Below are 55,775 nucleotides of genomic sequence, written 5' to 3'. Positions count from 1 at the left end.
CACGACGGCGCGCGGCTGTTTCTCGCGCTTGGCGAGGTCATCCAGCGCCGCGACCTGCGCCTCGCTCGCGTCCACAAGAATACGCACCTCAACCTCCCATGATATACATTGCGTATATCAAATAACGCGCAGCAGGATAAGCACAAGCCTCACCCCATCCACAGCGTCGCGGGATGCTCCAGCAGGCCCTTGATGCGCTGCACGAACACCGCCGCGTCGTGGCCATCGACGATGCGGTGATCGAAGCTTGAGGACAGGTTCATCATCTTGCGCACCACCATCTGGCCGTCCTTTATCACGACCCGCTCGGCGATCTTGTTGGGGCCGACGATGGCGACCTCGGGGTGGTTGATGATCGGCGTGTGGACCACGCCGCCCAGCGTGCCCAGCGAGGTGATGGTGATGGTGGAGCCGGACAGCTCCTCGCGCTTGGCCGAGCCGTCCTTGGCCGCGCCCGAGACGCGGGCGATCTCCAGCGCGGTGTCGTAGGGGTCGCGCGCCTCGGCGTGGCGGACCACCGGCACCATCAGGCCGTTCGGCGTCTGGGCGGCGATACCGAGGTGCACGGCGGCGTGCTGGGTAAGGACGCCGGCCTCGTCGTCGTAGGTGGCGTTGATCTGCGGCTGGTCGCGCAGGGCGACGACGATGGCGCGGGCGATGAAGGGCAGGACGTTCAGCTTGGGCCGGTCCTTGGACTTCGTCGCGTTCAGGTGCGCGCGTAGCTCCTCCAGCGCGGTGACGTCGATCTCCTCGACGTAGGTGATGTGCGGGATGCGCCGGACGCTTTCGGCCATCTTCTCCGCGATCTTGCGGCGCAGGCCGATGATGCGGACCTCGGTGGTCCCCTCCGTGCGGGCGTAGGTGGAACCTGGGTTCGAAGCGGCGGCGGGCGCCCCCGCTCCGCGTGACAGGAAGCCGTCCAGGTCCTCGTGGGTGATGCGGCCGGCGGGGCCGGTTCCGGGCACGAACACCAGGTCGATGCCCAGATCGCGGGCGCGGTTGCGCACGGCGGGCGAGGCCAACGGCCGTTCGCCGGCGACGCGGCCGGTCAGGGCGGGGGCGGACCTGCCCCCTTCCCCCGCTGCGCGGGCATTCCCCCCGGAGGGGGGAGAGCCGATGGTTTCCGCAACCTGCGATCCTCCGTCGTCGGGGGAGGGGGACCGCGAAGCGGTGGAGGGGGCCGAGACCGCTACCGGCTGCGCCACATTCCCCGCGCCCTCGACCGTGAAGGTGACCAGCGGCCCGCCGACGGGCGAGGCCTTGCCCGCCTCTCCGTGCAGGGCGACGACGCGGCCGGCGACGGGCGAGGTGATCTCCACCGTCGCCTTGTCGGTCATGACGTCGGCCAGAATCTGGTCTTCCTCGACCCTGTCGCCGACCTTGACGTGCCAGGCCACCAGCTCCGCCTCGGCCGTGCCTTCGCCTACGTCGGGCAGCTTGAAGACATAGGTTCCGGTTGAGTTGGATGCGATGTCTGAGAGCCCCTCCACCGCTTCGCGGTCCCCCTCCCCACTGACGTAGGGAGGAGAAGAAGCAGACCTCTCCTCCCCGTCCGCGACGACGGATGGGGAGGTGGCGCGGCGCTCTTGCGCCGTGACGGAGGGGTTCCGCGGCGCTTCCGCATTCCCCGCGCCCTCGACCTCGAACTCCACCAGCGGCCCGCGCACCGGAACCATGGCGCCGGGCTCGCCGTGCAGCGCCGTGACCTTGCCGGAGACAGGGGCGGTGATCTCCACCGTCGCCTTGTCGGTCATGACATCGGCGACGATCTGGTCCTCGGTCACCACATCGCCGACCTTGACGTGCCATCCGACCAGTTCGGCCTCGGCCGTGCCCTCGCCCACGTCGGGCAGCTTGAAGACGAAACGACCCATCTCAGCGTCCTCCGCTCATGACGGACTTCAGGGCGTCGGCCACGCGTTGCGGGCCGGGGAAATATTCCCATTCGAAGGCGTGCGGATAGGGCGTGTCCCAGCCCGTAACCCGCGCGATCGGCGCCTCCAGGTGATAGAAGCAGCGTTCCTGCACCAGGGCGGACAGCTCGCCGCCGAAGCCGGAGGTGCGCGGCGCCTCGTGCACGATGACGCAGCGGCCGGTCTTCTTCACACTGGCCTCGATGGTCTCGATGTCCAGCGGCACAAGCGTGCGCAGGTCGATGACCTCGGCGTCGACGCCGGCGTGCTCGGCCCCGGCCAGCGCCACCCAGACCATGGTCCCATAGGCCAGGATGGTGACGTCGCCGCCGTCCTTCATCACCCGCGCCTTGCCGATCGGCTCGACGTATTTGCCGGTCGGGACCTGGGCGAGGTCCTGCGCCTTCCACGGCGAGACCGGCTTTTCGTGCCAGCCGTCGAACGGGCCGTTGTAGAGACGCTTGGGCTCGAAGAAGACCACCGGGTCGTCGTCCTCGATCGCCGAGGTCAGCAGGCCCTTGGCGTCATAGGGGTTGGACGGAATCACCACCTTCAGCCCGGCGATGTGGGTAAACAGGCTCTCAGGGCTCTGGCTGTGCGTCTGGCCGCCGAAGATGCCGCCGCCATAGGGGCTGCGGATGGTCAGCGGCGAGGTGAACTGCCCGCCCGAGCGGTAGCGCATCTTGGCCGCCTCCGACACGATCTGGTCGTAGGCCGGATAGATGTAGTCCGCGAACTGGATCTCGACCACCGGACGCAAGCCGTAGGCCGCCATGCCGATGGCCGCGCCGACGATGCCGGTCTCGGAGATCGGCGCATCGAAGCTGCGGGTCAGGCCGTGCTTCTGCTGCAGCTTGTCGGTGACGCGAAAGACGCCGCCGAAATAGCCCGCGTCCTCACCGAAGCTGAGCACCGTCGGGTCCTCGGCCATCTTGATGTCCAAGGCCGAGTTCAGCGCCTGGATCATGTTCATGGGCTGGATGGAGGGCGCGTCGCCATTCGTCGCGGCGCCGGGGGTCGAGGCAGGCGCATGGTTCTGGTCGGCCATGTCGGGCTCGAGCCCGTCGGTGCGGTCGGCCTCGGTGAAGGTCTGGTCCGTCATGCTCAAACCCCCACTTCGCGCCGCTGTTCGACTAGGCGCCAGTCCTCGGTCGCATAGACCTCTTCGAACATGGTCTTCACGCTGGGGCGCGACTGGCCCAGCGTGCCGATGGCTTCGGATTCCTTGGCGGCGGCGCGGACCTCTTCGACCGCATCCTTCAGCGCCTCGGCGTGCTGGTCATCGCTCCATTCGCCGATCACGGTCAGGTGCTGGCGCAGCCGCTCCAGCGGATCGCCCAGCGGCCACTTCTCGTGCTCGTCGCCCGGCCGGTAGCGGCTGGGATCGTCGGAGGTCGAGTGGGGGGCGCCGCGATAGGTGAACAGCTCGATCACCGTCGCCCCCTGGTTGGTGCGTGCGCGCTCCTCGGCCCAGGCGGTGGCCGCCCAGACGGCCAGGAAGTCGTTGCCGTCCACCCGCAGCGCCGGCAGGCCGTAGCCGATGGCCTTGGAGGCGAAGGTGGTCTCCAGCCCGCCCGCGATGCCCTGGAAGGACGAAATGGCCCACTGGTTGTTGACGATGTTCAGGATCACCGGCGCCCGATAGACGGACGCAAACGTCAGGGCCGAGTGGAAGTCGCTTTCGGCCGTCGAGCCGTCGCCGATCCAGGTGATGGCGATCTTGTCGTCGCCGCGATAGGCGCTGGCCATGGCCCAGCCCACCGCCTGCGGATACTGGGTGCCCAGATTGCCCGAGATGGTGAAGAAGCCGAAGTCCTTGGCCGAATACATGATCGGCAGCTGGCGGCCTTTGATCGGGTCTTCGGCGTTGGAATAGATCTGGTTCATCATGGTCGCCAGCGGATAGCCGCGCGCGATCAGGAGGCCCTGCTGGCGGTAGGTGGGGAAACCCATGTCCTCGCGGCTCAGCAGCATGCCTTGCGCCACGGCGATCGCCTCTTCGCCGGTGCACTTCATGTAGAAGCTGGTCTTGCCCTGGCGGTGGGCGCGGTGCATCCGGTCGTCGAACGCCCGCGTCAGGATCATGGCCTTGAGCCCCCGACGCAGGGTGTCGGGATCGAGCTTGGGATTCCACGGCCCGACGGCCCGCCCCTCGTCGTCCAGCACCCGCACCAGCCGAAAGGCGTGATCGCGCATGTCATAGGGCGCGCTGGACACCTCAGGGCGCTCCACCACGCCGGCGGGATCAAGCTGCAGATGACTGAAGTCCGGCGCGTCGCCCGGACGTCCCGAAGGCTCCGGCACGCGCAGCGACAGCGGTTGGGTGTTCTTGATGGTCATTCAAAGCCCGTCCGGTTGATCCGTACGCGTTTCCTCAAGGCGTGCAGATAGCATGGCACGCAAATGGGCGCTTGCTCAATCCGACCTTTGAGAATACGGATTTGGGGTATTTTATTTCGCCATAATAATAAAGCGGAGGAAGCGTTGGCGGACGAACTCGATCCCATCGACGCCCGGATCCTGGACATCCTGCAGCAGGACGCCGGGCTTTCGGTGGCGGAAGTCGCCGACCGGGTCGGCCTGTCGGCCTCGCCCTGCTGGCGGCGGATCAAGCGGCTGGAAGACTCCGGCATGATCACCAAGCGGGTGACCCTGCTGAACGCGGCCAAGCTGGGGCTCGACTTCGAGGTCTACGCCATCGTCAAGCTGATGCTGCCGTCGTCGGAGAACCTGGACGCGTTCGAGGCCGCCGTGTCCGGCTGGCCCGAGGTGGTGCAGTGCGCGACCGTCACCGGGCGCGACGACTATGTGCTGCGGGTCATCACCTCCGACATGCACGCATTCGACCGGTTCCTGCGCGAAAAGCTGCTGGCGCTGGGCATCGTCTCGGACTGCGAAAGCCACATCGTTACGCGCGGCGTAAAGAACGTGACCGCCCTGCCCCTTGGCATCGTCACCCCGCACGTCGGATAATCGCCCCCTCTGCTGGAGGGACCCACCATGATCGAGATGATGATCGAGGCGCGCCGCAAGGATCTGGGCGGCTTCGAGGTCGGGCGCGTGCTGCCCTTTCACCTGCGCCGCATGGTCGGGCCCTTTATCTTCCTGGACCAGATGGGCCCGGCCGAGTTCGCGCCGGGCGCCGACAACATCAATGTGCGGCCGCACCCGCACATCGGCCTGTCGACCCTGACCTATCTGTTCGAGGGCGAGATCCTGCACCACGACAACACGGGCGCGAACCAGGCCATCCGGCCCGGCGAGGTCAACTGGATGACGGCGGGCAGCGGCATTGTCCATTCCGAGCGCACCGATCCGCTGAAGAAGGCCAAGGGCGGGCCGATGCACGGCATGCAGGCCTGGATCGCCCTGCCGGATCATGCCGAGGAGACCGATCCCTCGTTCCACCACTTCGGCGAGGACGCCCAGCCGGCCTATGACAACAAGGGCCTGTTCGCGCGGCTGGTCGCGGGCGAGGCCTACGGCGCCAAAGCCGCTGCGCCGACCCACTCGCCGCTGTTCTACCTGCATTGGGAACTGGCCGAGGGCGTGCGCACCGCGCCGCCGCCGGGCCGCAGCTTCCGCAAGTCGGGCGACGGCTATTCCGAACGCGCGCTCTATGTCGCCAAGGGCCGGATCGAGGTCGGCGACCGGGTGGTCGACGCCGGTCAGATGGCGGTGCTGGAGCCTACGGCCGAGCCGACCGTCAAGGCGCTGGAGCCCTCCACCGTCATGGCGCTGGGCGGAGAACCGGTCGGCGAGCGGCTGATCTGGTGGAACTTCGTCGCCTCGTCCCAGGCGCGGATCGACGCGGCCAAGGCGGACTGGCAAGCCGGCCGCATGCGCCTGCCCGACGCCGACCACGGCGAATTCATCCCGCTGCCGGAGGAGCCGGTGCGGGCGCAGACGCCGCCCCAGCCCGCCAAGCCCGAGCCGACGCATCCGGTCTAGACACGCCATGTTTGCAGCCGCGCGCCCAAAGCGATAACGCCTGCCTCATGAACTTCGACTTCGACGCCCAGGTCACCGCCGCCCTGTTCGACCGCGCAGGCGCCGTCTTCGCGCTGGGAGACGGTTCGGTGCGCTTCGACGACCGCACGGTGGTTCAGGCGCACGACGGGGCGGTGCTGTGCGCCGCCGTCCATCCGTTCGGAGACGGCGTGGTCACTGGCGGCGACGATGGCCAGGTGGTCTGGAGTCGGCGCGATGCGGATGCGGTGGTGCTGGCCTCGGCCAAGAACCAGTGGATCGACAGCATCGACGCCGCCCCCGCGTCCGGCCTGATCGCCTTTTCCCATGGTCGGACGCTGGCGGTGATCGATGCGAAGGATCCCGCCTTCCGCCGCGACTTCGCCCATGAGCGCACCGTCTCCGGCGTCGCCTTCGAGCCCAAGGGACGGCGGATCGCGACCTCCACCTATGGCGGCGCCGCCCTGTGGTACGCCCGAATCGAAAAGCAGCAGCCGGTGCTGCTGAAATGGGCGGGCTCGCATACGGCCGTGGCCTTTTCGCCCGACGGCGCCTTTGTCGTCACCGCCATGCAGGACAATCAGCTGCACGGCTGGCGGCTGAAGGACGCCAAGAACCTGCGCATGGGCGGCTATCCCGGCAAGGTTCGATCCGTCGCCTTTCTGTCGAACGGCCAGCTGATGGCGACCTCCGGCGCGCAGGGCGTGGTGATGTGGCCCTTCATCGGCTCGAACGGCCCCATGGGGCGCGAGGCGAGCGAAATCGGCTTCGACGACTCCACCGTGGTCAATCTGGTGGCCGGCTGCGCCGATCATGGGCGAGTGGCGGCGGGGCTCGCCGACGGCCGCGTCTGGGTCGCGGCCCCCGCCGACCAGGGGCTGCAGTTCCTCAAGGCCGACAAGGGCGCGGCCATCACGGCGCTGGCGCTCAGCCCCGCCGCCGCACGCGTCGCCTGGGCCGATGAGGACGGCCGCGCGGGCGTGTCGGATATCGACCGGCGATGACCGATCCCGCCGCAGCAAAGCCGAAGCCGCAGCGTTCCTGGCGGCGCGCCGTCCTGATCGCCTTGGCCGTCCTGTGCCTGCTGCCGATCATCGGCGTGCTGCTGCATGCGGTGCTCCCGCCGCCGCCGACCATCCTGATGTGGCAGCGGGTCGTGGCGGGCGACGGGCTGGATTATCGCTGGCGGGGCCTCAACGACATTTCGCCGAACCTGGTCAATGCCGCCATCGCCAGCGAGGACGCGCGCTTCTGCAGCCACGAGGGCTTCGACATGGAAGCCATCGAGAAGGCGCTGGACAACAACGCCGAGGGCGGCCGCATCCGGGGCGGATCGACCATCAGCCAGCAGACCGCCAAGAACGTCTTTCTGTGGCCGCAGCGCGGCTGGATCCGCAAGGGGCTGGAGGCTGGCTACACCGTGCTGATCGAAACGGTCTGGTCCAAGCGGCGGATCATGGAGGTCTATTTGAACGTCGCCGAGTTCGCGCCGGGCGTCTATGGCGCGGAGGCCGCCTCGCGCCGCCTGTTCGGCAAGAGCGCGCGCAACCTTTCGCCGCGTGAGGCCGCACGCCTGGCCGCCGTCCTGCCGGCGCCGCGTCGCTACAAGGCGGCGAGCCCCGGACCCTATGTTCGCAGACGCGCCGCCCGCGTGCAGGCGGCGGCCGGCACGGTTCGCAACCAGGGGCTCAGCGCCTGCGTCCTGCGCCCGCGCGGAGCGGCTTGACGGGGCAGCCGCCCTCCCTTCTCCTGCACCCGCTCGAGGAGGAGAACACCATGAAGCGTCAGCTGATGGCCGCCGTCGCGGTCTGCGCCCTGTCTTTCACCGCAGGCTGCGCTTCCACCACGCCCCAGCCGACCGAACGCTACGCCGATGGCGGCGGGCCGGCCGTGACGCCGCTGCCCGAGAACACGGCCGCGAGCGCAGCGGCAGCCTATCCGGCGACCGCCGAAGGCGCCGCCGCCTTTGTCGCCGAAACCGAGGCGAAATACGCCGAACTCAGCGAGTACGCCTCCCGCGTCGCCTGGACCCGCGCCACCAACATCACCTTCGACACCATGTGGCTGGAGGCCAAGGTCAACGCCGAGATGACCGAGTTCGGCGTTCAGGCCGCCAACGGCGCCGCCCGCTTCAACGACGTCGAGGTCGCCCCTGATGTGCGGCGCAAGCTGAACCTGCTGCGCCAGGCCCTGGTGCTGCCGGCGCCGAACCGCCCGGGCGCGGCCGACGAACTGGCCCAGATCACCACGCGGCTGGACTCGACCTATTCCACGGGCAAGTTCGACTTCAAGGGCAAGCCGATCACCCTGGACGAGGCCTCGCTGATCCTCGCCGACAGCCGCGACCCGGCCGAGACCAAGGCGCTGTACGAGGGCTGGCGCACCATTTCGCCGGTGATGAGGGCCGACTACGCCCGCATGGTCGCCATCGCCAACGAGGGCGCGCGGGAGCTGGGCTATGCGGACACGGGCGCGCTGTGGCGGTCGGGCTACGACATGGCGCCGGACGCCTTCGCCGCCGAGACCGACCGGCTTTGGGCTCAGGTGAAGCCGTTCTACGAAAACCTGCACTGCTATGTGCGCGGCCGACTGAACGCCAAGTACGGCGATGCGGTCCAGCCGGACCAGGGGCCGATCCGAGCCGACCTCCTGGGCAACATGTGGTCGCAGCAGTGGGGCAACATCTATGACGTGGTCGCCCCGGTCGAGGGCGGCCGCTCGTCCTACGACCTGACCGAACTGCTGAAGACCGCCGACTACGACCCGCTGAAGATGGTCAAGACGGGCGAGAATTTCTACGTCTCGATGGGCGTCGCGCCCTTGCCGCAGACCTTCTGGGAGCGGTCGATGATCACCCGGCCGCGCGACCGCGAGGTGGTTTGCCATGCCTCGGCTTGGGATATCGACAACGCCGACGACATCCGCATCAAGATGTGCACCAACGTCAACGGCGACGACTTCTACACCGTGCACCATGAGCTGGGGCACAACGTCTATCAGCGCGCCTACAAGAACCAGCCGATGCTGTTCCGGAACGGCGCCAACGACGGCTTCCACGAGGCCATCGGCGATTTCGTCGGCCTGTCGGCGCTGACGCCCACCTATCTGAACCAGATCGGCCTGTTGCAGACCACGCCGGGCGCGGAAGAAGACATCCCCTTCCTGCTGAAGATGGCCTTGGACAAGATCGCCTTTCTGCCGTTCGGCCTGATGGTCGATCGCTGGCGCTGGGGCGTGTTCTCGGGCGAGACGACACCGGAACAGTATAACGCGGCCTGGAACGCGGACATGCTGCGCTACCAAGGCCTGGTCCCGCCTGGACCGCGTCCGGCCGACGCCTTTGATCCCGGCGCGAAATACCACGTGCCCGGCAACACGCCCTACACCCGCTACTTCCTGGCCCACATCTACCAGTTCCAGTTCCACCGCGCGGCCTGCCAGCAGGCGGGCTGGACCGGGCCGCTGCACCGCTGCTCCATCTATGGGAACACGGAGGTCGGACAGCGTTTCAACGCCATGCTGGAGATGGGCCAGTCGCGCCCATGGCCCGAGGCGATGCAGGCGTTCACGGGCGAGACCACCAATGACGCCTCGGCCATCGCCGACTATTTCGCGCCGCTGAACACCTGGCTGATCGAGCAGAACCGCGGACATGGCTGCGGCTGGTCGGCGGCTTGACGCGGAACATCGTTCGTTAACCCTCGCCGGTAGCGGTTTCTTGACCGCGCCGGCGCATCCTTCCGCAGACGGGCAAGTTGCGCCCGATGGGGAAGACGACCTTGGTCAACGGCCTTTTCACCCGCCTTTGTCGCCTGAGCCGTCGGCTGGGCGGGAACGAGCGCGGCAATGTGGCGATGATCTTCGCCTTCAGCCTGCCGGTCGTGGCCATGATGTCGCTTGGCGGCATCGACTACCAGCGCGCCTCGACCGCGCGTTCGAATCTGCAGGACGCGCTGGACGCCGCCACCCTGGCCGCCGCGCGCGCGCCCACCAACGACGCCGCCACCCTGAACGAGGTCGGCCTGGCCGCCTTGCGCGCCAATCTTACGGCCTCGCGGGCGGGCGAGTTCAACGACAGCGACGCCAGCTTCACCCTGGACGCCAACCAGGTGGTGGTCGCGGAGGCCACTCTTCAGGTGAACACCCTGATCGCCAATGTGGTGCTGCCGCCCTACGGCCGGGTGTTCGACGATCACCTGCCGGTCACCGTGCAGTCCGAGGTGAACCGGGCTTCGCGCAACGTCGAGGTGGCGCTGGCGCTGGACATCACGGGATCCATGGACAACTGCACCCGCAACTGTCCCAAGACCAGCAAGCTGGAAGACCTGCAAGCAGCCGCCAAGGAACTGATCGACATCGTTGTTCAGACCAATCAGGCCCCGTTCTACTCCAAGGTGGCGCTTGCGCCGTACTCCATGGGGGTGAACGTCGGTTCCTACGCCAACACGGTGCGCGGCACGCTGGGCTCGGGCACGGCCTCGATCTCGGCGGCGACCTGGCTGACCGGTTCGGTGAAGACGATCACCGGAATCACGCGGGACTATCCGGCGGTGGTGACCGCCTCCAATCACGGCTTCGTCAAGGGCGACAAGGTCGTGATCTGGAGCTCGGAGCGGATGACGGCGCTGAACAGCGGCCCCTTTACGGTCGATGACACCTCCAGCAACAAGTTCGAGCTGAAAGGGATCAACAGCAGCAACTATTCCAGCTTCAGCGGCGAGGCCTATGTCGCCAAATGCGCCCGATCCGACTGTTCGGTGGTGATGACCGCATCGGGTCATGGCCTGAGCACCCTGGGCGACGTCGCTCACCTGACGTCCATGGGCGGTCTGGCGCAACTGAACGACGTGACTCTACGGGTGAACGGCGTTGACGGCTCCACGCTGACTTTGGCGCCGCCGCGCGCCTCGTCCTTGGCCAACGCCGTCAAGGGCGGGACCACCTACACCAGCGGTGGCAAGACGGCGTGCACAGCGGACGGGTGCCAGACCCGCATGTTCGTCAACGCGGACGGCGGCTTCAGCAGCTTTGCGTCGAGCACCTGCGTCAGCGAGCGCGCGGGCTCCGCCGCCTACAGCGACGCGGCTCCGACGTCGAGCAGCACCCGCGTGGGTCGCAACTATCCGGGACCGGACAACGATTGCCCCTCGCGCGGCGTCGTGCCGCTGACCAGCGCCAAGAAGACGCTGACCGACGAGATCGACGAGTTCGTGGCCGTGGGATCGACCGCGGGACACATCGGGCTGGCGTGGGCCTGGTATCTGGTGTCGCCCACATTCGGCGTATGGTCCGGCGCCTCGGCCCCCGCCGCCTACAACACCGCCGAAACGCTGAAGAGCGTGGTGCTGATGACGGACGGCGAGTTCAACACGCCCTACTTCCGAGGCGTCATCGCTTCGGACGCTGGAACGGGCAGCGGCGCCACCAACACCCACATCAACCAGCCGGCGTCCAACGGCTCGCCCTTCGCCCAGGCCTTTGCGCTGTGTCAGGCCATGAAGGCCAAGGGTGTGGTGGTCTATACAGTCGGCTTCGACATTCCGGCGGCCGCCAATCTCAGTGGCGACATCGACTCCGCCGGCGAGCTGATGGCGCGGTGCGCCACCTCTGCGGATCGCTCGTTCAACGCCGGCACCGGGGCTGATCTGAAAACCGCTTTTCAGGAAATCGGTCGCGACATCACCCGGCTGCGCATCTCGAAATAGCGCCAGCCCCCGGTTGATCGTCAGATCAGCCGGATTTCGCGTAGCCGCTCGGTCAGATAGTCCTCGGCCGTGATCGCCTTCCCGGCGTAGCGATCGGGATTGTCCGGCGTGACCGCGGACGGCAGGCTTTCGATCACGAAATCCGGGTTGAAGTGCAGAAAGAACGGCGTCGAGTAACGCGCAAAGCCGCGCCGCTCGGCTGCAGGATTGACCACGCGATGGGTCGTCGACGGCAGGACGTGATTGGTCAGCCGCTGCAGCATGTCGCCGATGTTGACCACCAGAGCGCCCGGCGGCGGCGCGATATCCAGCCAGCTGCCGTCCCTTTCCTTCAGCTGCAGCCCTGCCTCTTCGGCGCCCAGCAGCAGGGTGATGACGTTGATGTCCTCGTGCGCGCCGGCGCGTACGCCCGGCGCGTCGGCCGGCACCGGCGGATAGTGCAGCATGCGCAGGACGCTGTTGCCCATCTCGACCTTGTCGTCGAAGAAGTCGTCGCCGAGCTTCAGGTAGCGGGCGATGGCGCGCAGGATCTTGCGGCCGAGGTCGTCCATGGCCGTGAACATGCCGTACAGGTGCTGGCGGAAACCCTCGACCTCGGTCGGCCACAGGTTGTCGCGCATATAGCGGCGATAGGGATGTCCTTCCGGCAGTTCGCGCCCGACGTGCCAGAACTCCTTCAGGTCCACCGCCGCCGCGCCCTTGGCCGCCTCGACCCCGAACGGCGTCAACCCCCGCGCGCCGCCGGTTCCGGGCACGTGGTACTGACGCTTGACCTCTTCGGGCAGGGCGAAAAAAGCCTTGGCGTCATCGATCGCCGCCTCGATCACCGGCTCGTCCAGGCCATGATCGGCCACGACCGCGAACCCATACCGCTGGAACGAGCCGCCCAGTTCGTCTGAGAACCGCTGGAAGTCGCGGTCGTACAGCGTCATCGACACGGGCTGGATGCCCGAAGCGGCGGATGTCTGGGTCACGGTTCTTGATCCCTGTTCGGCGTCTGGCGGCTGCATACGCGCAAAGCCGCCACTTGTCAGGCCAGGCGGCGATCCTGTTCATCTCGGGTACAGGCAGGAACCTTCACGGTAAGCCTCGCGTTTCCCGCGCACTCATCATCCAAGAAGGAACCGTCGCCATGCGCGCCAAGTTCGCCACCCGCACGGCCGTGATCGGCGTCAGCCTCGCCGCCCTGTTGGGCGCCTCCGCCTGCACAACGACCGACCCCTACAGCTCCGCGCCGCGCCGCAACAACACCGGAACCGGCGCCCTGCTCGGGGCGCTGGGCGGCGCCGCGCTCGGCTATCTGACCAACACCGACAGCGGCGAGGAAGGCCGCAAGAACGCGCTGATCGGCGCGGGCATCGGCGCCCTGGGCGGGGCGGCGGTCGGCCAGTACATGGATCGTCAGCAGCGCGCTCTGGAAGCGGAGTTGTCCGGCACCGGCGTGGGCGTCGCTCGCCAGGGCGACAATCTGGTGCTGCGCATGCCGTCGGACGTCACCTTCGCGACCAACCAGTATTCGATCGATCCGGGCTTCACCCCGGTCCTGGACGACGTGGCGCGCGTGCTGCAGCAGTATGATCAGTCCACCGTGGACATCATCGGCCACACCGATTCCTCCGGCGGCGATGCGATCAATCAGCCGCTGTCTGAACGTCGCGCCTCCAGCGTGGCGGGCGAACTGGTGCGGCGCGGGGTCCTGGCCGAACGGCTGTTCGTCGCCGGCAACAGCGCCCGCAATCCTGTGGCCTCCAACGACACGGTGCAGGGCAAGGCCCAGAACCGACGGGTCGAAATCCTGATCCGTCCATTCCGCGGCTGATCGTTCAGCCAGGATAGATCACGAAGGGAGCGGCGCCTCGGCTCTGCTCCCTTTTGTTTGGCTCACACCGTTCCGTGACTTGCACGCACCCGCCAGGCATGATTCCGCTAAGCGCGCAGGACGCAGGGGGCGGATCGTGGCGACATGGACGGATGATCTCGGGCAGGGATTGAGACTGGCGGTGGTCGCCGTCTTGTCCGCCGTGATCGTCGCCGCCCTGGTCATCGGCGCGGGGTCGCGCCTGCTGCCCGATCTGTCCAACGCACCGCCCTCGTCTTCGCTTCAACCCGCAGAAGACGCTGGCCTCAGGCCCTGGCGATCGGACCTGGATCGGTCCGGACGTGCCCGGCCGTAGTCCAAGCCCTTGTCGACCGCAGCCGGTCGGTCCCGCGGCGCACCCACTTCAAAGCCGATAGAGCCCGCTACGCAAAAGGCCGTCGCTCCGGTTGTGGAGCGACGGCCTGATGTTCGTCATCGGTCTTCTGGATCCGGCCGGTGAGCAAGAGGACCGGTTTGGCCGATCCTCTTGTCCATGGCTTGGGTCTTAGAAGTTGATGTCGACGGTGGCGCGACGGTTCAGCGGTTCGCGCACGCCGTCGGCGGTGGCGCGAGCCAGCTGGGTTTCGCCGCGGCCGTCCAGCGACACCACGCCGCCCGACACGCCTTGGGCGACCATGGCGTCAGCCACGGTGCGGGCGCGGCGGTTCGACAGGCCGACGTTGTAGGCGGCCGAGCCGGAAGTGTCGGCGTGGCCGACCACCAGCACGCGGGTCGGACGGCCCGACTTGGCGTAGTTGGCGGCCTGCGTCACCACCGAGCGGGCTTCCGCCGTCAGGTCCGAGCGATCCCAGTCGAAGTAGACCACGAACTGACGGGCCTGCGGGGTCGCCGGAGCCGGAGGCGGCGGAGGCGGCGGGGGCGGAGGCGGCGGAGGCGGAGGCGGAGGCGGCGGGGGCGGGGGAGGCGCGACCGGCTCGGCGCCGAAGCTGTAGCGCAGGCCCAGCGTCACCGTGTGGCTCTCGTCGTAGTCGCCGTCAAAGGTGCCGAAGTTCGGAGCGCCCGTACCGCCGGTGACCGTATCGAACTCCAGGTCGCTGGTCAGGTAGCGGTAGGTCAGGTCGATGTTGGCGCGCTCGCCAACGGCGAAGGCGACGCCCGCGATCGCCTGGGCGGCGAACTTGGTCGAGCTGTCGTCGGCCACGAAGCCCACCGCCGGGGTGGCGCGCAGACGACCGGCGAAGTCGGTGTTGACGTAGTTGGCGCCGGCGCCCAGACCCACGAACGGACGCAGACCCCAGTATTCGAAGCCGAAGTCATAGATGACGTTGGCCATCAGGGTGGCGGACTCGAGGTCGCCTTCCGGCGAATAGCAGGGGCCCGTCGCCGGAGCGAAGTTGCACACGCCCTGGGTGCCCGACACGGCGCGAACCGTGCCGATGTCGCCCGAACGATAGCCGCCTTCAAGCTCCACGCGCCAGTTCGGGTTGAACCGGTAGCCCAGACGCGCAAACGCCGCCCAGCCGTCGTTCACGTCGATGTTGAAGTTCGAGCCGTTCGCTTCCGACTCGATGTTGATCGGCTCAATGAACTGATAACCCGCGTCAATCGCGCCGTACCAGCCATCCGGCTCCGCCGAAGCCGCGCCGGCGGACAGGGCCAGGGCCGCTGCTGCGCTGGAGGCCAGAACGAGTGTCTTCATACGCATAGGGGAGGTCCCTCGCTTTCTGATAAAGTCTTCGGCGATCGGTTCGCCTCGGGCGTCCATAACAGCGGAGCTTGCCGGAGTCGAGGCGGCGCGGGCGCGAAGTCGCCGTGGCGCAACACCGTGGCGCCTGTGCTACAGCGTCTCGAAGGCCAACAAGCCTTGATTCACGCGCTGGGAGACCGTCTTGAACCGTTACATCCAGATTGTCGAGGTCGCCCCGCGCGACGGGCTGCAGAACGAAACGGCCATTCTCGCGCCGACGGAACGGGCCGACTTCGTTCGCCGGCTGGAACAGGCGGGCGCGCGCCGGATCGAGGCGGCGTCCTTCGTCAATCCGCGGATCGTGCCGCAGATGGCCGGGGCGGAGGAGGTCATGCAAGCCCTGCCGCGCGAGGACGGACGCAGCCGTATCGGTCTCGCTCTCAATACACGCGGCTACGACCGAGCCTTGGCCAGCGGCGTGGACGAGATCAACCTGGCCATGGCCGTGACCGACGGCTTCGGCCTGCGCAACCAGGGCCTGGCGGTCGCCGACCAGATCGCAATGCTGGAGGCTATCGTCGCGCGGCGGCGGGATGACGCGGACGCGACCCCACGGCTCAGCGTCACCCTGTCCTGCGTCTGGGGCTGCCCGTTCGAGGGGGAGGTGTCGTCGGATCGGGTCGCCGACATCGTCACCCGGGTCGGTGCGCTGGGCGTCGAGGAGATCGCCCTTGCCGACACCATCGGCGCCGGCGATCCCTGGTCGGTGACGCGAGTGATCGAGGGCGCCCGGCGTGCGGCGCCCGACGCGCGTCTGCGCCTTCACTTTCACGACACGCGCAACACCGGCCTGGCCAACGCCCATGCGGGCGTGGAGGCCGGGATCGACGTGCTGGACGCCAGTTGCGGCGGCATCGGCGGCTGCCCCTTCGCGCCGGGCGCCACCGGCAACATCGCCACCGAGGACCTGGTCTATATGCTGGAGCGGGCGGGGTTCAGCACCGGCTACGACCTCGACGCCCTGATCGAGACCGCTCGCTGGATCGGCGAGCGGATCGGACGCCCCGCGCCCTCGGCGCTCAGCCGTGCGGGTCGGTTTCCCCGCGCCTGATCCCCCAGCGCCGTTGTTGATCGGCCTCGAAGCGGTTTATGCACAAGGCGAAGCCGCTCTAATGAGGACCCTTCGATGCTGGCCGCCCTGCCGCTGCTGCTGATCCCGGTGGCGCTGTACAACATCGTGGTGCTGTTCAACGGATCGGACGTCGGCATGGCCCAGGCGGACGCCATTTTGCGCGATCCGCTGTTCACGGTGACCATGGCGTCCGGCGCGCAATGGAGCGTGGGGGTGGGCGACCTGATCCTGTTCACGGGCCTGGTCATCCTGTTCTTCGAGCTCTTGAAATCGACGGCCAGCCACCGCGCGGCCATCGTCAATCACGCCCTGTCGATGATCCTGTTCGTGGTCTGCCTGATCGAGTTCCTGCTGCTGCGCGGGTTTGCGACCTCAACCTTTTTCCTGATCCTCGTGATGGTGCTGCTGGACGTGCTGGCGGGCTTCATCGTCACCATCGTCGCTTCGCGCCGCGACCTGGACTTCCGGGGCTGAGACCTGCTCAGAAGTCGATCGCCAGGCCCTTCTTCTCCCAGTCGCCGTAGCGCGTCGGCTCCGGCCCGGCAGGTCCGCCGTGCTCGTCTAGCACCTGGACCTGCTCGGCCTGGGCGCGGCGCTCGGCCGCTTCAAGCAAGGCGCGCCGCGCCGCTTCGCTGAGCGGCCGATCGGCGGTCGCATGCGGCACGTCGGCGTTCAGACCGGCCGCAGCCTGGTCCACATCGACGTCTGGGGTGGGATGTTCGGTCACAGGGCGGCTCCCTTGAGGACGTGCGTTGATCCTCTCAGATAGGCGTCCAGGCCTGTCCTGCCATGACGATCCACAAAGGAAGAGGAGGACCGACGATGATGAACCACGCCAGGACCTTTGTTCTTCTGGGCGTGCTGACGGCGCTGTTCGCCGGGCTCGGCTACCTGATCGGCGGGGCAGGCGGCATGGCGATCGCCCTGTTGCTGGCCGGCGGCATGAACCTGTTCAGCTACTGGAACGCCGACAAGCTGGTGCTGAAGATGTATCGCGCCCAGCCGGTCGACGAGGCGCATCCGAACGCGGTGGTGCGCAACTATGTCGCCGACATCCGGGAGATGGCGCAGGGCGCCGGCCTGCCGCAGCCGCGAATCGCCATCATCCCCAGCGATCAGCCCAACGCCTTCGCCACCGGCCGCAGTCCCGACAACGCGGTGGTGTGCGCGACCACGGGCCTCCTGGACATGCTGACACGCGACGAGGTGCGCGGCGTCATGGCGCACGAGCTTGCCCATGTGAAGAACCGCGACACCCTGACCATGACGGTGACCGCGACGGTCGCGGGCGCCATCGCCGCCCTGGCCAACTTCGCCCTGTTCTTTGGCGGCGGAGAGGACCGCGAGCGGCCGGGCGGCCTGATCGGAACCCTGGCGCTGATGATCCTGGCGCCGATGGCCGCCGGCCTGGTGCAGATGGCGATCAGCCGCGCGCGCGAGTACGAGGCCGATCGGATCGGGGCCGAGATCGCCGGCGATCCGCAAGCCCTGGCTTCGGCGCTGCAGAAGATTGACGGATGGGCGCGTCGGATCAGCAATCCGACGGCCGAGCGCAATCCCGCCTCGGGCCAGCTGTTCATCATCAATCCCCTGGCGGGGCGAGGCGCCGACAACCTGTTCTCGACCCATCCGGCCACGGCCAACCGCGTGCGCGCCCTGACCGAGCAGGCCGCGCGCATGGCGCCGCGAAGCCGACCGGCGACGTCCGAGCCGTCGCCTCGTCGATCATCCGCCACCACCGGCGTGCCGGCCACGCCCTCGCCGCGCGGACCCTGGGGCTGAGCCGCTGCTGGCTGGGCGGGAACAAACACGGCCTGCGCTCGATTTATCCGGCATGAAGGACGCGCTGAAAAAGCTAGTGGTCCACGTCTGCACGCCGGACGAGCTCGACATGATCGAGCATTACAGCACGCGATCCGAGCGCCTGGCCGACCTCTGGGTTCACGCCGTCGGCCTGGCGTTCGCCGCCTTGGGGGGTGTGGTCCTGGCGGTTCTGGCGGTGCTTTACGCTGGCGTCGGTCCCGCCATCGCCACGGCGATTTACGCCGTGTGCATGGTCGCCATGCTGAGCGCCTCGACCCTCTACAATCTGGCCAAGCCCTGTGCGGCGCGGCCGGTGCTGCGCCGCATGGACGAAGCGGCGATCTTTCTGATGATCGCCGGCAGCTACACCCCCTTCACCACCCAGCGGTTCGAGGGCGCTTGGGCCGTCGGCTTCACCCTGCTGGTCTGGACGCTGGCGTTCGCGGGCGTCGGGACCAAGCTTTTGGCGCCGCGCATTTCCGACGCCTTCTGGAGCGGGGTCTATGTGCTGTTCGGCTGGCTGGCGGTTCTGGCGCTGAAGCCGATGCTGGAGACCGTGCATCCGCTGGCCTTGGGCCTTCTGGTGCTGGGCGGGCTGATCTACACCGCCGGCGTCTTTGTCTTCATCAGCCCCCGGGTGAAGTACCGGCGCGCAATCTGGCATGGCTTTGTCGTGGCGGGCGCCGGCGTGCACTGGGCCGCGGTGCTGGTGGGCGTGGTTCTGGCGCCGGCCGCCTTGAGCTGAAGCTGTCGAGCCGACTGGCGCTTCCCGTCGGCTTGCGGGATAGTGATCGCGCAGCAGGCGCGAGAACAAGCGTGGCGAGGAAGACGAACCCGGGTGGAAGCAGCGACGGCGCCGACATCGTCGTGATCCGCAAATACGCCAACCGCCGCCTCTACGACACGCGGCGCAGCGCCTATGTCACGCTCGACGACCTCGCGCGAATGGTGCGCGAGGAGGTCCGGTTCGTGGTCGAGGACGCCCGCACCCACGACGACCTGACCCGGCAGGTGTTGATGCACGTCCTTTATGAGCAGGAGAGCCGGGGCGAGCCCGTGTTGCCCGCCGCCTTTCTGCGGCGATTGATCGGCATCCACGGTCGGGGCGCTGCGTCGCCCGGCGACCTGGAGGCGTCGCTTGCAAGGCCCGGCCCGCGACCGACGCCGGCCGCCGACGAGATGCAGGGTTCGCTGGCCGAGATCCGACAGCAGATGGACGAGATGCGCGCCAGGCTGGATCGGCTGGCGCCCACGGAAGCGAGGCCGAGATGACCCGACCGGTGGATCGCATCGGACCGCTGTCATCGACCGACCGGCGCAAGGTCGAACGCCGTGACGGCGAGCGTCGCGCGCCTGAGACCTCGCGCCTTCCCGTCCTCACGGCCGCGACGCCAGCGGCCGACGACGCCGAGGCGAAAGGCGAAGCCTCGCCTCCGCATGCGGCGGGCGCCGGCGTCGACGCGGCCGCCGCCTTTGCGGCCCAGCAGATGGGACAGGCTGGGCAGAAGCGCGGCCTGCGCGGTGGGCCGCCCGTGCTGGACGCCGCGCGATCCGCCTATCTCGGCGCGGAATACTCCGGCTCGAACGAGCGTCGTCCGCAGCCCGGCCGCCTGGACGACACCGAGGCCTGAAGACGCGCGGGCGGCGCGCCCGTGCAAATCCCCGCCAGCCGCGTTAACCTCTTGTCAAGCATCTGGCGCCGGGCTTGCCATGGCTCCTTCGACTTAGAGGAGGCTGTCCCGTGACGACACATTCGGTTCTGCTCGCCGCCGCGGCGGCCCTGACGCTGGGCGCGGCGCCCGCCGTCGCCGGCGACTTCGGTCATGGCGGGGGTCATGGCGGAGGCCATGGCGGCGGAGGCTGCGGCGCGCGCTGCGGCGGCGGTGGCTGGAGCGGCCACAACAACGTCAATGTGAACATCGACGCCCGCGCCCGGGCCTCGTCCTACAGCATGGCGCGCGCCAGCAGCTACTCCAGCGCCTCATCCAGCGCCTATGGCTATGGGTACGGCTATGGCTCGGGCGCGGTTGGCGGCGGGACCTTCTACAGCGGCGGCGGCTATGCCGAGGGCGGGTACGCAGGCGGCGGCTACGCCGGCTATGTGGTGTCGCCGGCGCTGCCCCTGCACGGGCGCCCGCCGGTCAGCGCGCCGGTCGGCTATCCGGTGCACGGATTCGGCCGCGACTACATCGGCTGGCGTCCCTATGGCTATTCCGGGGGCTATCGCGGCGGTTACCGCGAGGACTGCCGCTGCTATCCCGCGCAGGGCGGCGGCTATCGCTACGAAGAACGCTACGAGCAGCGCGGCGGCTATCGGTCCGCGCCGCCTGTCTACATCCAGCAGCCGCCGGTCTATGTGGACGCCCCGCCTGTCCATGTGCAGTCGCCGCCCGTGTACGTGCAGGCGCCGCCGGTCCATGTGCGGCCCTCGCCCGTCTATGTGACGCCGCCGGACGTGAACGTCGCGCCGTCTCAGGTCTATGTGGAGCCGACGCCCGTCTATGTGGAGCCGTCGCGCGTCAACGTCGCTCCGGCCGAGGTGCATGTCGCGCCCGCCGACGTCCACGTCGCCCCGGCTCAGGTTTATGCGCCGCCGCCGCAGGTGATCGCGCCGCCGCCGGTCTATGCGCCCGCGCCCGAGCCGATCCCCTATGATGCGCCGCCCACGCCCAATCAGTACTATGGGCTCGAAGAGGCCGCGCCGCCGCCCCCTCCTCCTCCTCCTCCGCCCCCTCCCCCTCATAACTACCGGCAAGAGCCGGGCGAGCGGGGCTGACGCCTTAGAGCCGGGCGATGGTTTCGGCGATCGCTCGGGCCACGGCTTGCGGATCGGCCGCCGCCGTGATCGGCCGGCCGATCACCAGGTGGGTCGCGCCGGCCTTCAGCGCCGCCTGAGGCGTCGCCGCCCGCGCCTGGTCGTCGGCGGCTGAACCTTCGGGACGCACGCCCGGAGTGACGATCAGGAAGTCGTCGCGGCCCGACGCGCGCGCGATCTCGCGCACCCGCGCCGCCTCTTGCGGGCTGGACACCACCCCGTCGATCCCGGCGTCCAGCGCCTGGCGCACTCGCAAGGCGACCAGATCGGCCGGCGACAGGCTGTGATCGTCGGCGCGCACGTGCTCGGCCGTCAGGCTGGTCAGCACGGTGACGCCCAGCACCTTGAGTCCAGAACCCTGCACGCCCCGCGCCGCCGCCGCCATCACCTGCGGCCGGGCATGAACCGTCAGCAGGTCGCACCCGGAGCCGGCCAGGTTCGCCGCCGCCTTTTCCACCGTCGCGCCGATGTCGTGCAGCTTCCAGTCGAGGAACACCTGCCGCCCCTCGGCCTTCAGTTCGCGCGCCAGGTCCATGCCGCCCGCCGCGAACAGCTGCAGCCCGATCTTGTAGAAGCCGATCGCGTCGCTCAGCTGATCGACAAGCGCCCGCGCCTCGGCTGTCGTCGGCGTATCCAGGGCGCAGATCAGGCGGGGATCGGGGGCTGGGGTCATCGACGGACTCGCGCTGACCGGCTATGCCAACGCTTGCTCGCGTCGGATCGTCCGGCGTGTGGGGTTTCAGGGCGAGGGCAGGCGATGGACGCGGTCGATCTGGGTGTCAACCTGTTCGTGGCCCTGTTCGCCCTCCTGGATCCCATCGGCAATGTGCCGATCTTCGCCGCCGCCACCGCCGGCGCGAATCTGAGGCAGCGCACCTCGGTCTCCGCCCTGATGTGCCTGTTCATCGTCGGCTTCCTCGGCTTTTTCTTCTTCACCGGCCTGGCGCTGCTGCAGTTCTTCGGCATCTCTCTGGCGGCGTTCCGCATCGCGGGCGGCATTCTGCTGCTGCTGCTGGGGCTCGACATGACGCGCGGCGATTTCCTGACCATGTTCAAGGACGCCGACGCCGTGGCCGACGCCAAGGACGTGCGCGGCTATGCCCGCAGGCGGTTCCAGCGTCTGGTGGTGCCCTTCGCCATGCCGCTGCTGATCGGGCCGGGGGCCATCTCCACCATCATCATTCAGGCGGGCGAGGCGGCGCGCATCGGTCCGGCGGGTCAGGCGGCCGGGGTGGTCGCGATCGTCGCCGCGGCGATCGCCATCTTTGTCTGCTTCGCCGCCACCGGGCCGATCAGCCGCGTGCTGGGCGATGTGGGCATGGCCATCGTGGTGCGGGTGCTGGGTCTGATCCTGTGCGCCCTGGCCATCCAGTTCCTGCTGCTGGGCCTGTCGGAGGCCATTCCCGGCATGATCTCCGGATCGGTCACCGCGCCCTATCCGACCGGCGGCCACTGAACCCTTAGAGTCGCGCCAGCCTTCGGGCATGGTTGGCCGTCATTTTCAGCGCCATTCCGTCGGGCAGGAAGCGAGCCAATCCGGCCATGACGTTGTTCATCGCGCCCGGCGTGACGCTGGGCCGGTTCGCCTCGCAGGCCTGATGGCCGATGCGGGCCACCCGTTCCGCGTCCATCCACATCCACTTCGGATAGGCGCGCGAGACCTGATCGCGAGAGCCGTTGACGTCATGGAACTCGGTCAGGGTGTAGCCGGGGTTCAGCACGGTGACGTGCACGCCCGTCCCCAGCGTCTCCAGATGCAGCCCCTGCGAGGCCTTGATCAGAAAGCTCTTGATCGGACCATACAGGGTGTCGCCGCCCGTCGCCGGCATCTGACCGGCTAGCGAGGCCACGTTCAGCACCCGCCCGAAGCCCCTGTCGACCATGCCGGGCAGGAACAGGCGCGACAGCACGACCGGAGCCGTCAACATGACCTGCAGCATGTCCCGATGCGCCTGCAGATCGGTGTGAAGAAAGCCCGTGACCCGGCTGAACCCCGCATTGTTGATCAGGCCATCGACGCTCAACCCGCGCGCCTCCACCTCGGCCTGCAGCCGTTCGGGCGCGGCGGGATCGGCCAGGTCCTGCGGCAGCACATGCACGGCGCGGCCGGTTCGGCGCAGTTCCTGCGCCAGAGCCTCCAGAGGCTCGATCCGCCGCGCGGTCAGGATCAGGTCCCAGCCCTCGGTCGCATAGACCCTGGCCAGCGCCTTGCCGATCCCGGCCGAGGCGCCGGTGACCAGGACGGTGCGGGACAACGGGTCAGGCCGCGACGGCGTCCGCATCGCTTGCCGGCTCCCCCGCCGCCAGCGGGCAGGACGAATGCGGTGCGAATCCTCTCAGTGATGCGGGATCGCTCGCCAGAAGATCGGCGATGGTGATCTTGGACAGGGCTTCGCTTGCGGCCTCGTCGGCGGCCGTCAGCGCCTTGGCCACCTGGCGCGGGATGTGCTCGCCGACCGGACAGCCCTTGGCGCCCGCCGGCGTCGAACCCAGGTGCGCACAGCCGTTGACCGCCCTCAGCACCTCGTCCAGCCGGATGTCTGCCGGTTGGCGCAACAGCCAGGAGCCGCCGGTCGCGCCGGGGCGCGTGGCGATCAGCCCGGCCTTGGCCAGCAAGGCCGTGACGCGGCGCACCACAACCGGGTTGGTGGGCACCGAGGCGGCCAGCAGGGCGCTGGGTGCCGCTTGCGCAGGGCCGAACGCGCCCTTGTGGGCCATATAGGCCAGGGCGTGGGCGGCGACGGGGAAACGCTGGCTGTCTGACATGATCAACGTCCAAAATAGGCGTTCGCGCCTCGAATCACAAACGGGCCTGCGACAGCCGCTCGCAACCCATCGGCGTGTGTGCGATTGAACGGCGACAGGAATGCGCCTAAAGCCCTCGCCGCTTTGAAGGCCCGCTCCAGAAGCGGCGCCCGGAGATCAGGCATGACAGGGGATGCTCCCCTCGGGTCGGACGGCGCCGCCGCCACGCCCACACCCGCTTCCGGCACGTCGGCGACCGTTACGCCCGAGGCGCATGTCCCCGGCGGCCAGACCGTGGCGCACGGCGGCTTCTGGGCGCTGACGCTGGGCGCCATCGGCGTCGTGTTCGGCGACATCGGCACCAGCCCCCTCTACGCGCTGCGCGAGGCCATTGATCATGCGCGCGGCGGCGTCGGCGGCGACCTGGCCGTGGTCGGCGTAGTGTCCCTCGCCTTTTGGGCGCTGATGGTGGTGGTGACGTTCAAATACGTCTTCTTTCTGATGCGTGCGGATAACAAGGGCGAGGGCGGCACCCTGTCGCTGATGGCCCTGGCTCAGCACGCGGTCGGCCGCCGCAGCGCCTGGATCTTCATGCTGGGCGTGTGCGGCGCCGCTCTGTTCTACGGCGACGGCATCATCACCCCGGCGATCTCGGTCCTGTCGGCGATCGAGGGCGTACAGGACGCGCCGGGCGTGGGCACCGCCATGGACCCCTTCATCGTGCCGGTCGCGGCCGGCATCCTGATCGCCCTGTTCATGGTCCAGTCGCGCGGCACCGCAGGCCTGGCCAAGCTGTTCGGGCCGATCACCGCCGTCTGGTTCCTGAGCCTGGGCGTGCTGGGCCTGATCCACATCTTTGACGACATCTCAATCCTGCGCGCCCTGTCGCCGCACTATGGCGTTCAGCTGCTGATCGAAGACGGATTTCTGGGCTTCATCATCCTGGGCAGCGTGTTCTTGGCGGTGACGGGCGCCGAGGCGCTCTATGCCGACATGGGCCACTTCGGAAAGGCGCCGATCCAGGCCGGCTGGCTCTATTTCGTGCTGCCGTGCCTGACGCTGAACTACCTGGGCCAGGGCGCCATGATCCTGGACAACCCGGGCGCCTCCGAGAATCCGTTCTGGAGCATGGTGCCGCAGGTCATCTATTGGCCGATGCTGGCGCTGGCCACCGCCGCCACCGTGATCGCGTCCCAGGCCGTGATCACCGGGGCGTTCTCGGTGACGCAGCAGGCGGTGCAGTTGGGCCTCCTGCCCCGCATCGACATCAGGAACACATCTGAAACCCAGGCGGGACAGATCTTCGTGCCGGCGGTCAACAGCTTCCTGATGATCGGGGTGCTGGTGCTGCTGGTCGTGTTCCAGAGCTCGCACAACCTGACCGCCGCCTATGGCGTGGCGGTAACCGGCACCATGCTGGTCAACACTCTGATGGCCTATTTCGTCATCACCAAGGGCTGGAAATGGCCGATGTGGGCGGTGGCGGGGACGCTGATCCCGTTCGCCTTCATCGACACCGTCTTCCTGACCTCCAACCTGCTGAAGATTCCCGACGGCGCCTGGATGCCGTTGGTTCTGGGCGCCGTGCTGGTGCTGGTGATGTGGACCTGGGTGCGCGGCACCCAGATCCTGACGGCCAAGACCCGCAAGGACAGCCTGCCGCTGGGCGATCTGATCGAGATGCTGCAGGCGCGCCCGCCGCACCGCGCGCCCGGCACCGCCATCTTCCTGACCTCGGATCCGGATGTCGCGCCCGTCGCCCTGATGCACAACCTCAAGCACAACAAGGTGCTGCACGAAAAGAACATCGTCCTAACCGTGCGCACCTCCGAGCGGCCGCGCGTCCGCGAGAAGGACCGCGTGCGGATGGAGCCGATCAACGACGACTTCAAGCGGCTGACCGTCACCTACGGCTTCATGGAGACGCCCAACGTGCCGCGCGCGCTGGGTCTGTGCCGCAAGCAGGGGCTGAAGTTCGACATCATGTCGACCAGCTTCTTCCTCGGCCGCCGTTCGCTGATCCCGTCGGCGCGCCAGGGCATGCCGCTGTGGCAGGACCGGCTGTTCATCTTCCTGATGCGCAACGCCGCCAATCCGACCGACTTCTTCCACATCCCGCCCGGCCGCGTGGTCGAGCTCGGCGCGCAGGTCGCCGTATGAAGGGGCCTGGCGCCCGGCCGGGCCAGAGTTCCGAGGCGCGCGGACGCAGGCTCGCGACCAAGGGCAAGCCGCGTCCGGCCTCGCCGCCGGCGGAGGCGGCGCCGCAGGACGACATCGGCGTCGAGGCGCGCGTGGTCGCCGGCCTCTTGCTGAACGCGGCGCTGGAGACGCGCAACGGCCTGGACGAGACGCTGGGCCAGGCGCCCGCGCGCGCCCTGCCCCCCGCGGACCGCGCCTTCGCCCGCGCCGTCGCCATGGCCGCCCTGCGCCGTCTGGGCGAGATCGATCAGATTCTGGATCGTCGATTGCAGAAGTCGCCGCCCGACGCCGTGCGCACCCTGCTGCGCGTCGCGCTGGCCCAGACCCTGGTGCTGCGTACGCCGGCCTTCGCCGCCGTCTCCACCGCCGTGAAGCTGGCCGAGCGCGATCCAAAGACCCGGCCCTACAAGAACCTGGTCAACGCCGTGCTGCGCGGCATCGACCGCGACGGCCCCGGACTGACCACCGCTGTCTCCAACCTGCCGGACTGGATTTCCGCGCGGTGGCGCGCGACCTGGGGCGAGGCCGCGCTGGAAGGATTGGCGCTCGCCGCCCGCGAGGAGCCGCCGACCGACCTCAGCCTCAAGCCCTCAGCCGATCCGGCCGCCGCGGCCGATGCGCTGGAAGGCGAGGTCCTTCCCGGCGGAACCGTTCGCACCAGCCGGCGCGGCGATGTCGCGTCCTGGCCCGGCTTCGAGACCGGCGACTGGTGGGTGCAGGACGCGGCCGCCGCCATCCCCGCTCGACTGCTGGACGCTCAAGCCGGCGAGACCGCGCTGGACATGTGCGCGGCGCCCGGCGGCAAGACGCTGCAGCTCGCCGCCGCCGGCGCTACGGTCACGGCCCTCGACCGCTCGGCCCCACGGCTGAAGCGCCTGACGCAGAACCTCGAGCGCACCGGCCTGTCCGCCGAGGTCGTCGCCACCCCGGCCGAGGATTGGGAAGACGCCCGCCAGTTCGACGCCTTGCTGCTGGACGCGCCCTGCACCGCCACCGGCACCTTCCGCCGCAACCCGGAAGTGCTGCGCGCCACCCGCCCCGCCGACGTGGCCAAGCTGGCCGACGTGCAGCACCGGCTGCTCGACGCCGCCGCCGCGCGGGTGAAGCCCGGCGGTCGCATGGTCTACTGCACCTGCTCTCTGGAGCGTGAAGAGGGCGAGACCCAGGTCATCGCCTTTCTGCGCCGCAACCCGTCGTTCCGCACCGTCCCGGCCGACCCTGCGGCTCTCGGCTGCCCGCCCGAGGCCCTGACGCCAGAAGGCTGGCTGCGCATCCTGCCCTCCTTCTGGCCCGAGCGCGGCGGCCTCGACGGCTTCTTCGCCGCCCGACTGGAGCGCACAGCTTAAGCGCGCCGCCTTGCCCCGGACGAGGAGCCGCCTTATCCGAAGAGGCATGACCGCGCCGCTGATCTGCCCATCCATTCTCGCCAGCGACTTCGCCCGTCTGGGCGAGGAGGTGCGGACGCTCGAGGCGGCGGGGGCGGACTGGATCCACGTCGACGTCATGGACGGCCATTTTGTGCCGAACCTAACCATGGGCCCCGACATCGTGAAGGCGATCCGGCCGCATACGGCGCTGCCGTTCGACGTCCACCTGATGGTCGCTCCGGTCGATCCGTGGCTGGAAGCCTACCGCGCGGCCGGCGCCGACATCCTCAGCGTCCATCCTGAAAGCGGGCCGCACCTGCACCGGACGCTCGGCCGGATTCGCCAACTGGGCGCCAAGGCCGGGATCGTGTTCAATCCGGGCACGCCGCTTTCGATCCTGGAAGAGGTCGTCGATCTGGTCGATCTGGTGCTGATCATGTCGGTCAATCCGGGCTTTGGCGGTCAGGCCTTTGTGGACAGCGCCCTGCACAAGATCGAGCGCGCCCGGGCCATTCTGGACCGGGCCGGGTCGCCCGCGCATCTGCAGGTTGACGGCGGCGTGACCTCGGCCAACGCCGCTTCGTGCGTGTCCGCCGGCGCGGACGCCCTGGTCGCAGGCTCATTCGTGTTCAAGGGCGGGGCGGACGCCTACGCCTCGAACATCGCCGCCTTGAAGGCGCAGGCGCCGGCGTGAGCCCGCTTGGGCCCTTCGCCCCGCGTCAGCCGACGGGTCCTGATGTGGGCGCAGGCGCCATTCCCGGCCTGCCGGGCGCGCCGGTTCGAACCCCCGTACGCGACGGCGAGGTCCAGACCGCCCTCAGCCTGTGGCCGGCCATTGTCGGGCGTCTCCTGACCCGGCAGCTCTGGATCGAGCTCTATGGTCTGCCGGGCTACACCCTGACCCTGGGCGGGGCCAAGTCCACCAGCTTCGCCGCCACCCCCCGCGATTTCCGCCCGCACGATCCGGCGCCGGGCAAGGCCCTGCTGAAGGGCCGCTTCACCCTGGCCGGCGCGACGCTGGAGGCCGAGGCGCCGGCCGATCCCTGGGGTCGCCCCAGCCCGTCCCGCCCCTTCGCGGTCGAGCTGCACGCCTTTAACTGGTTGCCGGCCCTGATGAGCCAGGGCGAGCGCGGCGCGCGCGAGGCCGTGCGCCTGACCCTGAGCTGGGCCGATCATTTCGCACGCTGGTCGCCGTTCGCCTGGGGTCCCGAGACCCTGCCGCGGCGCGTCATCAACCTGTCCTGCGCGGCGCGCCGCATGGGGGCGGTGGCGACGGAGGCCGAGCGCCTTCGCCTTTCCGACACGCTGGCGCGCCAGGCGCGGCAGCTGCTGCGCCCGCCGGGCGGCCTGGCCAGCCGTGCTGAGCGTTCTATCGCCGCGGCCATCGCCGGTTGCGTCCTGTCTGGCGTGGCCGGGGCCAGTCTGCGCAGGCGCGCGCTCGCCAGCCTGCCCGCCGCCCTGCAGGCCACGGTTCACGCCGACGGATCGCACGCGAGCCGCTCGCCCGAGGCGGCGCTGGAGCTGCTGCTCGACCTCCTGTCGCTGGACGACGCCCTGGCCCAGCTGTCGGAGCCCGCGCCCGAACCGGTCGGCCGCGCCATCGCCCGCCTGACGGAGGCCGTGCGCCTGCTGACTCTGCCGGACGCACGCCTCGCCAGCTTCCAGGGCGGAGGCCCCTCGACCACGGCTCGGCTTTCGGCCGCCCTGGCGCACGACGAGGACATGGAGGCCCACAGGACCTCGGGCGTGGTCGGCGGCCTGTATCGCCTCTCCAGTCCGCTTCTGGCCGTGGTGGCCGATGCGGCCCCGGCGGCGTACGGCGCCTGGGGCTCCACCGCCTGCGCCCAGCCGCTGGCGCTGGAGATCACCTGCGGACGGGATCGGCTGATCACCGGCTCGGGCTGGACGCCGCGCTCCACCGATCGCCAGGCCCTGCGCCTGACCCCGGCCCATTCCACCCTGACGCTGGGCGAGCGGTCGCTGAACGAACCGCTGGGCGGTTGGAAGGCCGAACTGCTGGGGCCGCGCCTCGCCGGTCGCCCCTACGCCGTCCATGTCAGCCAGCGCGACGGCGAGGGCGCCGTGTGGCTTGAGATGGACCACGACGGCTGGGTCGAGCCGTTCGGCCTGACGCACCAGCGCCGGCTGTATCTCGACACCCGCCTGGACGAACTGCGGGCCGAAGAGCGGATTTATCCGACGCCCGGCCGTCCCGAGGTGCTGCGCGCCATCGCCGCCCCCTATGCCGCGCGCTTCCACCTGGAGCCCGGCGTGGAGGCCTCCCTGTCCCGCGACCGCCGCGCCATCCTGCTGCGCGGGGCGTCGGGTCGAGGCTGGTGGTTCCGCACCGACGGACCGGATGTCGCCATAGAACCCAGCGTCCACATCGACGCCGGCCTGACCCGCCGCTCGCTGCAGATCGTGGTGCGCGGCTCGGCCCGCACCGACGCCGAAACCAAGGTCCGCTGGAAGCTGAGCCCCGCGGGCGCCAGCGACGATCCGGTCTAGCGCATCGCCCGAAGGGTGACGCACCCGCCGCCCGATGCTAGAGGCCGCGCCATCCTCCTCCAAGCCATTCACGGACGCCGCCATGCCCGCCGCTCCCGACTTTCCGCCCGCGCCCGATGCGGTGAAGCCTGCGCGCGCGCTGATCTCGCTTTCGGACAAGGCGGGGCTGGATGACGCAGCGCGCGCCCTGCATGACGCCGGCGTCGAGCTGGTCTCCACCGGCGGCACCCGTGCGGCGATCGCGGCCTTGGGCCTGCCGGTCAAGGACGTGGCCGATCTGACCGGCTTTCCCGAGATGATGGACGGCCGGGTCAAGACGCTGCACCCCGTGGTGCACGGAGGGCTGCTGGGCGTGCGCGACGCGGCCGATCATGCTGAGGCGATGACGACCCACGGCATCGCCCCGATCGATATTGTCTGGATCGACCTCTATCCGTTCGAAAGGACGGTGGAGGCGGCCAAGCCTGGGGAAAAGGGCGGCTTCGAGGCGGCCATCGAGAACATCGACATCGGCGGCCCGGCCATGATCCGTTCGGGATCGAAGAACCACGGCTACGTCGCCGTCGCCGTGGACGGCGAGTCCATCGGCCTGATCCTTGAGGCGCTGAAGACGGCCGGATCGACCTCGCTTGAGCTGCGCAAGCGCCTGGCCGCCCGCGCCTTCGCCCGCACCGCCGCCTATGACGCCGCCGTCTCGACCTGGTTCGCCGGGCAGCTGGAAGACGCTGCGCCCGCCCGCAAGTCGATCGCGGGCACGCTGGCCCAGACCCTGCGCTACGGCGAGAACCCGCACCAGACCGGCGCCTTCTACCGTACGGGAGAGCGTCGGCCGGGCGTGGCCCACGCCGAACAGGTGCAGGGCAAGGAATTGGGCTACAACAACATCGCCGACGCCGATGCGGCCTATGAGCTGGTGGCCGAGTTCGAGACGCCCGCCTGCGTCATCGTCAAGCACGCCAACCCGTGCGGCGTCGCGGTCGGGAATGACCTGTCTGAGGCCTACGCCCGCGCGCTGGAGTGCGATCCGGTGTCGGCCTTTGGCGGCGTGATCGCGGTCAACCGGCCGCTGACGGGCGAGGCGGCGCGCGCCATCACCGGCATCTTCACCGAGGTGGTGATCGCCCCGGGGGCCGACGAGGAGGCCCGCGCCGTCTTCGCCGCCAAGAAGAACCTGCGCCTGCTGATCACCGACGGGCTGCCCAATCCGTTGGGCGCAGGCGAAGTGTTCCGCTCGGTTGCTGGAGGGTTCCTGGTCCAATCTCGTGATGGGTCGTTGATCAAGCCCGAGGACCTGAAGATAGTCACGCGCCGCGCGCCTTCGCCGACCGAGATCGCCGACATGCTGTTCGCCTTCACCGTGGCCAAGCACGTCAAGTCCAACGCCATCGTCTACGCCAAGGACGGCCAGACCGCCGGCATCGGCGCCGGCCAGATGAACCGCCGCGACTCGGCGCGCATCGCCGCTATCCGGGCCAAGGAGGCCGGCGAGGCCAAGGGGTTGGCCCATTCGCTGGCGCAGGGCTCGGCCTGTGCGTCCGAGGCCTTCTTCCCCTTCGCCGATGGCCTGTTGGAAGCGGTCGCGGCAGGCGCCACGGCGGTGATCCAGCCCGGCGGATCGATCCGCGACGACGAGGTCATCGCCGTCGCCGACGAACGCAACATCGCCATGGCCTTCACCGGCGTGCGCGTCTTCCGGCACTGACCGCGCCATGGACAGCCTGCAAAGCCGCTGGGCGCGCCTTGAGCCGCACGTCGCCGTGGTCGGGCCGGAGGACGATCGGCCGCGTCCGGCGGTGCTGCTGTTTCACGGCTGCGGCGGCTTGCGCGCCCATCTGCCGCGCTATGCGGAGGCGGCCAAGGCGCTGGGGTGGCGGGCGTTTGTGGTGGATTCCTACAGCCATCGCGGCATCGGCCGAGCGGCGGCCGTCGCAGGGGTCTGCACCGGCCTGACCCTTCGCGGCTATGAGCGCGGCGGCGACATCCTGGCGGCGCTGCACGGCGTGTCGCGGCGGCCCGATGTCGATCCGGACCGGATCGTCCTGGCCGGATGGAGCCACGGCGGCTGGTCGATCATGGAGGCCATGACCGCCGATCCGAACCGCCGGGGCGCGCTGGGTCTCAGCGACGCAGGCGCCTGTTCGCTCAAGGGCGTCAAGGCGGTGTGGCTGGCCTACCCCTACGTCGGTCCGTTCGCCTTCAACCGCCTAAAGGCCTGGCGGCATTGTCCGCGCGTTCTGGCCGTGACCTGCCGCCGCGACCACCTGACCACCGTCAGGAACGCCGAGCACGTCAACGCCCTGATCCGCAACTGCGGGGCCGAGGTCGAAAGCTGGATCGCCGAGGGCACCCACGCCTTCGACGAGCCGTCCAACATCGGCCCCATGCGCCACGACCCGGCCCTTGCCGACGAGGCGATCCGCCGCTTCGGCGCCTTCCTCGAGGACGTCTCTCCGACCGTCTAGATCAGGCGCGCCAGAAGCCGACGATGCGCTTGACCTCCTCGACCACCGGGTCGGCGACGGAGGCGGCGCGTTCGGCGCCGTCGGCCAGGACGCGGTCGATCTCGGCCGGATCGTTCATCAGCCGGCGCATCTCGGCGGTGACCGGCGCCAGCGCCTCGACGGCCAGGTCGGCCAGCGCCGGCTTGAAGGCGCCGAAGCCCTGGCCTGCGAACTGCTCCACCACCGCCTCGCGGCTGGTGTTGGCCAGCGCGGCATAGATGGCCACCAGGTTGCGCGCCTCGGGCCGTTCGGCCAGGCCGTCCAGGCTGTCGGGCAGCGGCTCGGCATCTGTCCGCGCCTTGCGGATCTTGGCGGCGATAGTGTCGGCGTCGTCGGTCAGGTTGATCCGGCTCTGGTCCGAAGGATCGGACTTGCTCATCTTGGCCGAGCCGTCGCGCAGGGACATGACCCGCGTCGCCGGTCCGTGAATCACCGGTTCGGGCTGGGGAAAGAAGCCGGGCACGCCGAAGTCGGTATTGAACTTGGCGGCAATGTCGCGGGTCAGCTCCAGATGCTGCTTCTGGTCCTCGCCGACCGGCACTTCCGTCGCCTTGTACAGCAGGATATCGGCGGCCTGCAGCACCGGATAGGTGTAGAGGCCGACGGAGGCGCGCTCCTTGTGCTTGCCCGATTTCTCCTTGAACTGGGTCATGCGATCCAGCCAGCCGAGGCGGGCGACGCAGTTGAACACCCAGGCGAGATCGGCGTGCGCGCGCACCGCCGACTGCGGGAAGATGATCGACCGGGCCGGGTCAAGGCCCGAGGCCAGATAGGCGGCGGCGATCTCGCGCGTCTGATCCGCCAGCTTCTGCGGGTCCTGCCACACGGTGATGGCGTGCATGTCGGCGACGAACACGAACACCGGCGCGCCTGTTTCCTGCAGCGCCGTGAACCGCTTCAATGCGCCCAGATAGTTGCCCAGGTGCAGGGCGCCCGAGGCCTGGATGCCGGACAGGATGCGGCGGGGACCGGCGTAGACGGCGGGATCGGCGGAAGCGGCGTCGGACATGGCGCGGCAATGCCCGACGCGAGGCTTTAGAGCAAGCGGATCAGCGCCCGCCGCGCCGCAGCAGCCCCTTCACCTCCCGCACCGTCACCGCCCGCGTTGCGAACGCCAGCGCCACATAGGCGAGGCCGCCGGCCGCCGTGACCAGCAGCAGGGACACTTCCTTGGCGCCGACAGACATCTGCACGGCGTTCAAAAGGCTCGCCACCGGCGCCTCGATCCACGGCCGCGCCCAGGACGCCAGGCCCACGACCGCCGCCAGCCCCGCGCTGGCCAGGGCGATGCGCGAGAAGCGCGAAACCGCGGCCGGGCTCGGCCGATAGTCCCCGCGCCGCCACAGGGTCGAGGCCAGGAGCAGCGCATTGCTCCACGCCGCCGCCGACACCGCCGCCGCGATCCCGGCTATGCCCATGCCCAGGTTGAAGAGGCCGATCGCCAGGGCCGCATTCACCGCCACCGACACCAGGGCGAAGGTCATCGGGGTCTTGGTGTCGCCGCGTGCGAAGAAGGCCGGCGCCAGAATGCGGATCAGCACAAAGGCCGGCACGCCCCAGCCGAAATGCAGCAGGGCCTGGGCGGTGTTCACCGCATCCACCTGCAGGAACGCCCCGCGCGTGAACAGGGCGTCGATCAGGAAATAAGGCATGGCCATCAGCGCCGCCGCCGCCGGCAGGGTCAGGGCCATGGACAGGCACAGCGCCTCGTCCATCGAGGCCTGCTGCTGCGCGTGATCCTTTGACGCCACCGCCGCCGACAGCCGAGGCAGCAGGGCGATGCCGATGGCGACCCCCACCAATCCCAGCGGCAGCTGATACAGCCGGTCCGCCGTGGCCAGCCAGGTCCGTCCGCCGGGCACGAAGCTGGAAAGATTGCCCGAGATGAAGACGTTGATCTGGGTCGCGCTGTTGCCGATGGCGGCGGGAATGGCGGTGATGACGATGGCCTTCACCGCCGGCGTCAGACGCGGCAGGGCCAGGCGGATGTTCGCCCCCGCCTTGCGCGCCCCCCACCAGCACAGGCCGGCCTGCGCCACGCCCGCGACCAGCACGCCCCAGGACGCCGCCGTCGCCGCCTCGACCTGGCCGCCCCGCGCCGGGATCACCACGGCCAGCATGATCAGGTTCAGCAGGATCGGATAGGCGCCCGAGACGATGAACCGCCCGCGTGCGTTCAGCACCCCGCTGAGCAGCGCCGCCACCGCCATGCACGGCAGATAGGGCATGGTGATCTGCGTCAGGATCACCGCCAGCTTGAACCGCGCCGGATCGTCCAGAAAGCCGACGTTGATGATCGTCATTAGCCACGGCATGGCCAGTTGGGCGGCGATCGTCAGCGCCACCGTCACCGCCGCCACCGCCGCCAACGCATCGGTGGCCACCCGGTCGGCTTCGATGTCGCCCTCGGTCTTCAGCGTCTTGGCGTAGGCCGGCACAAAGGCGGCGGCGAACGCCCCTTCGGCGAAGATGCGGCGAAACAGGTTGGGGAAGCTCAGCGCCGTATTGTAGGCGTCCGCCGCCGGGCTGGACGAGGCGCCCAGCGCCGCCGAGATCACCACGTCGCGCGCGAAGCCCGCCAGCCGGCTGACCAGCGTCAGACCCGAGAAGATGGCCGACGACCGCATGACGCCGCCGACCTTGTCCGTCGTGGTCGAGGCGGCGGGCGGCTGCACCACCGGCTCGCCGTTGGCGACGGCCTGGTTGACCGGAGCGGCCGGTTCGAAGGGGTCGGAAGGCTTCACGCGGGAATAGGGTCCTGGGGCGCGGCGGGGCGCCGTCGGTTCTTCGCTTAGCGCGCCTGTTCGCCGGGCGAAACGGGCTTGGCGCGCGGACTGCGACGGCCGAGGTCGGAGACGTCGCGGGCGCTGGCGCGGGCGGCGACCACCTGGCGGCCGGGCGGCTGGGCGCGCGGCGGCTCCAGCACCGCATGCAGGGCGTCGCGCAGCTCGGCCAGGATCGCCTCGTCGGTGATCTTCCGCCCGCGCGCATCGACCAGATAGAAGCTGTCCACCGCCCGCTCGCCGAAGCTGGCCACATGGGCCGAGCGGATCGACAGGCCACGCTCGGTGATGGTTCGCGACAGGGCCGCCAGCAGGCCCGGCCGGTCGGCGCCGGACACCTCGACCACAGTGGCCGCATCGCTGGCGTGATGATCCACCATCACCACGGGACGGACCTCGAACACCGCGCGTCGGGCACTGGGCGCGGATTCCGGCGCGCGCGCGATGCGGCCTTCGGCCCGCGCCGCCCGCTCCACCGCCTCGACCAATCGCGACAGCCGGCGCGGCTCCGCCTGGCCATAGGGCGCGCATGCTCCGTCCTGGATGCGGAACACGTCCAGCACCAGGCCCTGATCCGTGGTCGCCACCCGCGCGTCGGTGATGTCGGCGCCGGCGGCGGCGATGGTCTGGGCCAGATCGGCGAACAGACCGGGCCGGTCCTGGGCGGCGACGCGCAGCTCGGTCGCCTGCACCGTCAGCCCCTGCACCGGCGCGACCGGCGCGGCCTCCGCCGCTGCGCCCGCTGCTCTCGCCCGCTCGACCAGCGCCGGGTGTTCGCTGACCGGATCGGGCCGCCGCATGTCCTCGCCCCGGAACAGGGCGCTGACCTGGTTGTAGAGGGTGCGCATCAACTGGCCCTTCCAACCGTTCCACACGCCCGGCCCGACAGCCCTGATGTCGGCCACGGTCAGGATCAGCAGGAGCCGCAGCCGCTCGGGATCGCCGACCAGTTGGGCGAAGTCGCGCACCGTCTGCGGATCGCCGAGGTCTCGCTTCTGCGCATAGTCCGACAGCGCCAGGTGATTGCGGACCAACCACACCACCAGCTCGATCCGGCGCGGATCGACGCCCAGTCGCTCGCAGGCCCGCCGCGCGGCGATGGCGCCGTCCTCCAGCTGCCCCCGCTCGCCGCCCTTGCCGACGTCGTGCAGCAGCATGGCCAGCATCAGGGCTTCCATGTCCGCGATCAGGTGCACGATCTCCGACGCCACCGGATGGTCGGTCTTCAGCTTGCCGCGCGCGATGTCGTTGATGATGCCGATGGCCTGCAGCGTGTGCTCGTCCACCGTATAGGCGTGATACATGTTGAACTGCGTCTGGCCGACGATCCGCCCCCATTCCGGCAGAAAGCGACCCAGAAGCCCGGTCTCGTTCATCACCGTCAGCGCGCGATAAGGCCGCTGTCCATGCGCCAGAATGTCCAGAAAGGCGCTGGCCGCGCGCGGGTCTCGCCTCAGCCGGGGCGTCACCCGCGACAGGGACCGCGTCACCGCCGAAAAGGCGTCGGGATGCAGGTCGAGGTCGTGCCGATCGGCCAGGACGAACAGGGTCAGCAGTTGCACCGGATCGTTCGCGAACACCTCGGGTCCGTTCACCGTCAGCCGCCCGCCCGAGACGGAGAACCCCGGCGCATCGATCCGTTTCTGCCGTGACGGCAACAGCGATGCGGCCAGTCGCGACAGTCCCTGCGGCTGCTTGTGCTGGCGCGCCTCAAGCTTGGCCGACAGGGCGCGGGTCAGGGCGCCCACATCGCGCGCCACCAGGAAATAGCGTCGCATGAACCGCTCCACCGCCGGTTCGTCGCCCCGCCCGCGCCAGCCCATGCGCCGCGCCACCTCCGGCTGCATGTCAAAGGTCAGCTTCTCTTCCGCGCGGCCGGCGATCAGGTGCAGGTGGCTGCGCACCCGCCACAGAAAGTCGAACGCCTCGTCAAAAGTGCGCCGCTCCCGCGCCGTCAGCAGCGGGTCCATCACGGCGGCGCCCAGCCGGCTTTCGGGCGCGAGCGCCCGCGCGATCCAGAACAGGGCGTTGAGGTCGCGCAAGCCGCCCTTGCCGTCCTTGACGTTCGGCTCGACCTTGTAGCGGACGGCGCCCGCCTTTTCGTGGCGGGCCGCGCGCTCCTCCAGCTTGGCGGCGATGAACGGCCGGGGATCGGCCCGGTTCGCCATGTCCTGAAACCGTGCGATCAGCAGGTCGGACAAACCCGCGTCCCCAGCCAGCGGCCGCGCCTCCAGCAACGTCGTGCGGATCGTCATGTCGGCTTTTGCCAGAGACAGCGCCTCGTCGATGGAACGAAAGGCCGAGCCGACCTTGAGCCCTAGATCCCACAGCACATGCAGTACATGGCCGATCACCTGTTCGGCCCTGGGCGTCGCCCGTCCCGAGCGCACAAACAGCAGGTCCAGGTCCGAAAACGGGGCCAGCACCCCGCGCCCATAGCCGCCCACCGCCAGCAGCGACAGCCGCTCGGCCTCCACCGCCGACACCGGCCAGAGCACCTGCGTCGCCTGTGTCCACAAGGCTTGCAGCATCTCGTCCGCCGCCCCGGCATAAAGACGCGCCACGACCCGTCCCTCGCCTCCAGCCTCCAGCCGCCGCTCGGCCCGCGCACGACCGGCGCCGTAAGCCTCCCGCAATACCCCCGCCGTCGCCGCGCGCACGTCAGGCGCACGCGCAGCCGCCGCAAGGCGCTGGTCGAGATTCAGGGTCAAAGCCGTCATTGATCCGAACATAGGCGGACGGCGCCGCCACGTCGCGCGCCTTCAGCGGGTCTGATCGTCCTCAGGCCGCCCGGGCGAACGCCGGCGCGGCCTCCAGGCGGAAGCGGCCCAGCAGGCTGGCCAGACGTTCAGCCTCCAGGCTCAGCGACTGATTGGCGGCCGTTGTCTGCTCGACCATCGCGGCGTTCTGCTGGGTGGTCTGGTCCATCTGGCCGACGGCGGTGTTGACCTCGCCCAGGCCCATCGCCTGTTCGCGCGCCGAGGCGGCGATGTCGGCCGCCAGCACGTCGATCTCGCCCACATGATCGTTCAGCGTCGCCAGGGCGGCGCCGGCCAGGGCCGCCAGGCGCGCGCCCTCCTCGATGCTGGCGCCGGATTCGCCGATCAGGGTGCGGATTTCCTTGGCCGCGTCCGCCGAACGCTGGGCCAGAGCCCGAACCTCGGAGGCGACCACGGCGAAGCCCCTGCCCGCGTCGCCCGCCCGCGCCGCCTCCACGCCCGCGTTCAGCGCCAGCAGGTTCGTCTGAAAGGCGATTTCGTTGATGACGCCGATGATCTCGTTGATCCGCGAAGAGGCGGCCTCGATCCCGGCCATGGCGGCGGCGGTGTCGGCGATGATCCTTTGTCTATCGTCTGCGCCGTCCCGCGCTGCAGTGGTGATGGCGGCGGCCGCCTGGGCGCCCTCGGCGGTCCGGCGCACGGTGGCGGTGATCTCGTCCAGGGCGGCGGCGGTTTCTTCCAGCGCGGCCGCCTGGCGCTCGGTGCGGCGCGACAGGTCGCCGGTGGCGCTCGAGACCTCCGCCGTGCCGGACCGCATGGCCTCGCCCAGCGCGGCGATCTCGGCCACCGTTTCGCCCATGGCGACGACGGCGGCGTTGTAGTCGTCCTTCAGCTGACGGCTGCGCGGGGCGAAGTCGGCTAGGATGCGGTGCGTCAGGTCGCCCTCGGCCAGTGCGGAAAGGCCGCGTCCCAACGCCGCGACCACCGCGGCGTCTTCCTCGGCGATGCGGGCCTGCTCGGCCTCGCTGGCGATCCGGCCGGCGCGGGCGGTTTCGCGCATTCGCTCCGCCTCCGCCTCGCTTCGGGCGTTGCGGATGGCGGCGTCGCGGAAGGCCAGCACGGCGCGGCTGATCTGGCCGATGTCGTCACCGCGCGAGGCCCAGGGCGCCTCCACATCCGTGCGGCCCCTTTGCAGGGCTTCCAGCCGTTCGCACAACGCGCCCAACGGCGCGAACATCCGCCGCGACGCCCACAGGCAGGCCCCAGCCGTCATGGCCGCAGCCAGCAGCCCCACCACGATGAAGGCGGTCAGGACCGCGTTCACCGAGGCCATGTAGTCGGATTGCGGAATGCCGACGAACAGAACGCCGACAACCTTGCCGGACGCGTCCTTGATCGGGTCATAGGCGACGAAATACGGCGTCTCCAGCACTTCGGCCTCGCCGCGATAGGATCGGCCGTCGCGCAGCACCGCGTCATGAACCGGTCCGGCCTTCAAGCGGGTGCCGACCGCGCGCGATCCGTCTTCCTTGGTGACGTTTGTGGAGATGCGCTCGTCGCCCATGAAGACCGTAGCCACCCCGCCGACCAGGGTCTTGATCCGGTCCACCGGCTCGAAGTGGCCGTTCAGCGGTTGATCGCCAGCCAACAGTGCGCCGTTCTTCAGGCTGTAGTTTCCACCGTGCTGGTTCAGCACCTGCCAGGCCACGCGCATATTGGCCTCCTGCCGATCGCGCGCCTGCGCCTCCGCGTCGCGTGTCAGCAGCACGGCCGCGACCGCCAGCAGGGCCAGCGTCAGCAGGGTCAAGGCGGCCACGACCATCAGCGCGGTCTTGGTCGCCAGCGAAAGGCTTCGAAGCATCGGAGCAGGGTCCTATTCGGTCAGGCGGCCGCACCCTCCGCCAAGGCGGTTAACAAACCCCGTGATTACGTATTAGTCCTTAGTGCGCTAAGCTCCGCAGCCGATACAGCGCCTCCAGCGCCTCGCGCGGACTGAGCGAGTCGGGGTCCAGCGCCCTGACGGCCTCATTCAGAGCCGAAGGCAGCGGGGGCGCCGGCGGCTCCATGACGGCGAACAGCGGCAGGTCGTCGAGGCGGGCGACCGCGGCCTTTTCGCCTTCGAGCCGCCCGAGCACCTCGCGCGCCCGCTCCACCACGGGGGGCGGCACCCCGGCCAGCCGGGCCACCTGCACGCCATAGGAGCGGTCGGCCGCGCCGGGCGCCGCCTCGTGCAGGAACACCAGCTCGCCGTTCCATTCCCGCGCCTTCATCGACAGGTTGCAGACGTGGTCCAGCCGCGTCTCCAGCTGCGCCAGCTCGTGGTAGTGGGTGGCGAACAGGGTGCGCGCGCGATTGGTCCCGTGCAGAGCCTCGGCCGTCGCCCAGGCGATGGCCAGGCCGTCGTAGGTGGCGGTGCCGCGCCCGATCTCGTCCAGCACCACAAAGCTCCGCTCGGTCGCCTGCACCAGAATGGCGGCGGTCTCGACCATCTCGGTCATGAAGGTGGAGCGCCCGCGCGCCAGGTCGTCGCCCCCGCCGACGCGGCTGAACAGCCGGTCCACGGCCCCCAGCCGCATCGCTCGGGCCGGCACGAAGGCCCCCGCCTGAGCCAGGATCACCAACAGCGCGTTCTGGCGCAGAAACGTCGACTTGCCCGCCATGTTCGGCCCGGTGACGATGGCCAGCCGGGCGCAGCCCTCGCCCGAACCGTCCAGGCGAGCGTTGTTGGGCGTATAGGGCAGACCCTCGCGCTTGACCGCCGCCTCGACCACCGGGTGGCGGCCCGCATCCACGGTGAAGCACAGGCTGTCGTCGACCACCGGCCGCACGCCGCCGATCTCTTCCGCCCATTCCGCCAGCGCCGCATGGGCGTCCAGCTCGGCCAGAGCCTCGGCCGTCGCCTGCAGCGATTGCGCCAGCCGCGCGACGTCGCGCCGCCAGCTCTCGAAGGTCTCGGCCTCGATCGCCAGGGCTCGGTGGCCGGCCTGGCTGATGCGGGCGTCCAGCTCGGACAGCTCAACGGTGGTGAAGCGCACCTGGCTGGCCAGGGTCTGGCGGTGGATGAAGGGGCTGTCGGGGCCGGCCCTCAGCAGCCCTTCCGCCGCCTTAGCCGACGTTTCCAGGAAGTAGCCCAGCACCGCATTGTGCTTGATCTTGAAGGCGATCCCGCTGTCGGCGCAGGCGCGCGCCTCCAGCTCGGCCACCACCCGACGGCTGTCGTCGCGCAGGCGCCGCGCCTCGTCCAGCTCGGGCCGGAAGCCGGGCTGCACATAGCCGCCGTCGCGCGCCAGGTGCGGCGGCTCGTCCACCAGCCCTTCGGTCAGCTGAGCCCGCAGGCCAGCCAGTTCCGGGCTCGGCGCCAGCCGCTCCAGCACCGCGGCAATGCGCTCGGGCGCGGCCGTCAGCGGATCAAAGGCGCCGACGAACAGCCCGCCCGTGATCTCCGCCGTCTTCAGGCCCGAGCGGATCGCGGCCAGGTCGCGCGGGCCGCCCCGCCCCAGCGCCAGGCGCGCCGTCGCCCGCGCCACGTCGGATGACGCCTTCAGCGTTTCGCGCAGCGTCCGCCGCAGGTCGCGCCGGTCTTTCAGCCACTCCACCGCGTCCAGCTGAGCGTTGATGGCGCGCACATCGCGCAACGGCCGGCTGATCCGCTCGGCCAGAGCCCGGGCGCCGCCCGAGGTCACCGTGCGGTCGATGCAGTGAAGCAAGCTGCCTTCGCGTTCGCCGCGCTGGGTGCGGTCGATCTCAAGGCTGGCGCGCGTCGCCGGATCGATGGCCAGGAAGCCGGCCTCGCCCATGCGGCGCGGCGGCGACAGGGCCGGGACCTTGCCCGCCTGCGTGGTTTCCAGATAGGCGGCGATCAACCCGAGCGCCGAGACCTCCGCCTCCTCGAAGGCGCCATAGCCGTCCAGCGAACCGACACCGTACAGCCGCTCGACCCGAGCCCGCGCGGCTTGCGGCTCGGCCAGCGCATGGGCCAGCGCCTGAACCACTCCACCCGAGCCGTCCAGCGCGCCCTTGGCCGCCTCGTCGCCATACAGGCGATCGGTGACCAGCACCTCCGACGGCCGGAACGCCGCCAGCACCGCGCCCAGGTCCTCCAGCCCGCAGGCCACGCTGTCCACCGCGCCGGACGACAGCTCGACCACGGCCACGGCCGCACGGCCCCGGCGGATCGCCGCCGCCGCCAGCCGGTTGGCCCCGCGCGCATCGAGCAGGCTGTCTTCGGTCAGGGTGCCGGGCGTCACCACCCGCACGATGTCGCGCCGCACCACCGCCTTTGAGCCGCGCTTCCTGGCCTCGGCCGGATCTTCCAGCTGTTCGCAGATGGCGACCTTGTGCCCCAGCCGGATCAGCCGGGCGAGATAGCCTTCCATGGCGTGCACCGGCACCCCGGCCATGGGGATGTCCTCGCCCTGGTGCTTGCCGCGCCGCGTCAGGGTGATCCCCAGCGCCCCCGCCGCCACCTCCGCGTCGCGGAAGAACAGCTCGTAGAAGTCGCCCATGCGGAAGAACAGGATGGCGTCCGGCTGTCCCGCCTTGGCCGTCAGATACTGGGCCATGAAGGGCGTGGCGCCCTCCAGCAGGGCGGGATCGACCTCCAGTTTCGGCGGGTGGGAGACAGGCGCGTTCATGTGGCCGCAGGGTGACGGATCGCGCCCGTCGTCTCAAGCGCCATCCGCCCTCCGTTGCACCGGGCGCCGACGCCTGCGATAGCCGCGCCCGGCGGTTAAGGGAACGCGGTCAGACACCGCGGCTGTGCCCGCAACTGTAGGCGGCGAGGCCGTCGTCCAAACCGGGAGCGATCCCGGCGCCACTGGACCCCGGTCTGGGAAGGCGAGGACGGCGGCTCATGACCCGCAAGCCAGGAGACCTGGCCGCCGACGTCGCTCGTCCGCTGTCCGGGACCAGACAGAGGCGCGGGGACCGATGAGTTCCGTCGAAGCGACCCGATCTTGCGCCGTCCGAGCCCAAGGGCCCGGCGGATCGGCTCGCTTGTTCCGCCTCCTCGCGCGCATTCGCGGAGGCGACCGAACGGAGTCTGCTCAATGAAGCGATCCATCCTTCTCTCCTCGGCGGCGCTGTCCGTCGCCGTGCTCTCGACGCCTGTCTGGGCTCAGACCAACGAACAACTCGAAGAGGTCGTGGTCACCGCCACCCGCGTCGAGGCGATTGTCGCCGAAACGCCCGGCGCGCGCGTGATCGACGAGCGCGCCATTCAGCAGCGCGGGGCCATCTTCGCCGCCGACATCCTGGCCGACGTGCCGGGTCTGTCGGTCACGCGCACCGGCGCCTTCGGCGGCCTGGCCCAGGTGCGGATGCGGGGCGCCACGCCCGGCAAGACCCTGGTCCTCGTCGACGGCGTGCCGGTCAACGATCCGACAGAGCCCAACGGCGCGTTCGACTTCTCCGGCTTCGAGCTGGGCGACATCCAGCGGATCGAGGTGCTGAGCGGTCCCCAGTCTTCGCTGTGGGGGTCGGACGCCATCGGCGGGGTGATCGCCTTCACCACGCGCGAGATCGACGGCCTGCGCGCCGAGGCCGAGGCAGGCAGCTACGACACGCTGCGCGGCCGCCTGTCCGCGGGCATGACGACGGAGCAGTACGCCTTCGGCGCCTATGTGTCGCGCTTGGACACCGACGGCATCTCGGCGGCGGACGAGGCGGACGGCAATCCAGAGGACGACGGCTTCGAGAGCACCACCATCGGCGTTCGGGGTCGCTACGCCCTGTCTCCGGCGGCGTCGGTGGACGGCTCGGTGCGCTGGTCGCGTGGCGACGCCGAGACCGACGGCTTTCCCGCCCCCAGCTTCGATCTCGCCGACACCTTCGACACTCAGCAGTCGGAACAGTGGTCCGGCTTTGGTCGCCTGCGCCTGAACGCGCTCGGCCTGTCGCACCAGTTCAGCATCTCGGGCTCGGACGTCGACCGCACCTCCGACAGCGGCGGCTTCGGCTCCACCTTTCAGGGGGACCGGCAGCTCTATCGCTGGCAGGCGGACGGCGCCCGATCCGACCTCGGCCTGACCTACGCCTTTGGTGCGGAGCGTGAGGAAACCTCCGGCGAGTTGTCGTCGGGCGAGGCGGACGACCTGGCGACCACCTCGGTGTTCGTCACCGGCGGCTGGGACGCCTCGGAGCGGCTGAACCTGTCGGGCGCCCTGCGCTACGACGACACCGACGATTTCGGCTCGGAAACCACCGGCCGGGTCTCGGCGGCCTACCGGCTGGACGGCGGCTTTCTTGTCTCGGGGGCTTACGGCACGGGCTTCAAGGCGCCCAGCATCAGCCAGGCGGTGTGCGACTTCTGCTTCACGCCGCCGGTCGCGCAGCTGAACCCCGAACAGGCGGATGGCGGCGAAATCGCCCTCGGCTGGGCCTCTGCGGACGGGCGGCTGGACGGTCGCGCGACCCTCTATCGACTGAACGTCGAGGATCAGATCAGCTATGTCGGCGGGCGCTACATCAACATCGCGGAGACGCGCACGGACGGGGTCGAGCTGGAAGGCCGCGCCCTCCTGGGCGGCGGGTTCGACCTGACGCTGGCCTACGCCTGGACGGACGCGGAGGATCGCACCACCGGCCTTCGCCTGCAGCGCGTGGCCGAGCACGCCGGCTCCGCCACACTGGGCTGGACGGGCCTGCGCCTGTCGGGCGCCCTGACGGTTCGGGCCGAAGGCGATCAGGAGGATGTCGACAACGCGACCTTTGCCCGGGCCACGCGCGACGGCTTCGTCGTCGCCAACCTGAACGCGGCCTATGCGCTGAGCGAACAGGTGACGCTGACGGCGCGGGTTGAGAACCTCTTCGACGAACACTACCAGCAGGTTCTGGACTACGGCGAGCCGGGCCTGTCCGGCTACGTCGGGATCAGGCTGCGCTACTGATCCGGAAGCGGGGCGCGTCGGTCGCGATCGCGGCCGGCGCGTCCAGCGCCAGCGACGACCAGTCCAGGTTCGGACAGGGCGCGTGGGCCGCGGCGATCACCGCCCGCAGTTCGGCGGCCGAGCTGACGCTGGCGATGACCTTGTCCACCGCCGGCAGCGAAAAGGCGTAGGCCAGGGCCGCCTGCATCGGGTCGCAACGTCCCTCCGCCAGCCGCCGCCGCATGCGCGACAGGCCCTGCGCCTGATCGGCCAGGTGCGCGGGCAGATCCTCGCCGCCCGCGAACAAGAGGCCGCGCGCGAATACCGACGACAGATGAACCTCCGCCCCAGTCAGGGCGATCCGGTCCAGCAGGCCGCTGCGCGCCGCCCGTTGGTCCAGCAAATTGCAGCCGACCTGCACCACGTCCGCGCCCAGACGGCGCGCCAGACCGTCCGCCGCCTCTTCGGCCGAGGCGCAAAAGCCGAGACGACGAAACAGGCCCCTGGCCTTCAATCCTTCAAGCCGGCTCCAGAGCGCGCGCCCTTCGGCGCCCAGAAGGTCGGCGGCGCTGGACACCAGCAGAACGTCGCCGCGCGGCAGGCCCAGTCGTTCCAGCGAGCGTCGCGCCCGCGCCTCGATCCGGTCCGCGCCTTCGGCCAGACCCACCGTGCGCACCGTCACCCCGAACGGAGAAGGAAACGGCCAGGCCTGGCCCAGCAGGCGCTCGGCGTCGCCGCCTGGCTTGGTCGCCACCATGCGAACGCCCGCATCGGCCGCCGTCTGCAACAGAAAGCGCATGGCGTCCTCGCGGGCGCCCGGCGGCGCCGAAATCGCCGCCCCGCGCACGCGCTCGGGCTCGGTCACCACGGCGATCGCCAGGCGGTCGATCGGAGGAGCCTTGTCGGAGCGGGCGGGGGAGTTCGTCACCCGCACATGCTGGACCCGAAAGCTTAAGGGACCCTCAGTAAGACCTTGAGAGAGTCTTACCCCACGCGGTTAATGAACGCGGCCCTACCCGGTCAGACCACGGAGAAACCAAGGCTCGGCAGCCCCGTGATCTCGGCCTCGACGCGATCACCCCGGATCAACGGTCCCACGCCTTCAGGCGTTCCGGTGAAGATCAGATCGCCGGGCTGCAGCGCCCACAATGCGCCTGCGGCCTCCAGCACCGCCTCGGGATCCAGGATCATGTCGCCAAGGCGACCCGACTGGCGCGTCTCGCCGTTGACGCTCAGCGTAATGGCTGCATCGGCGTCCGGCAGGTCGCCCAGTCGGAGCGCGCCGCAGGGCGCCGACTGATCAAAGCCCTTGGCGGCGTCCCAGGGCCGTCCCGCCGCCTTGGCCTCGGCCTGGAGGTCGCGACGCGTGAGGTCTACGCCCACGGCCCAGCCGACGATGCGCCCGCCCTCGCCGATCGCCGCCACCAGTTCGATCTCGTGGTGCAGGTTGGCCGTGGCCTGCGGATAGGCCGGATCGGCTCCATCGGAGACCAGGGCGTCGGCGGGCTTGGAAAAGAAGAAAGGAACATGCCCCTCCAGCTTCGATCCCATCTCGCGCGCATGGGCGGCGTAGTTCTGCCCCACGCACAGGATGCGGCGCACGGGAAAGCGCCGGTCCTCTCCCTCAATGGGCAGGGACGGTTGCGGGCGGGGCGGAAACAGCCAGTCGGTCATGAAAGACGTTTATCGCGCGTCAGCGCGCCTGACGAGGGCGACGCGTGAAGGACGTCCATGGAACCGCGGCGCCTTGCTGGCGTTGGCAAGCGGGGTTCCCTATTTACAGCCAAGCTTAGACGGAGCGCGCATCATGGCCACCCAGGCGAAAGACGACATCAAGGCGGACATCAAGACCCTCAAGGAGGATCTGAAGACCGGCGCCCGCGAAGAGACCCAGCGCCTGAAGGACAAGGCCGCCCAGGCCCAGGCCAAGCTGGCCGAGAAATCCGATGAAGTGCGCCAGCAGGCGCGCGGCTACTACGACACCGCCCGGGTGCGCGGTCGCGAGTACTATGACGACGCCGCAGAACGCGTCGACGAGGCCCAGCGCTACATCACCGAGCGGGTGCAGGAGCGCCCGGTCCAGTCCACCGCCATCGCGCTGGGCGTCGGCGTGGTGATCGGCCTGCTGCTGTCGGGTCGTCGTCGCTGATGCTGAAGGGCCTCATCAACAAGGTGGTGGCGGGGGCGGTCGTCGCCGCCGCCGCGCTTGTCGCCGTGATCTTTCTGGGGATCACCGTTTATCATCTGCTGTTCCTGGTCCTGCCGCCCGCCGGCGCCTCGGCGCTGACGTTCGCCGTCTTCGCGGCGCTGGCGGCGGTCGTGGCCGTGGTCTTCCTGAAAAAGGACGCCGGCGATCACCACGACGAGGATGAGGAGCCGGAAGGCCTGGCGGCCAAGGCGCTGCATCTGATTAAGGACCGCCCGATGATCGGCGCGGTCGGCGGTCTCGGCGCCCTGTTCCTGCTGCTGCGCAACCCGGCGCTCGCCGCCATCGTGGCTAGCTTCGTGACCGAACGGAAGATGGAGCGGCGCGGCTATCGTCGGCGGCGCTGAGCCGAGTCGAATCTCGCCTTCGCCCCGGAACGCGCAAGTCACGGCGACGTTTGTTTCTCGACAGGCCAAGGACACTCCCGAAGCCGTCGAGTATCAACTCTCAGGAAGGACCCCAGTCATGATGCGTTGGGCTATTATTTTCCTGGTCGTGGCGTTGATTGCGGCTGTTCTCGGCTTCGGCGGCATCGCCAACTTCTCGTTCGAGATCGCCAAGTTCATCGCCGTGATCGCCATCATCCTGTTCGTGATCGCCCTGGTCGCGGGCGGACTTCGCGGACGCGGCACGCCGCGGCTCTAGCGACGACAGGAAACACCAGACAGGGAAAAGGGCCGGATCGCACGATCCGGCCCTTTTCTCATGCCTGGCCTTCTGCACCCCGCAGCGCGGAGCAACCTTCGCGCTCAGGTCGCCGCCTTCTCCAGTTCGCCAGGCTGCACCGGGCTCGGCGCCGTGGCGGCCTTGCGGGTGTCCTGCCGGCGCGGCAGCCGCCACGTCTGGTGCGAGCTGTAACGCGCGCCGTCCCAGGCCATGGCCGTTATGGTGATGGTCTTGGCGTCCCAATCCACCTGGTTGAAGCCGGGCGGCGAGCCCCGCTCCCGATGCGACAGCGTCCCGCAGCCGATGGCGTAGGAGCAGCGGTCCGCCAGGTCGATCGGCAGGGCGAAGGGCACATGCACATGGCCCGACATGATCAGGTCCACCCCGGCCTCGGCGAAGATGAGCGCCGCCTTGTCGCCGCGCTTGACGTCGCCGGTCATGGGCGTGCCCACCATCTCGATCAGCGGGTGGTGGCAGGCCAGGATGCGCAACGCCCCGATCGGCGCCTGGCGCAGCGCCTCGGCCGCGCGCCGGGTCTGGTCCAGGTCGATCACGCCCTTGGACCAGTTCGGCCGCGCCTGCCAACCGCGCGCGGTGACCACGCCGCGCACCATCACGGTCTCGTTGCAGAACTGGCCGTCATGGGCGGGAAAGCCGGTCGCCGTCTCGAACGCGCGCCACGGGTGAAACACCCGCGCGACCGCGTCCCAATAGGGCACGTCATGGTTGCCGACGATGACGAAGCGCGGCTCGGGCATGGCCCGCATCCATTCGCCCGCGGCCTTGAACTCGGCGGGATAGCCCTTCTGGGTAATGTCGCCGGTGATCAGCACCAGGTCGCTGGGCGTCGCATGGGCGTATTCCAGCGCAGCGGCCACCGCCTTCTTGTGCTCGCATCCGAAGTGGACGTCCGAGAACTGCAGCACGCGTCCCATCAGACCGAATCCTCCGCCGCCGCCGGACGGGGCGCCAGCGCCCGAAACGCCTTGGGCGTGAAGCGCACCACCGCATCCGGCTTCAGCAGCATGGGCTCGCCGTCGATTACGGCGGGGATGCGCGAGCGGGCATGCACCTCGATGCGCCGCGCCGGTTGGGTCGATACGGACGGGTCCTGGCGCCAATCGCTGAACACCGCGCTGGCGGCCAGGCGAAAGGCCTCGGCCGCATCGGTCGGGTCCATGGCCGCCGCTTCCAGCCCCATCGCCTCGTCCATCGCGCGCGAGATCATCGGGCTGATCAGCACCAGCGCCTCGCTGCGCCGCCGCTCCGCCCCGTCCAGGCTGTAGCGCAGCCGACCCGAGAAGGCGCGCTTCAAGGCGCGCCTGCCATACTGCCACGCCAATCGAATCTTGCCGGTGCGGATCGCCTCGCGCGCGGGCGCCCACAGAGCGGGCGAGCCGAGGATGGCCGCGCAATAGAAATACTCGCCCTGCACCTCGCCGCCGGACACCGGCCGCGGTTCGCCCTCCTCCAGCGCGCGGGTCAGCGCCTGCTTCCAGTCGGCAGTGCCGTAAAGCGCCTTGGGCAGCATGTTCATGGTGCCGCCCGGCAGGGGCGCGATCAGCGGCCCGTCCGGCTTGGCCTTGGAAGCGACCGAGCGGGCCGTGCCGTCGCCGGCCAGCACCAGCAGAACATCCGGCTTTCTGGCGAACGCGGCGTCGATCTGGGCGTCGAACTGTCCGCCCTCCAGCGTCACCACCTCCGCCTCGATGTCGTATTCCTTCAGGATGGCCTCGGCCTCGGCGGCCGCGCGCGGACCCACGCTGCCGGACAGCGGGTTCACCAGCATCACCACGCGCTTCATAGGCGCATGCGGGCTGAGCGCCTTCAAGGAAGAGGGCGCCGGCCCCTTGGCGGCGTCCGGCGTGTCGGCGATTTGCGTGTCCATGGCCGTCGAACGCGCCTTGTCGTTCAGGCGTTCCGGCCTCGCGAAAGAAGCTTCGCCTTATCGCGGAACCGGCGCATGGCTGCGGCGTTTGTGGCTCGGGGCGAACAGGAAGAGCAGAGGATCACACCATGAAAAAGGCCATCATCGCGATCGCCGGAGCCGGCCTTCTGGCCTCGGCTTGCGCCAGCGACCCTTACGGCGGCAACAGCTACGGCACCAATGAAACGGTTCGCCAGGGCGCCATCGGCGCGGCAGCCGGCGCGGTCGTCGGCGGCCTGCTCGGAAACGGCAGCGGCAACACCGCCCGCGGCGCGGCCATCGGCGCGGCCATCGGCGGCACGGCGGGCGCCATCCGCGGCTCCTCGCAGGACCGCGCCAACCAGCAGCGTTACCGCGACTCCGGCGGCCGGTACTACTATTGCTACGATAACCGCCAGAGCGAATGCTACTGGGACAACGGCCAGCGCCGCTACTGATCGCTGACCGATGCGTCGTTTGACGACGCAAAAGGGTTTCGGGGCGGCTCGTCTGGCGACGGGCCGCCCTTTTCATGCCAGGGGCTGCTGGCGAGAGGGGCTTTCGATGAAACGGTTGATGGTGGTCGGCGGGATGCTGGCGGCGGGGTGCGCGACGCAGCCTGAGACGCGCGAGGCGCTGGTGGCGGAGACGCCGCAGTGCGCGGCGCATCGGTTCGACGTCTATTTCGCCGAAGGCCAGGCGCGGCTGACGCCCGATGCGGCGGAGGCGATAAGGCTGGCGGGCGAGCGGATGCAGCCGTGCCGGATCGAGATGGTGCGGGTGCTGGGGCTGGCGGATGCGACCGGCGGCGCCGACGCCAACCTGAGCCTGTCGGCGCAGCGCGCGCGTATGGTGGCGGGCGCCCTGGCCGAGGCCGGTCTGCCTACGCCGGCCTTTGACGTGGAGGCGGCGGGCGATCAGGGCGCGACCAAGCAGGACGGGACCAGCGAGCCGCTGCGCCGCCGCACCGAGATCGTGATCGACGCCCGACCGCGCTGACCCGCGCAGTGGCGCAGGTGGACCCGGACCTCTAGACTGAGGCCTCCCCTTCGCCCCAGCGGTCCGCCCCTTGCGCCTTGCCTGTCTTCTTCTCGGCCTGCTGACCGCGATCCTCGGCTTCGGATCGGACGCCCGCGCCCAGCCGGTCCGCACCGAGCGGATCGAGGCCGAACTGGTCCCGATGAGCGCCTGGGCCGCGCCCGGTTCGACCGTGGTGGTGGCGGTGCGCCAGAGCATCGCCGAGGGCTGGCACACCTATTGGCGCAATCCGGGCGACTCGGGCGGGGCCACGACGCTTGAATGGCGCTTGCCGCCGGGCGTTGAAGCCGGACCCATCCTGTGGCCCCTGCCGACGCGCCAGCGACTGATGAGCCTGGTCAACTACGGCTATTCGGGCGAGGTCTTTCTGCCGGTGACGCTGAGCGTACCGGCGTCCGCCCGCGTCGGATCGACCCTGGACCTGTCGGTCGAGGCGCTGTTTCTGGTGTGCAGCGACCGCATGTGCGTGCCCGAGCCGCTGACGCTCAACCTCGCCCTGCCGGTGCGCGACGGCGCCGCTCCCCTGACCCGCCCCTGGGGCGCCGCGATCCAGCAGGCCGTCGAGGCCGCGCCGCGCCCGGCCGCCATCGCCGCCCGCGCCACCCGTGACGGCGAGCGCCTGATCCTGTCGGCGACCGGAGGCGCCCTGGCCGGCGAGGCCATTCGCCAGGCCTGGTTCTTTCCCTACGACGGCGACGCCATCGACCACGCCGCGCCCCAGAGCGGACAAGCGGGGCCGGACGGCGTGACCCTGACGCTGACGCCGAGGCGGGCGGGCGATGCGCCGCTGTCGGGCGTTCTGGCCACCGATCGCGGCGCCTGGGAAATCACCGCCGAGGCCGGCCCGGCGCTTCCCGGCGCATCCGGCGGTGCGACGCTCCGACCCTGGTCCGACGACGCGGGCGAGCCGACGAACGGCGGCGGGATCGCGGTCCTGCAGGCGCTGGGTCTCGCCTTGCTCGGCGGACTGGTCCTGAACCTGATGCCCTGCGTGTTTCCGGTGCTGGCGATGAAGGCGGCGGCGTTGTCGGCGGCGGCGCATGACCCGCGCCGCGCCCGCCGCGACGGGCTGGCCTTTGTGGCGGGCGTGCTCCTGACCTTTCTGCTGCTCGCCGGCCTGCTTCTGGCGCTGCGCGCCGGCGGCGCGGCGATCGGCTGGGGCTTTCAGCTGCAGTCGCCGGCGGTGGTGGCGGGCCTGTCGCTGCTGATGCTGGCGGTGGCGCTGAACCTGTCGGGCGTCTTTCACATGGGCGCAGGATTGCAGGCGCTGGGCGCCGGCCGCTGGAGCGGCCATCACGCGGGCGGCGCCTTTCTGACGGGCGCCCTGGCGGTGGTGGTGGCCGCTCCCTGCACCGCCCCCTTCATGGCCGCGGCCCTCGGCGCGGCCCTGGTCATGCCGTGGCCGGCGGCGCTGGCGGTGTTTCTGGCGCTGGGGCTGGGGCTGGGCCTGCCGTATCTGCTGGTCAGTCTCTCTCCCGGCCTGTTGAAGCGGCTGCCGCGCCCCGGTCCGTGGATGGAACGGCTGAAGCAAGTTCTGGCCCTGCCGATGTACGCCGCCGCGGCCTGGCTGCTGTGGGTGTTCGCCCGCCAGTCAGGGCAGCCCGCGCTGATCCTGCTGCTGGCCGGGAGCCTCGCCGTCGCCGGGGGCCTGTGGCTGTCCGGCCGGTTGCAGACGCGCCGCGCACAAGGCCGTCGCACGATCGGCGCAGGCGTCGCGGCCGTCGCCGCGCTGGCGCTTGGCGTCGGCCTTGCGGGCGTCGCCGCATCGCAGGCGCGTCCGCCCGCGGTTTCCCCCTCAGGTCCCCTGCATGCCCAGCCCTGGTCGCCGCAGGCGGTGCGGGAGGCGCAAGGCTCGGGCCGGCCGGTGCTGGTCAACTTCACCGCCGACTGGTGCGTCACCTGCAAGATCAACGAGCGCGCGGCCCTGTCCTCGCGCGAGGTCTCACAGGCTCTGGAGGCGGCGAACGGCGTCTATCTGGTCGCCGACTGGACCCGCCGCGACGACGCCATCACCCGTGAACTGGAGGCGCGCGGCCGCTCGGGCGTGCCGCTGTACCTGCTGTACCCCGGCGGGGGCGGGGAGCCGCGCGTGCTGCCGCAGCTGCTGACGGAGGGGTCGGTCGTGGATGCGTTGAAGGGCGCGCGAGGGCCGCCGCGTCCTACACCGGCGGCGCGGGCGGGGCGGTGATGACTTCGACGTTGTCGTTCAGGAGGTAGGACAGTTCCGACAGGGCCGTGGCGCGGCCGCCGTCCGAACGGGCGGCCTCCACAGCCGCGATCTTCTTGGGCATGTCCTCGGAGATGCCGCGCAGGATGCACTTCAGGTCGCCGTCCGTGCCCCGCTCCTTCAGGATCAGGTGGCCCTGCATGTCCAGGGCGGCCAGGCGCTCGGCCTCGCTCTTGAAGCCCGTATAGTCGACGCCGGCGAAGAAGCCGGGCGCGTTGGCGGCGCCCGACGCGGTCCAGCCGTCGACCTGGGCCTTCAGCCGCTTGGACCGGGCGATGATGTCGGCGAACATCGGCTCGCCCGCGACGGAGACGGGCGCGCCGGCCTGGGTTTCCGGCTGCGCGGCGGCGAGCGCCACGGCCGGGTCGGAGGTCATCAGGGCGATGGCGAGGGCGAGGCCGCAGGACATGGCGATTGTTCCTTTTCGCGTTAGAACCCGATTACGCCTCAACCGTAAACGAGGCCTTGACCATACAGCCGCGCCGGAGACCGCAGATGACCAAGACGCTCGACGAAGCCTGGAGCGTCCTTGACGCCGCCGCGCGCGCTTCCGCCTCGGCTCGCATCGTCGATCAGTTCGCGGCCGACCCCGAGCGGATGTCGCGGATGACGCTGGACGCCGCCGGGCTGCATCTGGACCTGTCGAAGCAGAGCTGGACGCGCGAGGCGTTCGACGCCTGCCTCGATCTGGCGCGCGCCGCCGATGTCGAGGGCCGCCGCGCCGCGCTGTTCGCGGGCGAGGCCGTCAACCTGACCGAAGGCCGGGCGGTGCTGCACCCCGCCCTGCGCGCCGATGCGGGCGCCGACTTCCACGCGCTGGGCGAGCCGGTGTCGGCCGAGGTGGACCAGGTCCGCGCCGACATCCGCGCCTATGCCGATGCGGTGCGTTCGGGCGAGCTTCGCGGCGCTACCGGCGAGCGGTTCGCCGCCATCGTCCATGTCGGCATCGGCGGATCGGACCTGGGGCCGCGCGTGGTGTGGGATGCGCTGCGCCCGCTGGAGCCCACGATCGACCTGCGCTTTGTCGCCAACATCGATCCGCGCGACATGGCCGAGGCCCTGACCGGGCTGAACCCGGCGACCACTCTGGTGGTGGTGGTGTCCAAGACCTTTACGACGCAGGAGACCCTGGCCAACGCCGAGGCCGCCAAGGCGTGGCTGCAGGCCGCCCTGCCCACAGAGGGCATGAGCAACCATTTCATCGGCGTCACGGCCGCGCCGGACAAGGCGGAAGCGTTCGGCTGCGGGCGGACCTTTGCCTTCCGGGACTGGGTCGGGGGTCGCTATTCGCTGTGGTCGGCGGTCAGCCTGTCGTGCGCGGTGGCCCTGGGACCGGACGAGTTCGAGGACATGCTGGCGGGCGCCCGCGACATGGACGAGCATTTCGTCGAAGCGCCGCTGGAGCGGAACGCGCCGGTGCTGCTGGCCCTGGCCCAGGTGTTCAATGTCGATGGGCTGGACCGGCCGGCGCGGACGGTCGCGCCCTACGCCCACGCCCTGCGTCGCCTGCCGTCCTTCCTGCAGCAGCTGGAGATGGAGTCGAATGGCAAGCGGGTGCGCCGTGACGGCTCGGAAGTCGGGCGCCAGACCTGTCCCGTGGTGTTCGGAGAGCCAGGCACCAACGGCCAGCACGCCTTTTTCCAGCAGATCCATCAGGGGCCGCAGGTGGTCCCGGCCGAGTTCGTGGTGGTGAAGAGCACCCACGCCCAGAGGCCCGAAAGCCCGCTGTGGTCCAATGCGCTGGCGCAGATGCAGGCGCTGATGCTGGGGAAGACGGCCGAGGCCGCGCGCGCCGAGATGCTGGCGGGCGGGATGGACGTGGCGGAGGCGGAGCGGCTGGCCCCTCACCGCGCCTTTCCCGGCAACCGGCCGTCCACCGCCATCGTCATGGATCGCCTTACGCCCTGCACGCTCGGCGCGCTGCTGGCGCTCTATGAGCACAAGACCTTTGTGGAAGGCGTGATCTGGGACATCAACAGCTTCGACCAGTGGGGGGTCGAACTGGGCAAGGTGCTGGCCAAGGCGATCCTGAAGGACGTGGAGGCGGGCGGTCCGTCGGCCGATCTCGATCCGTCCACGGCCGCCCTGCTGACGCGGCTGATGGGCTGACGGAAAAAGAAAGGGCGCCGCCTTTCGGCGACGCCCTCGGGTCTTTCAGACTGCAATCCGCTTACCAGCGGCGGTCGTAGCGATAGTCGCGGTCGCGGCGGTAATCGCGACGGTCGTTGCGGTCATAGTAGCGGCGGTCGTAGCCGGCGTTGTAGCGGTTGTCGTACCGGTAGTTGTAGCCGTTGCTGTAGCGACGGTCATAGCGGTTGTCGTAGCGACGATCCCGGTCGTTGGCGCTGAGGGCGCCCAGGGCGCCGCCCGCCAGCGCGCCGCCGGCGATGTAGGTGCCGTCGCCGTTGCCGACCAGGGCGCCGGCGATGCCGCCGACCACCGCGCCAACCACCGCATTGCGGGTGGTGCGCTCGCCGCGGTCATGATCGCGGTCGCGCCAGCTCTGCGCCGAGGCCGGAGCCGCCATCAGACCCAGAGCGATGACCGGGGCGACAATGGCCGAAGTGATCTTGATGGTGTTGGACATGACGTCCTCCTGTTGATCCGTTGCACCCCTTGTAGAGGGGTCAGGCTGAACGACCCCGTCCGGAAATGTTCATCGGGCGTTCATCCACGCGGCCTTGACGGCGAGGGGGCCTCCGCCTACCTCCCGCTCGCGCTGGCACTCCGCCGTCCCGATTGCCAAAGGGCGATGGCGGCGCCGGCGAAAACCGTTCACCTCGCCCCCCACGGGGCTTCCAGGGAGAGAGAACCGATGGCGTTTCGTCCGCTCGGCGACCGCGTGCTGGTCAAGCGCGTTGAAGAAGAATCCAAGACCAAGGGCGGGATCATCATCCCCGACACCGCCAAGGAAAAGCCGCAGGAAGGCGAAGTCGTCTCCGTCGGCCCGGGCGCCCGCGATGACAAGGGCGTGGTCAATGCGCTCGAACTGAAGGCCGGCGACCGCATCTTGTTCGGCAAGTGGTCGGGCACCGAGGTCAAGATCGACGGCGACGACCTGATCATCATGAAGGAATCCGACGTGCTGGGAGTGCTGAGCTAAGGCTCAACCCTCAGCGGCGCGTGTTTAGTGGCGGGTGGCGAGACGGATCCTGGATGGACCCTCCGCCTTCGCCGTCACTTGAGATCACTCGCCGCTC

At 69.7% G+C, this 55,775-nt stretch carries 52 protein-coding genes and 1 riboswitch (1 of these 53 cut by a window edge); of the genes, 31 read left to right on the top strand and 21 right to left on the bottom strand.

Translation table 11 applies throughout. The features are described 5' to 3' along the window. The 4 genes from KY493_RS13500 to KY493_RS13485 all read right to left on the bottom strand — a co-directional run. Window positions 1–87, bottom strand: the 5' portion of a protein-coding gene (locus KY493_RS13500; protein ID WP_219896833.1) for a ribbon-helix-helix domain-containing protein. The gene continues 129 nt to the left of window position 1, outside the view; 87 of the gene's 216 nt are visible here — the first part of the coding sequence; the start codon lies at window positions 85–87; the stop codon falls past the left edge of the window. A 62-nt stretch (window positions 88–149) separates the two neighbouring features. After that, on the bottom strand, window positions 150–1,874 hold the full coding sequence (locus tag KY493_RS13495) for a 2-oxo acid dehydrogenase subunit E2 (RefSeq protein WP_219896832.1): 1,725 nt from the start codon (window positions 1,872–1,874) through the stop codon (window positions 150–152). A gap of 1 nt (window position 1,875) precedes the next feature. Beyond that, window positions 1,876–2,886 carry an alpha-ketoacid dehydrogenase subunit beta gene (locus tag KY493_RS13490; protein ID WP_370627386.1) on the bottom strand — a complete coding sequence of 337 codons (1,011 nt, stop codon included), beginning with the start codon at window positions 2,884–2,886 and terminating at the stop codon, window positions 1,876–1,878. Window positions 2,887–3,017: 131 nt separating this feature from the next. After that, a complete protein-coding gene (locus KY493_RS13485; RefSeq protein ID WP_219896830.1) occupies window positions 3,018–4,253 on the bottom strand; it encodes a thiamine pyrophosphate-dependent enzyme in 1,236 nt (411 codons plus the stop codon). A gap of 144 nt (window positions 4,254–4,397) precedes the next feature. Between KY493_RS13485 and KY493_RS13480 the strand changes: the two genes are divergently transcribed. The 6 genes from KY493_RS13480 (at window position 4,398) to KY493_RS13455 (ending at window position 11,587) form a co-directional block, all read left to right on the top strand. Next, window positions 4,398–4,886, top strand: coding sequence for an Lrp/AsnC family transcriptional regulator (locus tag KY493_RS13480; RefSeq protein ID WP_219896829.1), 489 nt, complete (start codon window positions 4,398–4,400; stop codon window positions 4,884–4,886). 27 nt (window positions 4,887–4,913) lie between these two features. Beyond that, window positions 4,914–5,864 (top strand): pirin family protein, encoded by a 951-nt coding sequence (locus KY493_RS13475; RefSeq protein WP_219896828.1) that lies wholly within the window; start codon window positions 4,914–4,916, stop codon window positions 5,862–5,864. A 47-nt stretch (window positions 5,865–5,911) separates the two neighbouring features. Then, the gene (locus KY493_RS13470) at window positions 5,912–6,886 is read left to right on the top strand and encodes a WD40 repeat domain-containing protein (RefSeq protein ID WP_219896827.1); all 975 of its coding nucleotides are present in this window, start codon (window positions 5,912–5,914) and stop codon (window positions 6,884–6,886) included. Beyond that, window positions 6,883–7,608 carry a monofunctional biosynthetic peptidoglycan transglycosylase gene (gene mtgA / locus KY493_RS13465; protein WP_219896826.1) on the top strand — a complete coding sequence of 242 codons (726 nt, stop codon included), beginning with the start codon at window positions 6,883–6,885 and terminating at the stop codon, window positions 7,606–7,608. The genes KY493_RS13470 and mtgA overlap by 4 nt, the downstream gene beginning before the upstream one ends. A 50-nt stretch (window positions 7,609–7,658) precedes the next feature. Then, window positions 7,659–9,560, top strand: coding sequence for a M2 family metallopeptidase (locus tag KY493_RS13460; protein ID WP_219896825.1), 1,902 nt, complete (start codon window positions 7,659–7,661; stop codon window positions 9,558–9,560). Window positions 9,561–9,646: 86 nt separating this feature from the next. Beyond that, window positions 9,647–11,587 (top strand): pilus assembly protein TadG-related protein, encoded by a 1,941-nt coding sequence (locus KY493_RS13455; protein ID WP_219896824.1) that lies wholly within the window; start codon window positions 9,647–9,649, stop codon window positions 11,585–11,587. Window positions 11,588–11,607: 20 nt separating this feature from the next. Here KY493_RS13455 and KY493_RS13450 read toward each other — a convergent pair whose 3' ends face one another. Further along, window positions 11,608–12,519 carry an isopenicillin N synthase family oxygenase gene (locus KY493_RS13450; RefSeq protein WP_255568144.1) on the bottom strand — a complete coding sequence of 304 codons (912 nt, stop codon included), beginning with the start codon at window positions 12,517–12,519 and terminating at the stop codon, window positions 11,608–11,610. A 200-nt stretch (window positions 12,520–12,719) separates the two neighbouring features. Here KY493_RS13450 and KY493_RS13445 point away from each other — a divergent pair, with 200 nt between their 5' ends. Together KY493_RS13445 and KY493_RS13440 are read left to right on the top strand one after the other, a co-directional pair. After that, complete coding sequence (locus tag KY493_RS13445; protein WP_219896822.1) at window positions 12,720–13,406, top strand: OmpA family protein; 687 nt, start codon at window positions 12,720–12,722, stop codon at window positions 13,404–13,406. Between the two features lie 136 nt (window positions 13,407–13,542). After that, the gene (locus KY493_RS13440) at window positions 13,543–13,761 is read left to right on the top strand and encodes a hypothetical protein (RefSeq protein ID WP_219896821.1); all 219 of its coding nucleotides are present in this window, start codon (window positions 13,543–13,545) and stop codon (window positions 13,759–13,761) included. 189 nt (window positions 13,762–13,950) lie between these two features. On the opposite strand, the gene KY493_RS13435 is transcribed toward KY493_RS13440, so the two are convergent. Next, window positions 13,951–15,105: an OmpA family protein gene (locus KY493_RS13435; protein WP_219898587.1), complete on the bottom strand. Its 1,155-nt coding sequence runs from the start codon at window positions 15,103–15,105 to the stop codon at window positions 13,951–13,953. Between the two features lie 190 nt (window positions 15,106–15,295). Between KY493_RS13435 and KY493_RS13430 the strand changes: the two genes are divergently transcribed. After that, complete coding sequence (locus KY493_RS13430) at window positions 15,296–16,204, top strand: hydroxymethylglutaryl-CoA lyase (protein ID WP_219896820.1); 909 nt, start codon at window positions 15,296–15,298, stop codon at window positions 16,202–16,204. A gap of 75 nt (window positions 16,205–16,279) precedes the next feature. Next, window positions 16,280–16,699: a hypothetical protein gene (locus KY493_RS13425; protein WP_219896819.1), complete on the top strand. Its 420-nt coding sequence runs from the start codon at window positions 16,280–16,282 to the stop codon at window positions 16,697–16,699. Between the two features lie 7 nt (window positions 16,700–16,706). Here KY493_RS13425 and KY493_RS13420 read toward each other — a convergent pair whose 3' ends face one another. Further along, window positions 16,707–16,952 (bottom strand): DUF1674 domain-containing protein, encoded by a 246-nt coding sequence (locus KY493_RS13420; RefSeq protein ID WP_219896818.1) that lies wholly within the window; start codon window positions 16,950–16,952, stop codon window positions 16,707–16,709. A gap of 98 nt (window positions 16,953–17,050) precedes the next feature. Here KY493_RS13420 and htpX point away from each other — a divergent pair, with 98 nt between their 5' ends. The 5 genes from htpX (at window position 17,051) to KY493_RS13395 (ending at window position 20,804) form a co-directional block, all read left to right on the top strand. Then, on the top strand, window positions 17,051–18,007 hold the full coding sequence (gene htpX, locus KY493_RS13415; RefSeq protein WP_219898585.1) for a zinc metalloprotease HtpX: 957 nt from the start codon (window positions 17,051–17,053) through the stop codon (window positions 18,005–18,007). A gap of 52 nt (window positions 18,008–18,059) precedes the next feature. Further along, window positions 18,060–18,773 carry a hemolysin III family protein gene (locus KY493_RS13410; RefSeq protein ID WP_219896817.1) on the top strand — a complete coding sequence of 238 codons (714 nt, stop codon included), beginning with the start codon at window positions 18,060–18,062 and terminating at the stop codon, window positions 18,771–18,773. Window positions 18,774–18,844: 71 nt separating this feature from the next. After that, window positions 18,845–19,300 carry a polyhydroxyalkanoate synthesis regulator DNA-binding domain-containing protein gene (locus KY493_RS13405; protein WP_255567904.1) on the top strand — a complete coding sequence of 152 codons (456 nt, stop codon included), beginning with the start codon at window positions 18,845–18,847 and terminating at the stop codon, window positions 19,298–19,300. After that, window positions 19,297–19,659, top strand: a complete 363-nt coding sequence (locus KY493_RS14675; protein WP_219896816.1) for a hypothetical protein — start codon at window positions 19,297–19,299, stop codon at window positions 19,657–19,659. Before KY493_RS13405 ends, KY493_RS14675 begins: the two co-directional genes overlap by 4 nt. Before the next feature lie 110 nt (window positions 19,660–19,769). Continuing rightward, on the top strand, window positions 19,770–20,804 hold the full coding sequence (locus KY493_RS13395; RefSeq protein WP_219896815.1) for a hypothetical protein: 1,035 nt from the start codon (window positions 19,770–19,772) through the stop codon (window positions 20,802–20,804). A 4-nt stretch (window positions 20,805–20,808) separates the two neighbouring features. Here the strand turns inward: KY493_RS13395 and pyrF are convergent, their stop codons facing one another. Next, entirely contained in the window at window positions 20,809–21,516 is a 708-nt protein-coding gene (gene pyrF / locus KY493_RS13390) for an orotidine-5'-phosphate decarboxylase (RefSeq protein WP_219896814.1), read from the bottom strand. 84 nt (window positions 21,517–21,600) lie between these two features. Between pyrF and KY493_RS13385 the strand changes: the two genes are divergently transcribed. Continuing rightward, entirely contained in the window at window positions 21,601–22,299 is a 699-nt protein-coding gene (locus KY493_RS13385; protein WP_219896813.1) for a MarC family protein, read from the top strand. A gap of 4 nt (window positions 22,300–22,303) precedes the next feature. On the opposite strand, the gene KY493_RS13380 is transcribed toward KY493_RS13385, so the two are convergent. Continuing rightward, window positions 22,304–23,098 (bottom strand): SDR family oxidoreductase, encoded by a 795-nt coding sequence (locus KY493_RS13380; protein WP_255567903.1) that lies wholly within the window; start codon window positions 23,096–23,098, stop codon window positions 22,304–22,306. 4 nt (window positions 23,099–23,102) lie between these two features. After that, window positions 23,103–23,609 carry an Rrf2 family transcriptional regulator gene (locus KY493_RS13375; protein WP_219896811.1) on the bottom strand — a complete coding sequence of 169 codons (507 nt, stop codon included), beginning with the start codon at window positions 23,607–23,609 and terminating at the stop codon, window positions 23,103–23,105. Between the two features lie 162 nt (window positions 23,610–23,771). Between KY493_RS13375 and KY493_RS13370 the strand changes: the two genes are divergently transcribed. The 6 genes from KY493_RS13370 (at window position 23,772) to KY493_RS13345 (ending at window position 32,124) form a co-directional block, all read left to right on the top strand. Next, window positions 23,772–25,748, top strand: a complete 1,977-nt coding sequence (locus KY493_RS13370) for a potassium transporter Kup (protein ID WP_255567902.1) — start codon at window positions 23,772–23,774, stop codon at window positions 25,746–25,748. Continuing rightward, on the top strand, window positions 25,745–27,133 hold the full coding sequence (locus KY493_RS13365) for an RsmB/NOP family class I SAM-dependent RNA methyltransferase (RefSeq protein ID WP_219896810.1): 1,389 nt from the start codon (window positions 25,745–25,747) through the stop codon (window positions 27,131–27,133). Before KY493_RS13370 ends, KY493_RS13365 begins: the two co-directional genes overlap by 4 nt. 46 nt (window positions 27,134–27,179) lie before the next feature. Next, the gene (rpe, locus tag KY493_RS13360; protein ID WP_219896809.1) at window positions 27,180–27,848 is read left to right on the top strand and encodes a ribulose-phosphate 3-epimerase; all 669 of its coding nucleotides are present in this window, start codon (window positions 27,180–27,182) and stop codon (window positions 27,846–27,848) included. Continuing rightward, entirely contained in the window at window positions 27,845–29,662 is a 1,818-nt protein-coding gene (locus KY493_RS13355) for a heparinase II/III family protein (RefSeq protein ID WP_219896808.1), read from the top strand. The genes rpe and KY493_RS13355 overlap by 4 nt, the downstream gene beginning before the upstream one ends. Before the next feature lie 82 nt (window positions 29,663–29,744). Beyond that, window positions 29,745–31,364 carry a bifunctional phosphoribosylaminoimidazolecarboxamide formyltransferase/IMP cyclohydrolase gene (gene purH, locus KY493_RS13350; RefSeq protein WP_219896807.1) on the top strand — a complete coding sequence of 540 codons (1,620 nt, stop codon included), beginning with the start codon at window positions 29,745–29,747 and terminating at the stop codon, window positions 31,362–31,364. 7 nt (window positions 31,365–31,371) lie between these two features. Continuing rightward, entirely contained in the window at window positions 31,372–32,124 is a 753-nt protein-coding gene (locus KY493_RS13345) for a dienelactone hydrolase family protein (protein WP_219896806.1), read from the top strand. Window position 32,125: 1 nt separating this feature from the next. Here the strand turns inward: KY493_RS13345 and trpS are convergent, their stop codons facing one another. The 5 genes from trpS to mutS form a co-directional block, all read right to left on the bottom strand. After that, complete coding sequence (gene trpS / locus KY493_RS13340; protein WP_219896805.1) at window positions 32,126–33,172, bottom strand: tryptophan--tRNA ligase; 1,047 nt, start codon at window positions 33,170–33,172, stop codon at window positions 32,126–32,128. Window positions 33,173–33,212: 40 nt separating this feature from the next. Then, window positions 33,213–34,790, bottom strand: coding sequence for a murein biosynthesis integral membrane protein MurJ (murJ, locus tag KY493_RS13335; RefSeq protein WP_219898579.1), 1,578 nt, complete (start codon window positions 34,788–34,790; stop codon window positions 33,213–33,215). A 164-nt stretch (window positions 34,791–34,954) separates the two neighbouring features. After that, window positions 34,955–37,666, bottom strand: coding sequence for a [protein-PII] uridylyltransferase (gene glnD, locus KY493_RS13330; protein WP_219896804.1), 2,712 nt, complete (start codon window positions 37,664–37,666; stop codon window positions 34,955–34,957). A 61-nt stretch (window positions 37,667–37,727) separates the two neighbouring features. Continuing rightward, window positions 37,728–39,527, bottom strand: a complete 1,800-nt coding sequence (locus tag KY493_RS13325; RefSeq protein WP_219896803.1) for a methyl-accepting chemotaxis protein — start codon at window positions 39,525–39,527, stop codon at window positions 37,728–37,730. A gap of 79 nt (window positions 39,528–39,606) precedes the next feature. After that, window positions 39,607–42,300, bottom strand: coding sequence for a DNA mismatch repair protein MutS (gene mutS, locus KY493_RS13320; RefSeq protein ID WP_219896802.1), 2,694 nt, complete (start codon window positions 42,298–42,300; stop codon window positions 39,607–39,609). A 97-nt stretch (window positions 42,301–42,397) separates the two neighbouring features. Then, window positions 42,398–42,541: riboswitch (cobalamin riboswitch) on the top strand. A gap of 173 nt (window positions 42,542–42,714) precedes the next feature. Between mutS and KY493_RS13315 the strand changes: the two genes are divergently transcribed. Next, complete coding sequence (locus KY493_RS13315) at window positions 42,715–44,553, top strand: TonB-dependent siderophore receptor (RefSeq protein ID WP_219896801.1); 1,839 nt, start codon at window positions 42,715–42,717, stop codon at window positions 44,551–44,553. Here the strand turns inward: KY493_RS13315 and KY493_RS13310 are convergent. After that, on the bottom strand, window positions 44,537–45,460 hold the full coding sequence (locus KY493_RS13310; RefSeq protein ID WP_219896800.1) for an aldo/keto reductase: 924 nt from the start codon (window positions 45,458–45,460) through the stop codon (window positions 44,537–44,539). The two genes, KY493_RS13315 and KY493_RS13310, sit on opposite strands and share 17 nt — an antisense overlap. A 92-nt stretch (window positions 45,461–45,552) precedes the next feature. Beyond that, window positions 45,553–46,206 (bottom strand): fumarylacetoacetate hydrolase family protein, encoded by a 654-nt coding sequence (locus KY493_RS13305; RefSeq protein ID WP_219896799.1) that lies wholly within the window; start codon window positions 46,204–46,206, stop codon window positions 45,553–45,555. Between the two features lie 133 nt (window positions 46,207–46,339). Between KY493_RS13305 and KY493_RS13300 the strand changes: the two genes are divergently transcribed. From KY493_RS13300 to KY493_RS13290, 3 genes are all read left to right on the top strand, one after another. Continuing rightward, window positions 46,340–46,681 (top strand): YqjD family protein, encoded by a 342-nt coding sequence (locus KY493_RS13300; RefSeq protein ID WP_219896798.1) that lies wholly within the window; start codon window positions 46,340–46,342, stop codon window positions 46,679–46,681. Beyond that, window positions 46,681–47,085 carry a hypothetical protein gene (locus KY493_RS13295; RefSeq protein ID WP_219896797.1) on the top strand — a complete coding sequence of 135 codons (405 nt, stop codon included), beginning with the start codon at window positions 46,681–46,683 and terminating at the stop codon, window positions 47,083–47,085. The genes KY493_RS13300 and KY493_RS13295 overlap by 1 nt, the downstream gene beginning before the upstream one ends. A gap of 118 nt (window positions 47,086–47,203) precedes the next feature. After that, a complete protein-coding gene (locus KY493_RS13290) occupies window positions 47,204–47,383 on the top strand; it encodes a DUF1328 domain-containing protein (protein ID WP_219896796.1) in 180 nt (59 codons plus the stop codon). A gap of 104 nt (window positions 47,384–47,487) precedes the next feature. Here the strand turns inward: KY493_RS13290 and KY493_RS13285 are convergent, their stop codons facing one another. Beyond that, a complete protein-coding gene (locus KY493_RS13285) occupies window positions 47,488–48,339 on the bottom strand; it encodes a metallophosphoesterase (RefSeq protein ID WP_219896795.1) in 852 nt (283 codons plus the stop codon). Continuing rightward, complete coding sequence (locus KY493_RS13280; RefSeq protein WP_219896794.1) at window positions 48,339–49,292, bottom strand: diacylglycerol kinase family protein; 954 nt, start codon at window positions 49,290–49,292, stop codon at window positions 48,339–48,341. The genes KY493_RS13285 and KY493_RS13280 overlap by 1 nt, the downstream gene beginning before the upstream one ends. Before the next feature lie 128 nt (window positions 49,293–49,420). Between KY493_RS13280 and KY493_RS13275 the strand changes: the two genes are divergently transcribed. The 3 genes from KY493_RS13275 (at window position 49,421) to KY493_RS13265 (ending at window position 52,536) form a co-directional block, all read left to right on the top strand. After that, on the top strand, window positions 49,421–49,768 hold the full coding sequence (locus tag KY493_RS13275; RefSeq protein ID WP_219896793.1) for a YMGG-like glycine zipper-containing protein: 348 nt from the start codon (window positions 49,421–49,423) through the stop codon (window positions 49,766–49,768). A 106-nt stretch (window positions 49,769–49,874) separates the two neighbouring features. Beyond that, window positions 49,875–50,309 (top strand): OmpA family protein, encoded by a 435-nt coding sequence (locus KY493_RS13270; protein ID WP_219896792.1) that lies wholly within the window; start codon window positions 49,875–49,877, stop codon window positions 50,307–50,309. Window positions 50,310–50,379: 70 nt separating this feature from the next. Beyond that, window positions 50,380–52,536: a protein-disulfide reductase DsbD family protein gene (locus KY493_RS13265; protein ID WP_370627333.1), complete on the top strand. Its 2,157-nt coding sequence runs from the start codon at window positions 50,380–50,382 to the stop codon at window positions 52,534–52,536. Here the strand turns inward: KY493_RS13265 and KY493_RS13260 are convergent. Beyond that, entirely contained in the window at window positions 52,508–52,984 is a 477-nt protein-coding gene (locus KY493_RS13260; protein ID WP_219896791.1) for a hypothetical protein, read from the bottom strand. The two genes, KY493_RS13265 and KY493_RS13260, sit on opposite strands and share 29 nt — an antisense overlap. An 86-nt stretch (window positions 52,985–53,070) precedes the next feature. Here KY493_RS13260 and pgi point away from each other — a divergent pair, with 86 nt between their 5' ends. After that, window positions 53,071–54,684, top strand: a complete 1,614-nt coding sequence (gene pgi / locus KY493_RS13255) for a glucose-6-phosphate isomerase (protein WP_219896790.1) — start codon at window positions 53,071–53,073, stop codon at window positions 54,682–54,684. A gap of 61 nt (window positions 54,685–54,745) precedes the next feature. On the opposite strand, the gene KY493_RS13250 is transcribed toward pgi, so the two are convergent. Next, window positions 54,746–55,162, bottom strand: a complete 417-nt coding sequence (locus tag KY493_RS13250) for a hypothetical protein (RefSeq protein ID WP_219896789.1) — start codon at window positions 55,160–55,162, stop codon at window positions 54,746–54,748. A gap of 228 nt (window positions 55,163–55,390) precedes the next feature. Here KY493_RS13250 and KY493_RS13245 point away from each other — a divergent pair, with 228 nt between their 5' ends. Continuing rightward, on the top strand, window positions 55,391–55,678 hold the full coding sequence (locus KY493_RS13245) for a co-chaperone GroES (RefSeq protein WP_135062067.1): 288 nt from the start codon (window positions 55,391–55,393) through the stop codon (window positions 55,676–55,678). The last annotated feature ends 97 nt before the right edge of the window (window positions 55,679–55,775 follow it).

It is taken from the genome of Brevundimonas sp. PAMC22021, from assembly GCF_019443405.1.
GTDB lineage: Bacteria > Pseudomonadota > Alphaproteobacteria > Caulobacterales > Caulobacteraceae > Brevundimonas.
The sequence above is the reverse complement of the archived record's forward strand: the minus strand, read 5'-3'. Positions and strand labels throughout refer to the sequence as shown.

What these genes read in the sequence shown, in the direction of transcription:
- KY493_RS13490 (WP_370627386.1), bottom strand. Translation starts at nt 2,886, where the DNA reads ATGAACATGATCCAGGCGCTGAACTCGGCCTTGGACATCAAGATGGCC.
- purH (WP_219896807.1), top strand. Translation starts at nt 29,745, where the DNA reads ATGCCCGCCGCTCCCGACTTTCCGCCCGCGCCCGATGCGGTGAAGCCT.
- KY493_RS13450 (WP_255568144.1), bottom strand. Translation starts at nt 12,519, where the DNA reads ATGACGCTGTACGACCGCGACTTCCAGCGGTTCTCAGACGAACTGGGC.
- KY493_RS13270 (WP_219896792.1), top strand. Translation starts at nt 49,875, where the DNA reads ATGAAACGGTTGATGGTGGTCGGCGGGATGCTGGCGGCGGGGTGCGCG.
- KY493_RS13285 (WP_219896795.1), bottom strand. Translation starts at nt 48,339, where the DNA reads ATGGGACGCGTGCTGCAGTTCTCGGACGTCCACTTCGGATGCGAGCAC.
- mtgA (WP_219896826.1), top strand. Translation starts at nt 6,883, where the DNA reads ATGACCGATCCCGCCGCAGCAAAGCCGAAGCCGCAGCGTTCCTGGCGG.
- KY493_RS13300 (WP_219896798.1), top strand. Translation starts at nt 46,340, where the DNA reads ATGGCCACCCAGGCGAAAGACGACATCAAGGCGGACATCAAGACCCTC.
- KY493_RS13315 (WP_219896801.1), top strand. Translation starts at nt 42,715, where the DNA reads ATGAAGCGATCCATCCTTCTCTCCTCGGCGGCGCTGTCCGTCGCCGTG.
- rpe (WP_219896809.1), top strand. Translation starts at nt 27,180, where the DNA reads ATGACCGCGCCGCTGATCTGCCCATCCATTCTCGCCAGCGACTTCGCC.
- murJ (WP_219898579.1), bottom strand. Translation starts at nt 34,790, where the DNA reads ATGCGGTCGTCGGCCATCTTCTCGGGTCTGACGCTGGTCAGCCGGCTG.
- KY493_RS13250 (WP_219896789.1), bottom strand. Translation starts at nt 55,162, where the DNA reads ATGTCCAACACCATCAAGATCACTTCGGCCATTGTCGCCCCGGTCATC.
- KY493_RS13470 (WP_219896827.1), top strand. Translation starts at nt 5,912, where the DNA reads ATGAACTTCGACTTCGACGCCCAGGTCACCGCCGCCCTGTTCGACCGC.
- KY493_RS13425 (WP_219896819.1), top strand. Translation starts at nt 16,280, where the DNA reads ATGCTGGCCGCCCTGCCGCTGCTGCTGATCCCGGTGGCGCTGTACAAC.
- pgi (WP_219896790.1), top strand. Translation starts at nt 53,071, where the DNA reads ATGACCAAGACGCTCGACGAAGCCTGGAGCGTCCTTGACGCCGCCGCG.
- KY493_RS13345 (WP_219896806.1), top strand. Translation starts at nt 31,372, where the DNA reads ATGGACAGCCTGCAAAGCCGCTGGGCGCGCCTTGAGCCGCACGTCGCC.
- KY493_RS13280 (WP_219896794.1), bottom strand. Translation starts at nt 49,292, where the DNA reads ATGGACACGCAAATCGCCGACACGCCGGACGCCGCCAAGGGGCCGGCG.
- KY493_RS13325 (WP_219896803.1), bottom strand. Translation starts at nt 39,527, where the DNA reads ATGCTTCGAAGCCTTTCGCTGGCGACCAAGACCGCGCTGATGGTCGTG.
- KY493_RS14675 (WP_219896816.1), top strand. Translation starts at nt 19,297, where the DNA reads ATGACCCGACCGGTGGATCGCATCGGACCGCTGTCATCGACCGACCGG.
- KY493_RS13475 (WP_219896828.1), top strand. Translation starts at nt 4,914, where the DNA reads ATGATCGAGATGATGATCGAGGCGCGCCGCAAGGATCTGGGCGGCTTC.
- glnD (WP_219896804.1), bottom strand. Translation starts at nt 37,666, where the DNA reads ATGACGGCTTTGACCCTGAATCTCGACCAGCGCCTTGCGGCGGCTGCG.
- KY493_RS13410 (WP_219896817.1), top strand. Translation starts at nt 18,060, where the DNA reads ATGAAGGACGCGCTGAAAAAGCTAGTGGTCCACGTCTGCACGCCGGAC.
- KY493_RS13275 (WP_219896793.1), top strand. Translation starts at nt 49,421, where the DNA reads ATGAAAAAGGCCATCATCGCGATCGCCGGAGCCGGCCTTCTGGCCTCG.
- KY493_RS13495 (WP_219896832.1), bottom strand. Translation starts at nt 1,874, where the DNA reads ATGGGTCGTTTCGTCTTCAAGCTGCCCGACGTGGGCGAGGGCACGGCC.
- htpX (WP_219898585.1), top strand. Translation starts at nt 17,051, where the DNA reads ATGAACCACGCCAGGACCTTTGTTCTTCTGGGCGTGCTGACGGCGCTG.
- KY493_RS13485 (WP_219896830.1), bottom strand. Translation starts at nt 4,253, where the DNA reads ATGACCATCAAGAACACCCAACCGCTGTCGCTGCGCGTGCCGGAGCCT.
- KY493_RS13260 (WP_219896791.1), bottom strand. Translation starts at nt 52,984, where the DNA reads ATGTCCTGCGGCCTCGCCCTCGCCATCGCCCTGATGACCTCCGACCCG.
- KY493_RS13435 (WP_219898587.1), bottom strand. Translation starts at nt 15,105, where the DNA reads ATGAAGACACTCGTTCTGGCCTCCAGCGCAGCAGCGGCCCTGGCCCTG.
- KY493_RS13365 (WP_219896810.1), top strand. Translation starts at nt 25,745, where the DNA reads ATGAAGGGGCCTGGCGCCCGGCCGGGCCAGAGTTCCGAGGCGCGCGGA.
- pyrF (WP_219896814.1), bottom strand. Translation starts at nt 21,516, where the DNA reads ATGACCCCAGCCCCCGATCCCCGCCTGATCTGCGCCCTGGATACGCCG.
- KY493_RS13385 (WP_219896813.1), top strand. Translation starts at nt 21,601, where the DNA reads ATGGACGCGGTCGATCTGGGTGTCAACCTGTTCGTGGCCCTGTTCGCC.
- KY493_RS13445 (WP_219896822.1), top strand. Translation starts at nt 12,720, where the DNA reads ATGCGCGCCAAGTTCGCCACCCGCACGGCCGTGATCGGCGTCAGCCTC.
- trpS (WP_219896805.1), bottom strand. Translation starts at nt 33,172, where the DNA reads ATGTCCGACGCCGCTTCCGCCGATCCCGCCGTCTACGCCGGTCCCCGC.
- KY493_RS13455 (WP_219896824.1), top strand. Translation starts at nt 9,647, where the DNA reads ATGGGGAAGACGACCTTGGTCAACGGCCTTTTCACCCGCCTTTGTCGC.
- KY493_RS13290 (WP_219896796.1), top strand. Translation starts at nt 47,204, where the DNA reads ATGATGCGTTGGGCTATTATTTTCCTGGTCGTGGCGTTGATTGCGGCT.
- KY493_RS13305 (WP_219896799.1), bottom strand. Translation starts at nt 46,206, where the DNA reads ATGACCGACTGGCTGTTTCCGCCCCGCCCGCAACCGTCCCTGCCCATT.
- mutS (WP_219896802.1), bottom strand. Translation starts at nt 42,300, where the DNA reads ATGAACGCGCCTGTCTCCCACCCGCCGAAACTGGAGGTCGATCCCGCC.
- KY493_RS13370 (WP_255567902.1), top strand. Translation starts at nt 23,772, where the DNA reads ATGACAGGGGATGCTCCCCTCGGGTCGGACGGCGCCGCCGCCACGCCC.
- KY493_RS13295 (WP_219896797.1), top strand. Translation starts at nt 46,681, where the DNA reads ATGCTGAAGGGCCTCATCAACAAGGTGGTGGCGGGGGCGGTCGTCGCC.
- KY493_RS13245 (WP_135062067.1), top strand. Translation starts at nt 55,391, where the DNA reads ATGGCGTTTCGTCCGCTCGGCGACCGCGTGCTGGTCAAGCGCGTTGAA.
- KY493_RS13460 (WP_219896825.1), top strand. Translation starts at nt 7,659, where the DNA reads ATGAAGCGTCAGCTGATGGCCGCCGTCGCGGTCTGCGCCCTGTCTTTC.
- KY493_RS13375 (WP_219896811.1), bottom strand. Translation starts at nt 23,609, where the DNA reads ATGTCAGACAGCCAGCGTTTCCCCGTCGCCGCCCACGCCCTGGCCTAT.